The sequence below is a fragment of the Streptomyces sp. NPDC031474 genome (assembly GCF_055581185.1).
Map to the genome: position 1 here is coordinate 379429 of NZ_JBVIJX010000001.1, position 56167 is coordinate 435595.

53 protein-coding genes and 1 riboswitch (2 of these 54 running past the window's edge) are annotated in these 56167 nt (G+C 72.0%); of the genes, 20 read left to right on the forward strand and 33 right to left on the reverse strand.

The window, feature by feature from the left end; genetic code table 11:
• The 7 genes from murD to rsmH all read right to left on the reverse strand — a co-directional run.
• Positions 1–415 carry the start of a UDP-N-acetylmuramoyl-L-alanine--D-glutamate ligase gene (gene murD / locus ACZ5SK_RS01780; RefSeq protein ID WP_334580891.1) on the reverse strand. 1004 nt of this gene lie to the left of the window's left edge, so only the first 415 of its 1419 coding nucleotides appear in the window; it begins with the start codon at positions 413–415; its stop codon lies off the left edge, out of view.
• Positions 397–1470 (reverse strand): phospho-N-acetylmuramoyl-pentapeptide-transferase, encoded by a 1074-nt coding sequence (gene mraY / locus ACZ5SK_RS01785; protein WP_334580890.1) that lies wholly within the window; start codon positions 1468–1470, stop codon positions 397–399. The genes murD and mraY overlap by 19 nt, the downstream gene beginning before the upstream one ends.
• Entirely contained in the window at positions 1467–2882 is a 1416-nt protein-coding gene (locus ACZ5SK_RS01790) for a UDP-N-acetylmuramoyl-tripeptide--D-alanyl-D-alanine ligase (protein ID WP_099937546.1), read from the reverse strand. The genes mraY and ACZ5SK_RS01790 overlap by 4 nt, the downstream gene beginning before the upstream one ends.
• A gap of 4 nt (positions 2883–2886) precedes the next feature.
• Positions 2887–4557, reverse strand: coding sequence for a UDP-N-acetylmuramoyl-L-alanyl-D-glutamate--2,6-diaminopimelate ligase (locus ACZ5SK_RS01795; protein WP_443041300.1), 1671 nt, complete (start codon positions 4555–4557; stop codon positions 2887–2889).
• A gap of 80 nt (positions 4558–4637) precedes the next feature.
• A complete protein-coding gene (locus tag ACZ5SK_RS01800; RefSeq protein WP_334580887.1) occupies positions 4638–6605 on the reverse strand; it encodes a peptidoglycan D,D-transpeptidase FtsI family protein in 1968 nt (655 codons plus the stop codon).
• Positions 6606–6610: 5 nt separating this feature from the next.
• Complete coding sequence (gene ftsL / locus ACZ5SK_RS01805; protein WP_334580886.1) at positions 6611–7144, reverse strand: cell division protein FtsL; 534 nt, start codon at positions 7142–7144, stop codon at positions 6611–6613.
• A 44-nt stretch (positions 7145–7188) separates the two neighbouring features.
• Positions 7189–8145, reverse strand: coding sequence for a 16S rRNA (cytosine(1402)-N(4))-methyltransferase RsmH (rsmH, locus tag ACZ5SK_RS01810; RefSeq protein ID WP_334580885.1), 957 nt, complete (start codon positions 8143–8145; stop codon positions 7189–7191).
• A gap of 214 nt (positions 8146–8359) precedes the next feature.
• Here rsmH and ACZ5SK_RS01815 point away from each other — a divergent pair, with 214 nt between their 5' ends.
• From ACZ5SK_RS01815 to ACZ5SK_RS01830, 4 genes are all read left to right on the forward strand, one after another.
• Complete coding sequence (locus ACZ5SK_RS01815) at positions 8360–8968, forward strand: beta-class carbonic anhydrase (protein ID WP_079662907.1); 609 nt, start codon at positions 8360–8362, stop codon at positions 8966–8968.
• A 229-nt stretch (positions 8969–9197) separates the two neighbouring features.
• Complete coding sequence (locus ACZ5SK_RS01820; RefSeq protein ID WP_334580883.1) at positions 9198–10232, forward strand: AAA family ATPase; 1035 nt, start codon at positions 9198–9200, stop codon at positions 10230–10232.
• Positions 10232–11611: a DUF58 domain-containing protein gene (locus tag ACZ5SK_RS01825; RefSeq protein WP_334580882.1), complete on the forward strand. Its 1380-nt coding sequence runs from the start codon at positions 10232–10234 to the stop codon at positions 11609–11611. Before ACZ5SK_RS01820 ends, ACZ5SK_RS01825 begins: the two co-directional genes overlap by 1 nt.
• On the forward strand, positions 11608–14106 hold the full coding sequence (locus ACZ5SK_RS01830) for a transglutaminase TgpA family protein (RefSeq protein WP_334580881.1): 2499 nt from the start codon (positions 11608–11610) through the stop codon (positions 14104–14106). The genes ACZ5SK_RS01825 and ACZ5SK_RS01830 overlap by 4 nt, the downstream gene beginning before the upstream one ends.
• A gap of 130 nt (positions 14107–14236) precedes the next feature.
• Here ACZ5SK_RS01830 and ACZ5SK_RS01835 read toward each other — a convergent pair whose 3' ends face one another.
• The 3 genes from ACZ5SK_RS01835 to ACZ5SK_RS01845 all read right to left on the reverse strand — a co-directional run bounded on the left by ACZ5SK_RS01835 (position 14237) and on the right by ACZ5SK_RS01845 (position 16520).
• Complete coding sequence (locus ACZ5SK_RS01835) at positions 14237–14641, reverse strand: DUF3040 domain-containing protein (RefSeq protein ID WP_468155747.1); 405 nt, start codon at positions 14639–14641, stop codon at positions 14237–14239.
• Positions 14642–14917: 276 nt separating this feature from the next.
• On the reverse strand, positions 14918–15697 hold the full coding sequence (locus ACZ5SK_RS01840; protein ID WP_468575217.1) for a methyltransferase: 780 nt from the start codon (positions 15695–15697) through the stop codon (positions 14918–14920).
• 223 nt (positions 15698–15920) lie between these two features.
• Positions 15921–16520 carry an SAV_6107 family HEPN domain-containing protein gene (locus tag ACZ5SK_RS01845; RefSeq protein ID WP_468575093.1) on the reverse strand — a complete coding sequence of 200 codons (600 nt, stop codon included), beginning with the start codon at positions 16518–16520 and terminating at the stop codon, positions 15921–15923.
• Between the two features lie 176 nt (positions 16521–16696).
• On the opposite strand from ACZ5SK_RS01845, the gene ACZ5SK_RS01850 reads away from it, so the two are divergent.
• The 5 genes from ACZ5SK_RS01850 (at position 16697) to ACZ5SK_RS01870 (ending at position 22810) form a co-directional block, all read left to right on the forward strand.
• Positions 16697–17500, forward strand: coding sequence for an ATP-binding cassette domain-containing protein (locus ACZ5SK_RS01850; protein ID WP_334580877.1), 804 nt, complete (start codon positions 16697–16699; stop codon positions 17498–17500).
• A complete protein-coding gene (locus ACZ5SK_RS01855; protein WP_468575095.1) occupies positions 17472–19556 on the forward strand; it encodes a YhgE/Pip family protein in 2085 nt (694 codons plus the stop codon). Before ACZ5SK_RS01850 ends, ACZ5SK_RS01855 begins: the two co-directional genes overlap by 29 nt.
• Before the next feature lie 44 nt (positions 19557–19600).
• Positions 19601–20227: a TetR/AcrR family transcriptional regulator gene (locus ACZ5SK_RS01860; protein ID WP_079662899.1), complete on the forward strand. Its 627-nt coding sequence runs from the start codon at positions 19601–19603 to the stop codon at positions 20225–20227.
• Positions 20228–20662: 435 nt separating this feature from the next.
• On the forward strand, positions 20663–21277 hold the full coding sequence (locus ACZ5SK_RS01865) for a DUF4126 domain-containing protein (RefSeq protein ID WP_334580875.1): 615 nt from the start codon (positions 20663–20665) through the stop codon (positions 21275–21277).
• A 60-nt stretch (positions 21278–21337) separates the two neighbouring features.
• Positions 21338–22810: a phytoene desaturase family protein gene (locus tag ACZ5SK_RS01870; protein ID WP_334580874.1), complete on the forward strand. Its 1473-nt coding sequence runs from the start codon at positions 21338–21340 to the stop codon at positions 22808–22810.
• Between the two features lie 47 nt (positions 22811–22857).
• Here ACZ5SK_RS01870 and ACZ5SK_RS01875 read toward each other — a convergent pair whose 3' ends face one another.
• The 6 genes from ACZ5SK_RS01875 to ACZ5SK_RS01900 all read right to left on the reverse strand — a co-directional run bounded on the left by ACZ5SK_RS01875 (position 22858) and on the right by ACZ5SK_RS01900 (position 27782).
• Positions 22858–23925 (reverse strand): SCO2102 family sporulation regulator, encoded by a 1068-nt coding sequence (locus ACZ5SK_RS01875; protein WP_334580872.1) that lies wholly within the window; start codon positions 23923–23925, stop codon positions 22858–22860.
• Between the two features lie 56 nt (positions 23926–23981).
• Complete coding sequence (metF, locus tag ACZ5SK_RS01880; RefSeq protein ID WP_334580871.1) at positions 23982–24905, reverse strand: methylenetetrahydrofolate reductase [NAD(P)H]; 924 nt, start codon at positions 24903–24905, stop codon at positions 23982–23984.
• A 96-nt stretch (positions 24906–25001) separates the two neighbouring features.
• Positions 25002–25649, reverse strand: coding sequence for a thiamine phosphate synthase (gene thiE, locus ACZ5SK_RS01885; RefSeq protein ID WP_361700062.1), 648 nt, complete (start codon positions 25647–25649; stop codon positions 25002–25004).
• 77 nt (positions 25650–25726) lie between these two features.
• A complete protein-coding gene (locus ACZ5SK_RS01890; protein WP_334580869.1) occupies positions 25727–26092 on the reverse strand; it encodes an Rv2175c family DNA-binding protein in 366 nt (121 codons plus the stop codon).
• 59 nt (positions 26093–26151) lie between these two features.
• Positions 26152–27399, reverse strand: a complete 1248-nt coding sequence (locus ACZ5SK_RS01895; protein ID WP_334580868.1) for an NAD(P)/FAD-dependent oxidoreductase — start codon at positions 27397–27399, stop codon at positions 26152–26154.
• Between the two features lie 32 nt (positions 27400–27431).
• Positions 27432–27782 (reverse strand): avidin-fold protein, encoded by a 351-nt coding sequence (locus tag ACZ5SK_RS01900; protein ID WP_334580867.1) that lies wholly within the window; start codon positions 27780–27782, stop codon positions 27432–27434.
• Between the two features lie 52 nt (positions 27783–27834).
• Positions 27835–27946: riboswitch (TPP riboswitch) on the forward strand.
• Between ACZ5SK_RS01900 and thiO the strand changes: the two genes are divergently transcribed.
• From thiO to ACZ5SK_RS01925, 5 genes are all read left to right on the forward strand, one after another.
• Positions 27944–29110 carry a glycine oxidase ThiO gene (gene thiO, locus ACZ5SK_RS01905; RefSeq protein ID WP_334580866.1) on the forward strand — a complete coding sequence of 389 codons (1167 nt, stop codon included), beginning with the start codon at positions 27944–27946 and terminating at the stop codon, positions 29108–29110. (Overlaps the previous riboswitch by 3 nt.)
• Entirely contained in the window at positions 29107–29307 is a 201-nt protein-coding gene (gene thiS, locus ACZ5SK_RS01910) for a sulfur carrier protein ThiS (protein ID WP_334580864.1), read from the forward strand. Before thiO ends, thiS begins: the two co-directional genes overlap by 4 nt.
• Before the next feature lie 5 nt (positions 29308–29312).
• Entirely contained in the window at positions 29313–30107 is a 795-nt protein-coding gene (locus ACZ5SK_RS01915; protein ID WP_457493632.1) for a thiazole synthase, read from the forward strand.
• A 159-nt stretch (positions 30108–30266) separates the two neighbouring features.
• Complete coding sequence (gene pknB, locus ACZ5SK_RS01920) at positions 30267–32207, forward strand: Stk1 family PASTA domain-containing Ser/Thr kinase (RefSeq protein WP_334580862.1); 1941 nt, start codon at positions 30267–30269, stop codon at positions 32205–32207.
• A 34-nt stretch (positions 32208–32241) separates the two neighbouring features.
• A complete protein-coding gene (locus ACZ5SK_RS01925) occupies positions 32242–33156 on the forward strand; it encodes a deoxyribonuclease IV (protein ID WP_334580861.1) in 915 nt (304 codons plus the stop codon).
• A gap of 52 nt (positions 33157–33208) precedes the next feature.
• Here ACZ5SK_RS01925 and ACZ5SK_RS01930 read toward each other — a convergent pair whose 3' ends face one another.
• Complete coding sequence (locus ACZ5SK_RS01930; RefSeq protein WP_334580860.1) at positions 33209–33841, reverse strand: sulfite oxidase-like oxidoreductase; 633 nt, start codon at positions 33839–33841, stop codon at positions 33209–33211.
• Between the two features lie 185 nt (positions 33842–34026).
• Here ACZ5SK_RS01930 and bfr point away from each other — a divergent pair, with 185 nt between their 5' ends.
• Positions 34027–34506 carry a bacterioferritin gene (gene bfr / locus ACZ5SK_RS01935; RefSeq protein WP_334580859.1) on the forward strand — a complete coding sequence of 160 codons (480 nt, stop codon included), beginning with the start codon at positions 34027–34029 and terminating at the stop codon, positions 34504–34506.
• Between the two features lie 14 nt (positions 34507–34520).
• Here the strand turns inward: bfr and ACZ5SK_RS01940 are convergent, their stop codons facing one another.
• The gene (locus ACZ5SK_RS01940; protein ID WP_079662885.1) at positions 34521–34760 is read right to left on the reverse strand and encodes a (2Fe-2S)-binding protein; all 240 of its coding nucleotides are present in this window, start codon (positions 34758–34760) and stop codon (positions 34521–34523) included.
• A gap of 122 nt (positions 34761–34882) precedes the next feature.
• Positions 34883–36235: a class II 3-deoxy-7-phosphoheptulonate synthase gene (locus ACZ5SK_RS01945; protein WP_334580858.1), complete on the reverse strand. Its 1353-nt coding sequence runs from the start codon at positions 36233–36235 to the stop codon at positions 34883–34885.
• Between the two features lie 95 nt (positions 36236–36330).
• Here ACZ5SK_RS01945 and ACZ5SK_RS01950 point away from each other — a divergent pair, with 95 nt between their 5' ends.
• Together ACZ5SK_RS01950 and ACZ5SK_RS01955 are read left to right on the forward strand one after the other, a co-directional pair.
• Complete coding sequence (locus tag ACZ5SK_RS01950) at positions 36331–36387, forward strand: trp operon leader peptide (protein ID WP_071528813.1); 57 nt, start codon at positions 36331–36333, stop codon at positions 36385–36387.
• Positions 36388–36489: 102 nt separating this feature from the next.
• Positions 36490–38370 (forward strand): anthranilate synthase family protein, encoded by a 1881-nt coding sequence (locus tag ACZ5SK_RS01955; RefSeq protein WP_468575100.1) that lies wholly within the window; start codon positions 36490–36492, stop codon positions 38368–38370.
• 1 nt (position 38371) lies between these two features.
• Here the strand turns inward: ACZ5SK_RS01955 and ACZ5SK_RS01960 are convergent, their stop codons facing one another.
• The 4 genes from ACZ5SK_RS01960 to ACZ5SK_RS01975 all read right to left on the reverse strand — a co-directional run bounded on the left by ACZ5SK_RS01960 (position 38372) and on the right by ACZ5SK_RS01975 (position 42269).
• Positions 38372–39400 carry a 6-phosphofructokinase gene (locus ACZ5SK_RS01960; protein ID WP_468575102.1) on the reverse strand — a complete coding sequence of 343 codons (1029 nt, stop codon included), beginning with the start codon at positions 39398–39400 and terminating at the stop codon, positions 38372–38374.
• A 73-nt stretch (positions 39401–39473) separates the two neighbouring features.
• Positions 39474–40160, reverse strand: a complete 687-nt coding sequence (locus tag ACZ5SK_RS01965) for a response regulator (RefSeq protein WP_468575103.1) — start codon at positions 40158–40160, stop codon at positions 39474–39476.
• Positions 40157–41389: a MacS family sensor histidine kinase gene (gene macS, locus ACZ5SK_RS01970; RefSeq protein WP_334580853.1), complete on the reverse strand. Its 1233-nt coding sequence runs from the start codon at positions 41387–41389 to the stop codon at positions 40157–40159. The genes ACZ5SK_RS01965 and macS overlap by 4 nt, the downstream gene beginning before the upstream one ends.
• Positions 41390–41420: 31 nt before the next feature.
• Complete coding sequence (locus tag ACZ5SK_RS01975; RefSeq protein WP_468415233.1) at positions 41421–42269, reverse strand: lysophospholipid acyltransferase family protein; 849 nt, start codon at positions 42267–42269, stop codon at positions 41421–41423.
• Between the two features lie 159 nt (positions 42270–42428).
• Between ACZ5SK_RS01975 and ACZ5SK_RS01980 the strand changes: the two genes are divergently transcribed.
• Both ACZ5SK_RS01980 and ACZ5SK_RS01985 read left to right on the forward strand, forming a co-directional pair.
• A complete protein-coding gene (locus ACZ5SK_RS01980; protein WP_468575104.1) occupies positions 42429–43217 on the forward strand; it encodes an alpha/beta hydrolase in 789 nt (262 codons plus the stop codon).
• Positions 43210–43878, forward strand: coding sequence for a hypothetical protein (locus ACZ5SK_RS01985; RefSeq protein ID WP_468575105.1), 669 nt, complete (start codon positions 43210–43212; stop codon positions 43876–43878). Before ACZ5SK_RS01980 ends, ACZ5SK_RS01985 begins: the two co-directional genes overlap by 8 nt.
• A gap of 470 nt (positions 43879–44348) precedes the next feature.
• Here ACZ5SK_RS01985 and ACZ5SK_RS01990 read toward each other — a convergent pair whose 3' ends face one another.
• From ACZ5SK_RS01990 to ACZ5SK_RS02015, 6 genes are all read right to left on the reverse strand, one after another.
• On the reverse strand, positions 44349–45095 hold the full coding sequence (locus ACZ5SK_RS01990; RefSeq protein WP_334580850.1) for an endonuclease/exonuclease/phosphatase family protein: 747 nt from the start codon (positions 45093–45095) through the stop codon (positions 44349–44351).
• A 161-nt stretch (positions 45096–45256) separates the two neighbouring features.
• Entirely contained in the window at positions 45257–46210 is a 954-nt protein-coding gene (locus ACZ5SK_RS01995; RefSeq protein WP_319671897.1) for an ROK family glucokinase, read from the reverse strand.
• A gap of 67 nt (positions 46211–46277) precedes the next feature.
• Positions 46278–46784: a DUF5304 domain-containing protein gene (locus tag ACZ5SK_RS02000; protein WP_334580849.1), complete on the reverse strand. Its 507-nt coding sequence runs from the start codon at positions 46782–46784 to the stop codon at positions 46278–46280.
• A gap of 111 nt (positions 46785–46895) precedes the next feature.
• A complete protein-coding gene (locus tag ACZ5SK_RS02005) occupies positions 46896–48080 on the reverse strand; it encodes an ArsA family ATPase (RefSeq protein ID WP_361700036.1) in 1185 nt (394 codons plus the stop codon).
• 110 nt (positions 48081–48190) lie between these two features.
• Complete coding sequence (locus ACZ5SK_RS02010; RefSeq protein WP_334580846.1) at positions 48191–48634, reverse strand: SRPBCC family protein; 444 nt, start codon at positions 48632–48634, stop codon at positions 48191–48193.
• Between the two features lie 140 nt (positions 48635–48774).
• Positions 48775–49530 (reverse strand): metallophosphoesterase family protein, encoded by a 756-nt coding sequence (locus ACZ5SK_RS02015; RefSeq protein WP_334581399.1) that lies wholly within the window; start codon positions 49528–49530, stop codon positions 48775–48777.
• A 347-nt stretch (positions 49531–49877) separates the two neighbouring features.
• Here ACZ5SK_RS02015 and ACZ5SK_RS02020 point away from each other — a divergent pair, with 347 nt between their 5' ends.
• Entirely contained in the window at positions 49878–51674 is a 1797-nt protein-coding gene (locus ACZ5SK_RS02020; RefSeq protein ID WP_468575109.1) for an AMP-dependent synthetase/ligase, read from the forward strand.
• A gap of 28 nt (positions 51675–51702) precedes the next feature.
• Here ACZ5SK_RS02020 and ACZ5SK_RS02025 read toward each other — a convergent pair whose 3' ends face one another.
• The 4 genes from ACZ5SK_RS02025 to ACZ5SK_RS02040 form a co-directional block, all read right to left on the reverse strand.
• The gene (locus ACZ5SK_RS02025) at positions 51703–53340 is read right to left on the reverse strand and encodes a GMC oxidoreductase (RefSeq protein WP_468155738.1); all 1638 of its coding nucleotides are present in this window, start codon (positions 53338–53340) and stop codon (positions 51703–51705) included.
• Positions 53341–53393: 53 nt separating this feature from the next.
• The gene (locus ACZ5SK_RS02030; RefSeq protein WP_334580844.1) at positions 53394–54536 is read right to left on the reverse strand and encodes a glycosyltransferase family 4 protein; all 1143 of its coding nucleotides are present in this window, start codon (positions 54534–54536) and stop codon (positions 53394–53396) included.
• 212 nt (positions 54537–54748) lie between these two features.
• Positions 54749–55939 carry a hypothetical protein gene (locus ACZ5SK_RS02035; RefSeq protein WP_334580843.1) on the reverse strand — a complete coding sequence of 397 codons (1191 nt, stop codon included), beginning with the start codon at positions 55937–55939 and terminating at the stop codon, positions 54749–54751.
• A gap of 39 nt (positions 55940–55978) precedes the next feature.
• Positions 55979–56167: the end of a C40 family peptidase gene (locus tag ACZ5SK_RS02040; RefSeq protein ID WP_334580842.1), read on the reverse strand. Its footprint extends 831 nt past the window's final position; only the last 189 of its 1020 coding nucleotides appear in the window; its start codon lies beyond the right edge, outside the window; it ends in the stop codon at positions 55979–55981.

The following is a 56167-nucleotide window of genomic DNA, read 5'->3' on the forward strand; positions in this document are numbered from 1 at the left end:
TCAGGATCGACGCCAGCATCTGGGTGGTGGTCGTCTTGCCGTTGGTGCCGGTGACGCACAGCCAGGGGGCCGCGTCGGGTCCCCTGAGCCGCCAGGCCAGTTCGACGTCGCCCCAGACCGGCACACCGGCTTCGCGTGCGGCCGTGAAGAGGGGCTTGTCGGGCTTCCAGCCGGGTGCGGTGACGACGAGTTCGGTGCCTTCGGGCAGGGTGGCCCCGTCGCCGAGGCGCACGGTGACGCCCAGGGCCCGGAGCTCGGCGGCCTGTTCACGCGCGCGTGCGTCGTCGCCGTCGTTGACGACCGTGACGTTCGCGCCGAGCCCGTGCAGCGCCTTGGCCGCCGGGATGCCGGAGACGCCGAGCCCGGCGACGGTGACGTTCTTCCCCTGCCAGTCGGTCACTTGTCCGCTGCCCATCCCGCGTAGAAGAGGCCCAGTCCGACGATCACACAGATGCCCTGGATGATCCAGAAGCGGACCACCACCAGGACCTCGGACCAGCCCTTGAGTTCGAAGTGGTGCTGGAGTGGCGCCATCCGGAAGACGCGCTTGCCGGTGAGCTTGAAGGAGCCGACCTGGATGACCACCGACATGGTGATCAGCACGAACAGGCCGCCGAGGAGGGCGATCAGCAGCTCGGTGCGGGAGCAGATCGCCAGGCCCGCGAGGACACCGCCGAGCGCCAGCGAACCGGTGTCGCCCATGAAGATCTTGGCCGGCGACGTGTTCCACCACAGGAAGCCGAGGCAGGCGCCCATCAGCGCCGAGGCGATGACCGCGAGGTCCAGCGGGTCGCGCACCTCGTAACAGGCGCTGGGGTTGGTCAGCGTCTCGCCGTTGGCGCAGGACTCCTGGAACTGCCAGACGCCGATGAACGTGTACGCGCCGAAGACGAGGACGGAGGCGCCGGTGGCGAGGCCGTCCAGACCGTCCGTCAGGTTCACGCCGTTGGACATCGCCAGGATCATGAACAGCGCCCAGACGACGAACAGCACCGGGCCGATCGTCCAGCCGAAGTCCGTGATGAACGACAGCTTGGTGGAGGCGGGCGTGTTGCCCCGGTTGTCGGAGAACTGCAGCGACAGCACCGCGAAGGTGATGCCGACGATCAGCTGGCCGGCCATCTTCGCCTTGGCCCGCAGACCCAGCGAGCGCCGCTTGACGATCTTGATGTAGTCGTCGAGGAAGCCGACCAGGCCCATGCCGCACATCAGGCCCAGCACCAGCAGACCGGTGTAGGTCGGCGGCTTGCCCGTGATCACCTTGGACAGGAAGTACGCGGCGATCGTCGCGAAGATGAAGGCGATACCGCCCATGGTCGGCGTACCGCGCTTGCTGGCGTGCTCGCGCGGGCCGTCGTCGCGGATGTACTGGCCGTAGCCCTTGCGCGCCAGCAGCTTGATCAGCAGTGGCGTGCCGACCAGCGTCAGGAAGAGGCCGATCACACCCGCGAACAGGATCTGATTCATCATCGGGCGGCGACCTCACCCTCGGCGCCGGTCGCGAGCAGCGCCTGCGCGACGCTCTCGAGGCCGACCGAACGGGACGCCTTCACGAGCACGACGTCCCCCGGGCGCAACTCGCTGCGCAACAGGTCGACCGCCGCCTGTGCGTCGGACACGTGCACCGACTCCTCACCCCACGAACCCTCGTTATATGCGCCCAGTTGCAGCCAGGAGGCTTCCCTGCCCCCGACCGCGACGAGCTTGCCGACATTGAGCCGGACGGCGAGCCGTCCGACCGCGTCGTGCTCGGCGAGCGCCTCGTCCCCGAGCTCGGCCATCTTGCCGAGCACCGCCCAGGTCCGCCGCCCCCTGCCCATGGCCGCCAGCGCGCGCAGAGCGGCTCGCATGGACTCGGGGTTCGCGTTGTAGGCGTCGTTGACGATCGTCACGCCGTCCGGGCGCTCGGTGACCTCCATCCGCCAGCGGGAGAGGGAGCCCGCCTCGGAGAGTGCGGTGGCGATCTCTTCCACGGACATGCCCAGCTCATGGGCGACGGCGGCCGCGGCGAGCGCGTTCGACACGTGGTGCTCACCGTACAGGCGCATGGTCACATCGCTGCACCCGGAGGGTGTGCGAAGGCTGAAGACGGGCTGTCCGCTGTCCGTGAGTCGTACGTTCTCGGCGCGTACGTCCGCTTCGCCGGACTCTCCGAAAAGGACCACCTTCGCCTGCGTACGGGAGGCCATGGCCCGGACCAACGGGTCGTCGGCGTTGAGGATCGCCGTGCCGCCCTCGCTCGCCGGCGGGAGGCTCTCGACGAGCTCGCCCTTTGCCTGTGCGATCTGTTCGCGGCCGCCGAACTCGCCGATGTGGGCGGTGCCGACGTTGAGGACGAGGCCGACCTTCGGGGGCGTCAGATCGGCGAGGTAGCGGATGTGGCCGATGCCGCGGGCGCCCATCTCCAGCACGAGGAACTTCGTCTCCTCGGTGGCGGACAGGGCGGTCAGCGGGAGCCCGATCTCGTTGTTGAGCGAGCCCGGCGTGAAGACGGTCGGCGCCTTGCGCCGCAGGACCTGGGCGATGAGGTCCTTGGTGCTGGTCTTGCCGGCCGAGCCGGTGAGCGCGACGAGCGTCGTGCCGAGCTTGTGCACGACGTGCCGGGCGAGGGCGCCGAGCGCCGCCTGGACGTCGTCCACGACGATCGCGGGGACGCCGACGGGCCGCGAGGCCAGTACGGCCGCCGCTCCCGCCTCGACGACCGCGGCCGCGTAGTCGTGGCCGTCCACGTGTTCGCCGACGAAGGCGACGAAGAGGCTGCCGGGCTCCACCTCGCGGGAGTCCCGGACGACCGGTCCGGTGACCTGCGCGGACGGATCCGGTATGTCGTGCGTCTGCCCGCCGACGACTGCTGCGATCTCGGCGAGGGAGAGGGCGATCACAAGTTCATCCCTGGGTCTGCTGGATAGCTTCGCGAAGCACCTGGCGGTCGTCGAACGGACGGACGACGCCGGCGATGTCCTGGCCCTGCTCATGGCCCTTGCCCGCGACCAGCACGGTGTCCCCGGCGTGCGCGCGGGCGACGACGGCGGCGATCGCCGCGGCCCGGTCCTCGAACAGCAGCACCTCGCCGCGCTCGTGCGCGGGCACGGACGCCGCGCCCTCGAGCATGGTCGCGAGGATCGCGAGGGGGTCCTCGGAGCGGGGGTTGTCGGAGGTCAGCACGGCGGTGTCGGCGAGCCGTGCGACGGCGGCGCCCATCGGGGCGCGCTTGCTGCGGTCCCGGTCGCCGCCGCAGCCGAGGACGACGTGCAGCCGGCCCTTGGTGACCTTGCGCAGCGCCTTCAGGACCGACTCGACGGCGTCCGTCTTGTGGGCGTAGTCGACGACCGCGAGGTAGTCCTGACCGGCGGCCACACGCTCCAGGCGGCCCGGCACGCCCGGCACGGCGGCGACGCCGTCGGCGGCGGTCTGCGGGTCGAGGCCGGCCGCCGCGAGGGAGACGATCGCGGCGAGCGTGTTCGCCACGTTGAAGGAGCCCGGCAGCGGCGACCTGGCCGCGATCCGCACGTCCTCGGGGCCGACGACGGTGAACGTCGAGTCCATCGGGCCGATCTCGACGTCCACGGCGCGCCAGTCGGCGTCGGGGTGGCCCTCGGCGGAGAAGGTGACGACGGGGACCTCGGCCTCCTGGACCAGCCGGCGGCCGTACTCGTCGTCGAAGTTGACCACGCCGAGTTTGCTGCGTTTCCGGGTGAACAGCTGTGCCTTGGCCTGGAAGTAGTCCTCCATGCCGGAGTGGAACTCCATGTGCTCCGGGCTGAGGTTGTTGAAGACCGCGATGTCGAAGACGCAGCCGTCGACCCGGCCGAGGACCAGCGCGTGGCTGGAGACCTCCATGGCGACCGCCTCGACACCGCGCTCGCGCATGACGGCGAACAGCGCCTGGAGGTCGGTGGCTTCGGGGGTGGTGCGCTCGGACTTGATGCGTTGGTCGCCGATGCGCATCTCGACGGTGCCGATGAGCCCGGTGGATCTGACGGACTTCAGGCCGCCCTCGACGAGGTAGGCGGTGGTGGTCTTGCCCGAGGTGCCGGTGATGCCGATCTGCAGCAGGTCGCGGCCGGGGTGGCCGTAGATGGTGGCCGCCAGTTCGCCCATCCGCCCGCGCGGGTCGTCGACCACCAGGACCGGCAGGCCGGTCGCGGCGGCGCGCTCGGCGCCGGTGGGGTCGGTCAGGACGGCGACCGCGCCGAGGCCCGCGGCCTGCGTGACGAAGTCGGCGCCGTGCAGGCGGGCGCCCGGGAGAGCGGCGTACACGTCACCGGGGCGGACCGCGCGCGAGTCGTGGGTGATGCCCGTGACCTCGGCGGCGGCGCTCTCCGGCTGCTCGACATCCAGCTGATCGGCGAGCTCCGCGAGGGGTGTGGCGGAGACCTGGGCCGGCCTGGGCGGTCCCGGATATGTCACGGAAGCGCCCTTCTGGGTGGTTTGGGACTGATCAGCGTGTGGCACGGCGGTGAGCGTACCGGGCGCACCGCCCTGCGGGCGAAGCGAGGGCGCACGGGGCGCCGCGGGCGGTGCGTGGTTCCCGGGGTCGGGAGTGATCATGGTCACGGGTCGGTTCCTGGCTTGTTCGGCGCTGAACAGTGGCGGGCGGGGGTCGGAGGCGGGCGGGGGACAAAAGGTGCGGGCGGTCAGGGCGTGAAGGAGACGGGGAGGTTCGCGGCCTTCGCGCCGGTCGGCGGGATCTGCAGGGTCTTCAGGGCGAACTCCATGACCTGCTTGAAGACGGGACCGCAGATCTGGCCGCCGAAGTAACTGCCCTTGGTGGCGTTCTGGATGGCGCAGTACACGGTGACCCGGGGGCTGTCGGCGGGCGCGAACCCGGCGAACGACGACGTGTAGCCCTTGTAGGTGCCGGTGGCCGGATCCACGCGGTTGGCGGTGCCCGTCTTGCCCGCGACGCGGTAGCCGGGGATACGCGCCTTGGCGCCGGTGCCCTGCTCGTCGTCCACGACCGACTCCAGCATCTGGGCGAGGGTCTTCGCCGTCTTCTGGCTGACGACACGGGACTTGGCGGGCGCCTCGGCCGGGGTGAAACGGCCGTCCGGTCCCTTGGTGCCGCGCACCAGGGTGGGTTCGACGCGGACGCCGCCGTTGGCGATCGTCGAGTACACGGAGGCCGCCTGCAGCGCGCTCAGGGACATGCCCTGGCCGAAGGGGATCGTGTACTGCTGCGAGGTCGACCACGCGGCGGGCGCGGCGAGGATGCCCTTGGTCTCGCCGGGGAAGCCGAGCCCGGTGGGGCCGCCGATGCCGAACTTGCGCAGGTAGGAGTAGAGGACCCGGTTGGCCTCGGTCTGTGTCTTGCCGAGCTGGCCGGTGGCCAGGATGGTGCCGATGTTGCTGGACTTGGCGAGCACTCCGTTGAGGGTGAGGTACCAGGTGGGGTGGTCGATGTCGTCCTGGAAGAGCCGGTCGCCGCGGTGCAGCCGGTTGGGCACGGTGACATGCGTCAGCGGCGTCGCCGCGTTCTCCTCCAGCACGGCGGCCATCGACATGACCTTGGCGGTGGAGCCGGGCTCGTAGGCGTCCTGGACGGCGGCGTTGCCCAGGTCCGTGGCGTGGGCCTGGGCAAGGTCATTGGGGTCGAACCCGGGCGAGTTGGCCATGGCGAGGATCTGGCCGGTGCGGGTGTCCTGGACGATGACGTAGCCGCGGTCCGCCGCGGACTCCTTCACCTGCTCGGTGATGGCGTTCTGCGCGGCCCACTGGATGTCCCGGTCGATCGTCAGCTCGACGTCGGAGCCGGGCACCGCGGGGGTCTCGGTGGAGCCCGCGGTGGGCACCTGTCGCCCACCGGACTGGGCGTAGCGGATCTTGCCGTCCTGGCCGGCCAGGGTCGCGTTCAGCTGCTGTTCGATGCCGCCGCCGCCCTTGCCGTCGGCGTTGACCCAGCCCAGTATCCCGGCGGCGAGCTCGCCGTTGGGGTACACGCGCTTGGTGCTGGGGACGGCGAGGACGCCCGCGAGGACGTTGACCGTGGAGCTGTCCGTCTCCGCCTTCGTGGCGAGCGCCGACTTCAGATCCTTGATCTGCTTCCAGACCTGCGGGGTCTGCCGGTTCGCGAGCATCGTGTACCGCGCGGTCGGGTCCTTGGGCCGCAGCTTCCGCACGAGTGCGGACTGCTCCTGGCCGAGGATCGGCGCGAGGAGTGCGGCCGCCTGCTCGGGGCCGTCGCCGACCTTCAGCTGCTTGCGGTTGAACATCGTGGGGTCGGCCGTGATGTCGTACGCGTCCTCGCTGGTCGCGAAGGAGATGCCACTGCGGTCGGTGATCTCGCCGCGCTCGGCGGGCAGCACCCGGCCGATGTACCGGTTCTGCTCGGCCTTGGCGGTGTAGGTGCTCGCGTCGACAGCCTGCACCTGGAGCAGGCGGACGATGAAGGCGAGCAGGACCAGGGCGAGCGCGAGGCCCACCATGCGCAGCCGGGGGCGGGGGCTGCCGAGCCGGAGCACGCGCGCGGGCGCGGGGCGGGGGCCGGGGGCGGTCGGACGGCGAGCCGGGCGGGCGCCGGGGCCCGGGCGCCGCTGGGCGGAAGCGGGGCGGGCGGGCCGGGCGGGGCCGGGCACGCGCCGGCGCGGCGGTTCCCTGTCGGACACTTCCGTCACCTGCCGGGGGTCTCGTGGGCGGCTGCGGTCGGGGCGGTGCTCTGGGCCAAAGGATCGCTCGGCGCGGAGGTGGTGGGGGGTGTGGGGGACGGCGACGCGATCGTCTGGGAGAGCGTGATGGCCTCCGGCGGCCGTACGACGGCCGGAGCGTCCTGCGCCGAGTGTTGGGCGGCGGCCGAGGGGACGCCCTTCACGGTGCCGTCGGGGTTCAGGAAGGCCGGGTCCCCGCCGGGGACCATGCCGAGTTCGCGTGCGCGGCGCTGGAGGGCGTCCGGGGCGGAGTAGGAGTCGATGTCCCGCTGGAGCGCCTGCTCCTCGTCGGTGAGGCTCTTGGTGTCCTTCTGGAGGTCGTCCATCTTGAACGAGCCCTCGCTGAGCGCGGAGTTCATCACGAGCAGTCCGATGAGGCCGCCGCCGAGGAGGAGCACGACGAGGAGGACGAACGGAGTGCGGGCCGCCTGCTGCGGGCCGGCCGGGAAGAGCCGCGCGAGCCGGGCGGCCCTCCCCTTCAGTTCGGGTTTCCTGTTCACACGCCCACCCCCGGGTGGAATTGCGGACCCTCGGCTCACGCCCGTCATTCGATGGACTCCCTGATTCGCTCGGCCCCGCGCAGTCGCGCCGGGGCGGCGCGCCGGTTCTCGGCGACCTCTTCCTCGGTGGGAAGTTCGGCACCGCGGGTGAGCAGCTTGAGCCGGGGCTGGTAGCGCTCGGGCACGACGGGCAGCCCGGGCGGCGCGGTGTTGGCGGCGCCGGCCGCGAACACCTGCTTGACCAGCCGGTCTTCGAGCGAGTGGTACGACAGGACGGCGATCCGCCCGCCCACGTCGAGTGCCTGCACGGCGGCCGGGACCGCCCGCTCCAGGACGGAGAGTTCGCCGTTGACCTCGATGCGCAGCGCCTGGAAGGTGCGCTTGGCGGGGTTGCCGCCGGTGCGCTTGGCGGCCTGCGGCAGCGCGCCCCGGATCAGCTCCACAAGCCGGGCGCTGTTGGTGAACGGCTCCTTGGCGCGCTCGCGCACGATCGCGGAGACGATCCGCTTGGCCTGCTTCTCCTCGCCGTACGCCCGCAGGATCCGGACGAGTTCGCCGGGCGGGTAGGTGTTGAGGACCTCGGCGGCGCTGATGCCGGTCGTCTGGTCCATGCGCATGTCGAGCGGGGCGTCCTGGGCGTAGGCGAAGCCGCGGTCGGCCTCGTCGAGCTGCATCGAGGAGACGCCGAGGTCGAACAGGACGCCCTGCACGCGCGCGAGGCCGAGCCGGTCCAGGACGTCGGGGAGTTCGTCGTAGACGGCGTGCACGAGGGTGGCGCGCTCGCCGAAGGGGGCGAGGCGCTCACCGGACAGGCGCAGGGCCTCCTTGTCGCGGTCGAGGGCGACGAGCCGGGCCTCGGGGAACTGCGTCAGCAGGGCCTCGCTGTGGCCGCCCAGACCGAGCGTGCAGTCGACGACCACCGCTCCCGGCCGCTGCAGGGCGGGGGCCAACAGGTCCAGGCACCGCTGGAGCATCACCGGGACATGTCGACTCTGGCTCAAGGGGCCCTCTCAGATCCGGCGGGGGGTACGCACCACCGGTCCCCGCCCTCCGGTGAGGGGAAGGCCTGCCGGCGCGGGTTGGAATCCAGCGATGAGATCGCCAAAGAGATGGCCGCCTCCCGCTTCGCGCCACTTTAGTCCACGGTGTCTCGCGGTCAATCAACCGGCCTGCGCGTCGCCGAGCGGGGGTGGCCTACCTCACAAAACACGCGTGATGACGCTCTTTTTCCCTTCTCACAGCAGGCCCGCACGGCGTGTGACCAGTAACGTCATGGTTATGACGACTTCCGCATCCGTACCCGCAGAGTCCGAAAGCGCCATACGCGGCGGTACCGTGACCGACCGGCTGGTCGACGCGAACGGGCGGTACGCCGCCGCGTTCACCGATCCCGGCATGGACGCCCGTCCCGTCCTGCACGTGGCCGTCGTGGCCTGCATGGACGCCCGTCTCGACCTGCACGCCGCGCTGGGCCTGGAGCTCGGCGACTGCCACACCATCCGCAACGCGGGCGGTGTGGTCACCGACGACGTGATCCGCTCGCTCACCATCAGCCAGCGCAAGTTGGGTACCCGCAGCGTCGTACTGATCCATCACACCGGCTGCGGTCTGGAGGCGATCACCGAGGAGTTCCGTACCGAGCTCGAGATGGAGGTCGGTCAGCGTCCGGCCTGGGCCGTGGAGGCCTTCCGGGACGTCGACCAGGACGTCCGGCAGTCGATGCAGCGGGTGCGCACCTCGCCGTTCCTGATGCACACCGACGATGTGCGGGGCTTCGTGTTCGACGTGAAGACGGGCCTGTTGCGCGAGATCGACCCCTCGTGACCGCTGTCATTTCGCTGTTGATTTCCGCCCCTCGGACACCCAAACGGCCATAACACCGACATATCACGGACAGTTGTCCACAGGCGAGTGACACGAATCGGTAACGGCAGCAAGAATGCGGGTGTGACGCCACGCTGAGCACTTTGCGAACGGCGTCCGTGATTCGGGGTGGGCCGGTTTGCCGCACAGAGCGTCGGCCCGGAGAAAGTTTTGGGCCGAGGAGGGCCGGGTGACGACCTATGACGAGCGAGCGAGCCTCACAGATCTGACCGCCACTGTGGAGCGTGTCCGCAGTTCGGTGGAGGGAGTGATCGAGGGCAAGCCCGAGGTCGTACGGCTTTCGCTGACCGTGCTCCTCGCCGAGGGGCATCTGCTGATCGAGGACGTGCCGGGCGTCGGCAAGACGATGCTCGCCAAGGCGCTGGCGAAGTCCATCGACTGCTCGGTGCGCCGTATCCAGTTCACCCCCGACCTGCTGCCCTCGGACATCACCGGTGTCTCCATCTGGGACCAGCAGCGCCGGGACTTCGAGTTCAAGCCGGGCGCGATCTTCTCGCAGATCGTGATCGGCGACGAGATCAACCGCGCCTCGCCCAAGACGCAGTCGGCGCTCCTGGAGTCGCTGGAGGAGCGCCAGGTCACCATCGACGGGACGACGTACGAGCTGCCCAGCCCGTTCATGGTGGTGGCCACGCAGAACCCGGTCGAGATGGAGGGCACCTACCCGCTGCCCGAGGCGCAGCGCGACCGCTTCATGGCCCGCGTCTCCATCGGCTACCCGAGCCCCGAGGCCGAGCTGCAGATGCTCGACGTGCACGGCGGGGTCAACCCCCTGGACGATCTCCAGCCGGTCGCCCACGCGCACGAGATCGTGAAGCTGATCGACGCCGTCCGCGGTGTCCACGTCGCCGACTCGGTCCGCCGCTACGCGGTCGACCTGGTCACGGCCACGCGCACCCATCCCGACCTCAGACTCGGCGCCTCCCCGCGCGCGACGCTGCATCTGGTGCGCGCCGCCAAGGCGACCGCCGCCCTCAGCGGCCGGGACTACGCGCTGCCTGACGACGTCCAGAACCTCGCCGTGGCCGTCCTGGCCCACCGTCTGCTGCCCACCGCGCAGGCCCAGCTGAACCGCCGCACGGCCGAGCAGGTCGTCGAGGAGATCATCCAGCGCACCCCGGTGCCGGCCACTCCCCAGCAGCACGGGTACGGGCTGGGCCACGGCACACAGGCGTACGGCCAGCAGCAGCCGCGGAGGCTGTGATGACCACCGGGGGGACCGGACAGCCCTCGACCGGCCGCGGCGAGGGCCTGAAGAGCGGCGCACGGACGGCCCTGGCCGGACTGACCACCCGCGGCCGCTCCTTCCTGGCCGCCGGTATCGCGGCTGCCATCTGCGCCTATGTGCTGGGACAGCCCGATCTGCTGCGGGTCGGGCTGCTGCTGGCCGCGCTGCCGCTGATCTGCGCGGCCGTCGTCTACCGCACCCGCTACCGGGTGGCCGGCAGTCGCCGGCTGTCTCCCGCGCGCGTGCCCGCCGGCAGCGAGGCCCGCGTCCATCTGCGGATGGACAACGTCTCGCGGCTGCCCACCGGCCTGCTGATGCTCCAGGACCGGGTGCCGTACGTGCTCGGCCCGCGTCCCCGCTTCGTCCTGGACCGGGTGGAGGCGGGCGGCCGCCGCGAGGTGTCCTACCGGGTCCGCTCCGACCTGCGCGGCCGCTACCCGCTGGGCCCGCTCCAGCTGCGGTTGAACGACCCGTTCGGCATGTGCGAACTGACCCGCTCCTTCTCGACGTACGACACGCTGACGGTGATCCCGCGCGTCGAGGCGCTGTCGCCGGTCCGGCTGACCGGCGAGGCCAAGGGGTACGGCGACGGGCGGCAGCGCTCGCTGGCGCTGGCCGGCGAGGACGACGTGATCCCGCGCGGCTACCGCTACGGCGACGACCTGCGCCGCGTGCACTGGCGCCTCACCGCGCGCTACGGCGAGCTGATGGTGCGCCGCGAGGAACAGCCCCAGCGCTCGCGCTGCACGGTGCTCCTGGACACCCGGGGCCTGGCCTACCAGGGCGCGGGCCCGGACTCGGCCTTCGAGTGGGCGGTCTCGGGCGCCGCGTCCGTGCTGGTGCACATGCTGGAGCGGGGCTTCTCGGTACGGCTGCTGACGGACTCCGGCAACTCGGTGCCCGGCGAGGGCGCCGACGGGTTCGCCGGGGCGAACCAGGAGTCGGCGGACGCGGCCGGGCTGATGATGGACACCCTCGCGGTGGTCGACCACTCCGACGGCACGGGCCTGTCCCGGGCCTACGACGTGCTGCGCGGCGGCAACGAGGGGCTGCTGGTGGCGTTCCTCGGTGATCTCGACGAGGAGGAGGCGGCGGTGGCCGCGAAGATGCGCCAGCGCAGCGGAGGCGCGGTCGCCTTCCTCCTGGACGGCGACAGCTGGGTGCGTGAACCGAACGGCGGGCCCGATCCGATGAACAGGCAGGAGGAGCGGCTGCGGATGCTGCGCGAGGCGGGCTGGACGGCCCTGAGCGTGCCGCGGGGCGCTTCGCTGAACGAGCTGTGGCGTCAGGCGGACCGCGACCGGGCGGGCGTGATGACGGCGGGCGCGGCGAGCGGCGGGGAGGCAAGCGCATGAGCGGGCGGGCTCGACTGACGCTGTGCTCCGCGGCGGCGACGCTGTTGGCCTCGTGCGCCCTGCTGCCCCTGGTGGAGCCGGCGACGTGGCTCCTGCAGGCGGCGTTCCTGCTGGCGATCCAGTCCGGGGTGGGCGCGGTGACCCGGCGGGTGCCGTTGGCCCGGCCGCTGACCGTGGCCGCCCAGGCCCTGGTCACGCTGGTGCTGCTGACGCTGGTCTTCGCCCGGGAGCACGCCCTCGCCGGTCTGATCCCCGTCCCGGAGACCTTCCGGTACTTCGGCGACCTGCTCCAGACGGGCGCCGACGACGTGGGGCGGTACGCGATCCCGGCCCCGTTGTCCGACGGCATCCGGCTGATGGTGATCGGCGGGGTGCTGGTCGTCGGCCTGGCGGTGGACACCCTCGCGGTGACGTTCCGCAACGCGGCCCCGGCGGGGCTGCCGCTGCTGGCGCTGTACTCGGTCGCCGCGGGGCTGTCCGACGGGGCGGCCGACTGGCTGTGGTTCCTGGTCGCCGCCGCCGGCTATCTGATGCTGCTGCTCGCCGAGGGCCGGGAGCGGCTCTCGCAGTGGGGCAGGGTCTTCGGCGGGGCTCCGCGCGCCGCGGGTGCGCAGCCCGGGCCGGTTGCCCCGGTGCGCACCGGCCGGCGCATCGGCATGGCCGCGCTGGGTGTCGCTCTGGTGGTGCCGCTGTTGCCGCTGCCGGCGATCCAGGGCGGTCTGCTGGACGGGGCGGGCGTGGGCGCGGGCGCGGGCAACGGCAGTGGGGGCACGATCTCCGCGGTGAACCCGCTGGTGTCGCTGCGCGACAGCCTGAACATGGACGAGGACCGCACGGTCCTGACCCTGAACACCGACACCGGCAACATCTCGGACCTGTACCTGCGGATCGTGTCCCTGGACGACTTCGACGGCACCACGTGGAAGCCGGCGAAGCGCCACATCGTCGCCGTGCCGGACGAGTTGCCCACGCCCGTCGGCCTCGGCCCCGAGGTCAAGCGCGCGAAGTTCACGACCCGGATCGCGGCCGCTTCCGGCTATGCGCAGGACTGGCTGCCGATGCCGTACCCGCCCAGCAGCGTGCTGATCAAGGGCAACTGGCGGTACGAGCCGGTCGGGATGACCCTGGTCGGCGACCACGGCCAGAACACCAGCGGCAAGGCGTACCAGGTGACGAGCCTCGACGTGCAGCCGACGGCGGAGCAGCTGGCCTCGGCTCCCAAGGCGCCCAGCTCGATTCGGAAGGACTACACCAAGGTCCCCGACTCCCTGCCGAAGGTGGTCGCGGAGCAGGCCGCTGAGATCACCAAGGGCGCGACGAGCGACTACGAGAAGGCGGTCAAGCTCCAGGACTACTTCGCGGTGACGGGCGGCTTCGAGTACGACACCCAGGTCGAGGTCGGCAGCGGCCCGGGCGCGATCGCCCGCTTCCTGCGGGACAAGCAGGGCTTCTGCGTGCACTTCTCCTTCGCGATGGCCGCGATGGCCCGCACGCTGGGCATACCGGCGCGGGTCGCGGTGGGCTTCGCTCCGGGGTCCCCGCAGGCGGACGGCTCGGTGGCGGTGAGCCTGAAGGATGCGCACGCCTGGCCGGAGCTGTATTTCGAGGGCGTGGGCTGGACCCGCTTCGAGCCGACCCCGACCCGGGGCACGACGCCCGCGTACACGCTGCCGGAGACCTCGGGCACGACGGTCCCCGACCTGCCGCAGGCCTCGCGTTCGGCGAACGCGGCGCCGTCGGCTCAGCCCTCGGCGAGCACCAGTTGCTCGGCCGAGGACAAGAAGCTCGAGGGCTGCGCAGCCGCACTGCCGGTGAACCAGGCGGGACAGAACGGCGGCGGTGCCCCGTGGTACGAGATCGCCGGCTGGACGCTGCTGGGGGCCGCGGCGCTCGCTCTGCCGCTGCTGCCGATGCTGTGGCGGCTGAGACGGCGTTCAGTGCGGCTGGCGTCCGCCCAGCACTCCGCGTCCGCGGCGTCGGGGGCTCCCCCGGGCCGCCGCAGGGACGGCGAGGGCCGGCAGGCGGACGACGCCGGTCCGGCGGTGCTGCTGGACGTGCCGGCGCAGGAAGCCGGTGAGGCGGCCGTCGGGCACGTCCTGGCGGTGTGGCGGGAGCTCACCGACACGGCGTGGGACTTCGGCATCGAGCCGGACGAGGCGCTGACGCCGCGGCGCGCGGCGGCGCGGATCGTCCGGACCGGCGAACTCGACGACACGGTGGGCCGTGCGGTGCACCGGGTCGCGGGCGCCGTGGAGCAGGTGCTGTACGCCCCGGAGCCGAGGGCCGAGGCCGGGCTGGCCGACGAGGTCCGCAAGGTCCGGGGGGCCCTGCGGGAGAAGGCCGACTGGACCACGCGCGTGCGTGCCGTGGTGGCGCCCCGATCGGCGATCCGCGCGCTCTGGGACCTGAGCGACCGCTGGACGGCTTTCAAGGCGTCCTGGGCGGCCCGTCTGACGGCTCTGGTGCGCCGGCCCTCCGGCCAGCAGAGCGGCTGAGCTCCGGCCGGCCATCAGCTCCTCCGGCCGGCGCCGAGCTCATGCCGGCAGGGCGGCTGCGAACGACGTTGAGGGGGCGACCACCCGGCCGGGTGGTCGCCCCCTCAACGTCGTTCGTGTACGGGCGGTGTCAGTGGCCGCCCTGCTCGTCACGGCGGCGCTGCCAGCGCTGCTCGATCCGGTCCATCATCGAGCGCTTCTGCCGAACCTGACCGCGGGTGTGCGGGGCGCCCGAGGCGCCGGCCGCGGGATGTTCGCCCGGCTTGGGCGCCTTGCGCCAGCCGGTCACGGCGAGCACCGCACAGCCCAGCATGACGAGGAAGCCCACCACGCTCAGCCAGACCTGTTTCGCGACCATACCGGCCATGAGGAGCGCGATTCCCACGAGGAAGCCAGCGACCGCCTGGTAGACCCGCCGCCGGGTGTACGTACGCAGCCCGCTTCCCTCGAGCGCCGACGCGAACTTGGGATCTTCGGCGTACAGCGCTCGCTCCATCTGCTCGAGCATGCGCTGCTCGTGCTCCGAGAGCGGCACGGAGTCCTCCTCATCGTGCAGTCGCCGGGGCGACCCGGGGGGTCCCTTCAGGATAGGCAGGGAATCGCCCCCGTGAAACCCGCCCCTCTACGCCAATTGGCCAACCGGAGCCCGTCATGGACGTCCCGGCTCGCTGAGGTTTCCATTCCCCGGCGGCCGACCCGTCATGCCGGGCGGTCTCCCTCGATCATACGGCGCACAGCGCCGGAACGGGGGGCCTGTGGCGTACTCCATGCCCAGCCAAGGCCCTGATCAGGGGTGCGCCCCGGGAGGCGCTCAGGCCCCTTCGGTCCCCCGCGTCTCCCCGAGCACATGGAGTTGGGTGGCCACGGAGTGGAATGCGGGGAGTTCGGCGGCCGCCTCCTCCAGCTTCAGCAGGGCTTCGAGGGCTCCCGGCTCGGTGTCCACCAGCACGCCGGGGACGAGGTCGGCGAAGACCCGCACGCCGTGGACGGCGCCGACCCGAAGGCCCGCGGCCTCGACCAGTTCGGTGAGCTGCTCGGCGGTGAAGCGGCGCGGCACGGGGTCGCCCGCGCCCCAGCGGCCGTCGGGGTCGGTGAGGGCCTGGCGGGCCTCCTTGAAGTGGCCGGCGAGGGCCCGCGCGAGCACGGCGCCGCCGAGTCCGGCGGCGAGGACGCTGAGGACGCCCTCGGAGCGCAGGGCCGCCACGGCGTTGCGGACGCCCTCGGCGGGGTCGTCGACGTACTCCAGGACGCCGTGGCACAGGACGGCGTCGTAGCCGCCGCGGTCGACCACGTCGAAGAGTCCGTGGGCGTCGCCCTGGACGCCCGTCACGCGGTCGGCGACGCCGGCCTCGGCGGTGCGGCGTTCCAGGGCGAACAGCGCGTTGGGGCTGGGGTCGACGACGGTGACGCGGTGCCCCAACAGGGCGGCGGGCACCGCGAAGTTGCCGCTGCCGCCGCCGGTGTCGAGGACGTCCAGTGACTCGCGGCCGGTCGCCTTGACCCGGCGTTCGAGGGCGTCCTGAAGGACCTCCCAGACCACGGCGGTACGGAGGGAGGCGCGGGGTCGGGGGTGGGAGGTGGGCGGGCGCATCGGGTCCGACACGGCAGTTGACTCCTCGGCGCGGCACCGCCTCTTGCGCGGCGGAGCGAACGGGCTGCCTCCCCGCAACCGGTCCGGCCCGGGGTTCGGGCGGGCCGCGGGAAGACTTCAGGCGCCTTCCACCTTATTGCCTCCGTATCGGCTCCGGCGCCCTGCCCGGCCCTGGTGGCGCGACACGGCGGCGGGCCACGCCGGCCCGTGTCCGGCGGGCGCCTCAGCCCGCGTCCGGCAGGTCGCGCTCCGCGCCGGAGCCGCCCGGGCCGTCCTCTTCCCGGCGCCCCTCCTTTCGCCCCTCCCGGTGCCCCTCCTGGCGGGGTTGGGGCAGGATCGGCTGGAGCACCAGCATGCGTTCGACGAGGCGGAGGAACATCGCCACGTCGCGGATCAGGTCGTCGGCGTCCCGGCGGCTCGCCGCGCCCTGGATGCCCGCCTCGGCCCGGGCGCGGCGCCGGGCCCCGGAGGCGAACAGCGCGCTCCACTCGGTGAGTTCGGGCGCTATCTCGGGGAGCACTTCCCAGGCGCTGCGGATGCGGGCCCGGCGGCGAGGGGAGGGTTCGGGGCGGCCCCGGGCGGCGAGCACGGCCGCCGCGGTGCGCAGGGCGGCGAGGTGGGCCGTGGCGTAGCGCTCGTTGGGGGTTTCGAGGAGGGCCGCCTCGTCCAGCCCGGCGCGGGCCTGGGCGAGGAGGTCGAGGGCGGCGGGCGGGGCCGTGGTGCGGCGCAGCACGGGGTGCACATCGCTCGCGGGGCCGGTCAGTGAGGGGGCAGGGCCGGTGGCGCGGCGCCGGTGTGCGGCGGCTGCGTGGTGGTGGGCCATGACGAGCCTCCTGTCGTCAGTTGACGGCACGGGTCCTCATACGGGGGTCCCGTATGTACTCATCGTGCGGTATGCCACTGACAATCCGTTCTGACCTGGGCTTTTGCTTCGCGCGAAGGTTCGGGATAGTTTTTGCACTGACTAGTCAGTTCAAATTCGGGTTCTCAGGGGGACCAGTGGACGGAGTCGGTGTCACAGCCGACAGCCTCGGGCTCCGGGGCCCCCGCGGGTGGGCGTTCCGCGGCATCGGCGTCGACGCGGAGCCGGGCTCGCTGATCGCGATCGAGGGACCGTCCGGCTCCGGCCGGACGAGCCTGCTGCTCGCCCTCACCGGACGGATGAAGGCCACCGAGGGAACGGCGACCGTGGGCGGCGCACGGCTGCCGAGGCAACTGGCGGCCGTGCGGCGCGTCGCCGGGCTGGCGCACGTCGCCGGTGTGACCGACCTCGAACCGGCCCTGACCGTCGGGGAGCACCTGCACGAGCGGGCGCTGCTAGAACGGCGGTTCGGCGGCTCCGTACGGGAGTTGCTGCGCCCGCGCGCGGAGCGGGCGACGCGGGCGCGGCTGCGGATCGAGACCGCGCTCGCCGCCGCCGGGCTCGACCCCGAAACCCTGCCCAAGGGAACGCGGACCGCCGTCCGGGACCTGGAGCGCCTCGAAGCCCTGCGGCTCTCCGTGGCGCTGGCGCTCATCGGGCGTCCCGGACTGCTCGGCGTCGACGACGTCGAACTGAAGCTGACGGGCGCCGAGCGGGAGGAGGCCTGGGCACTGCTCAGGTCCCTCGCCGAGGCGGGCACCACGGTCCTCGCGGTGTGCGGCGAGGCCCCCGAGGGCACCGTCCCGGTCCCCACGCGCGCGGACGCCGTCCCCGCCGGCCAGGAGACCGCCACCGCTGCCGAACAGGAACCCGAGCAGCGGCAGGAACCCGAGCAGGAAGAGGAAAAGACGGATGCGCTCGCCGAGACTGGCCGCGCTTGAGCTCCGGCGCTTCGGCCGGGGCCGACTCCCCCGGGCCGCGCTCGTGGCGCTCCTGCTGCTGCCCCTGCTGTACGGCGCGCTGTACCTGTGGTCCTTCTGGGACCCCTACGGCAGGCTCGACCGGATCCCCGTGGCGCTCGTGAACGACGACACGGGGGCGAGCGCCGACGGGAAGCGGATCAGCGCCGGGGACGACCTCAGCAAGGGCCTGCGCGACAGCGAGGTCTTCGACTGGCACGAGGTCAGTGCCGCCGAGGCACGCGCGGGCGTGGAGGACGGCCGGTACTACCTGTCGCTGACCATGCCGGCCGACTTCAGCCGGCGCATCGCCTCCAGCGCGGGCGCCTCCCCCGAGACGAGCGCCCTTCAGGTGCGCACGAACGACGCGAACAACTACATCGTCGGGCAGATCTCACGGACGGTCTTCAGCGAGGTGCGCACGGCCGCGTCCACGAAGGCGTCGCGGTCCTTCCTGGACAAGATCTTCGTGTCGTTCTCCGACATCCACGGCGCGACCGCGAAGGCCGCCGACGGTGCCGACGACCTCAAGGGCGGCATCGGGAAGGCCGAGGCGGGCTCCAAGGACCTCGCCGACGGGCTGAGCGACGCCAAGGACGGCAGCGGCAAGCTGGCGAAGGGTCTGAAGAAGCTCGACACGGGCGCCGACAACCTCCAGGACGGCTCGCAGAAGGTCGCGGACGGCACCCAGACGCTCGCCGACAAGGTCAACGGGGTCGCCGACGCGGTGGGGCCCTACCTGAAGGACAACGAGAAGACCATCGGGGACACCGCCCAGCTGGTCGCCGACTCCGCCAAGGTGATCGGCGACAACCTGGAGACCCTGGTGAAGGCGGCGCCGACCGCCGCCGAGGGCGCCCACACGGCCTCGGACACGCTCGCCGCCGTCCACAAGGCCCGCTGCGAGACGCCGTTGCTGCCCGACCCCGCCTGCGCCGACCTGGCGAAGGCCAAGGACGCCGCCGCCGACGTGGCGAAGGTCGCCGACGACCTCAACACCCTGATCGCCGACCAGGACGGCGACCTGAAGACGCTCCGCACCAACCTCGCCACCCTGCGGACGCAGGCCCAGGCGCTCGCCGACAGCGCCCCGCACCTGTACGAGGACCTCACCGACGCCGCGTCCAAGGTCAACGCGCTGAACACCGGCGCCGCGAAGGTCGCCAAGGGCGCCAAGCAACTGAACACCGGGCTCGGCACGGCCAAGACGGGGTCCGTCGACCTGGACGCGGGCGTCGGCAAGCTGGAGACGGGCGCCCAGGACCTCAACGGCGGCATGTTCAAGCTCTCCGACGGCTCCGGGAAACTCGCCGACGGCCTGCACGACGGCGTCGCGCAGATCCCCGACTACGACCGACGACAGCGCGACGCGCGCACCGCCGTCATGGCCGACCCCGTGCGGCTCGCCTCCCAGGATCTGCACAAGGCCCCCAACTACGGCACCGGCTTCGCCCCGTACTTCATCCCGCTGTCGCTGTGGGTGGGCGCCATGGTGGCGTACATGCTGATCGCGCCGATGAACCGGCGCGCCCTCGCCGCGGGCGCCCCGGCGTGGCGGATCGCGCTGGCGGGCTGGCTGCCGGTGGTCGCGGTCGGGGTGCTGCAGACGACGGCGCTGATGGCCGTGCTGCACTGGGCGATCGGCCTGAAGACGGCACGGGCGGCCGGCACGGTGGGCTTCCTGTTCCTCGTGACGGCGTGCTTCGCGGCCCTCGTGCAGTGGCTCAACGCGCGCTTCGGAGCGGCGGGCCGGATTCTCGTACTCGCCCTGCTGATGCTGCAGTTGACGTCGGCGGGCGGCACGTACCCCGTGCAGACCAGCCCCGGCTTCTTCAACGCGATCCACCCCTGGCTGCCGATGAGCTACGTCGTCGAGGCCCTCAGGAGGCTCATCACGGGCGGCGGTCTGGAACCCGTGTGGCACGCGTGCGTGGTGCTCGCCGCCTTCACCGCGGGCGCCCTGGCGCTGACCGCCCTGTCGGCGCGCCGCCGCCAGGTCTGGACGATGGACCGGCTGCACCCGGAGCTGAGCCTGTGAAGATCCGGCGTCCGGGAGGCCGCGTTCCTGTGACAATCAGGACCATGGAAAGCAGCACCACCCCAGGCGGCCGCACCCGCCGCGAGACCACCCGGCAGAAGCTCTACGAGGCGGCCGTCACCCTCATCGCCGAGCAGGGCTTCTCCGCGACCACGGTGGACGAGATCGCCGAACGGGCCGGCGTGGCGAAGGGCACGGTCTACTACAACTTCGCCAGCAAGTCGGTCCTCTTCGAGGAGCTGCTGAGGCACGGCGTCGGTCTCCTCACCGCCTCCCTGCGGGAGGCCGCCGAGCGGACGGCGCGGGAGGGCGGCAGCAAGGTCGACGCGCTGGACGCGATGGTCCGCGCGGGCCTCGTCTTCATCGACCGCTACCCGTCGTTCACGCAGCTCTATGTGGCCGAGCTGTGGCGCACGAACCGGGCCTGGCAGTCCACGCTCATGGTGGTCCGGCGGGAGGCGGTGGCCGTCGTGGAGGGGGTGCTGCGCGAGGGCGTCGAGAACGGCGAGTTCAGCGACGAGATCGACGTGCAGCTGACGGCGGCCGCGCTGGTCGGCATGGTGCTGGTGGCCGCCCTGGACTGGCAGGCCTTCCAGCCGGAGCGGTCCCTGGACGACGTCCACTCGGCGCTGTCGCGGCTGCTGCAGGGGCGGGTCAGCGGACACCGCTGACAGGGCCGCACGCGCGCGTGCACCGCGCCCCGCAAACGCCGGGAACGGCCGCGCGCGGGCACACGAAAGCGCCGGTCCGTGGTGGCCACGTCCCCCGTGGGCCGCCTCGAACCGGCGCTTCCTCGTGCTCCCCCGTTTCCCCCCGATCCCCCCGTGTCTCCCCCGTTGAACCCCCGTTCGGTCTTCCCCCGGGGTGCCCCCCGTGCCTCGCTCCCGCCGAACTGGCCGGCGGAAGGAGCGGATCGAGGGCCGCTCCGTTCCGGCGCCCCGTGTCGCCGGTACCGGAGCCGCGCCCCTTCTCCGTGCCTCCACTCTCCCGTTCGCGCAGGTCGCCCCCATCCGCGCGCGTACTCAACTCACCCCCTAGGTACGCGTACTCAGGCCTGCGCACTCATCCCCAGGACGCCGCAGTGCCGACTGGATACGATCGCGTCCGTGTCCGTACTCCCCCTCGTGTTCACCAGCGGCTGGGCCAGCGGCGTCAACGCCTACGCGGTGGTGCTGCTCCTCGGCGTCTTCGGTGCGACCGGCCTGAGCGACGACGTCCCGCAGACGCTGCAACGCCCCGAGGTGCTCGTCGCCGCGGGCGTCCTGTTCCTGTGCGAGGCGGTCGCCGACAAGATTCCCTACGTCGACTCGGCGTGGGACTCGGTGCACACGGTGGTCCGGCCGCTGGCCGGGGCCTGGGTGGGGACGCTGCTCGCCGGGCAGAGCGGTTCGCTCTCGGACGTGGCGGCGGGACTGCTCGGCGGTTCGACGGCGCTGGCCAGCCACACCGTCAAGGCGGGCACCCGGATGGCGGTCAACGCCTCGCCGGAGCCCTTCAGCAACGTGATCGTGAGCCTCGCCGAGGATCTCGGGGTCGGCGGGATCGTGACGTTCGCGATGTTCCACCCGGGCGCGGCCGCGATCATCGCGGGCGCCTTGCTGCTGGCCGGACTGACGGTCCTGTTCTTCCTCGTCTCCCGGATCCGCCGCTTTCTGCGGCGCCGGGCGCAGCGCCGGGAGGAACGCCGCCTGCCAGGGCGGACACAGTCCCCGCCGTGGTGAAACGCCGCTGGTCACGGGCCCGTGACGGCGCTGTCAGTGGCGGCCGATAAAGTCGCGGGCATGGGACGGATTGCGGTGATCGGCGCCGGGATGGGCGCGCTGGCGGCGGCCGCCCGGCTGGCCGTGGCGGGCCACCGGGTGACGGTGTACGAGCGGACGGAGACGTACGGCGGTGCCGTGCGCCGCTTCGAGCGGGCCGGCTTCGGTTTCGACACCGGCCCGGGTCTGCTCCCCCTCCCCGCCGTCTACCGCGACCTGTTCGTCAAGACCGGCAAGGAGCCGTTGGAGGCCTGCGTCGAGCTGGTGCAGGTCGACCCGTCCGCACGGCATGTGTTCGCGGACGGCACCGAGGTGTCCCTGCCGAACGCCTCGCGCGCGGGGGTCGTCTCGGCGCTGGACGAGGCGCTGGGGGCGCGGGCCGGGCAGCGCTGGGGCGACTTCCTGGTGCGGGCCCGCGAGGCCTGGGACCGCACCCGCCGCCCGCTCCTGGAGGAGCCCCTGTGGCCGAACTGGTCGGTGCTGGCCGACCGTGAGCCCTACCCGGCGGTCCCGCACAAGCGGCTGCTGCGCACCCGGCAGGCGGGCACCCTCGGCGAGGTCGGCGCCTGGGAGCTGCGCGATCCCCGGCTCACCGCGCTGCTGGAGGGCCATGCGCTCGCGTACGGTCTGGATCCGCGGGTGACCCCGGCGAGCGCGGCCGTCCTGCCGTACCTGGAGCACGCCTTCGGCACGTGGTACGTGCGCGGGGGGATCCGGGAGCTGGCCCGCGCGGTGTACGAGCGGTGTCTGGCGCGCCGGGTCGCGTTCGTGTTCGACGCCGAGGTCACCCGCGTCCTGGAGAAGGACGGCCGTGCTGCGGGTGTGGAGTTGGCCGACGGCGCGGTGGCGGAGGCCGACTTCGTGGTCGCCCCGGGCTGCGTCGAGGGTCTGCCGGCGCGCGCGGACGGCGAAGTCGTCCCTCAGCAGGGTCTGCCCAGTCGGCTGACCGTGCTGCTCGCGCTGCGCGGTGCCCGGCCGGCGGGGACCGCCCACCGGACGGTGGTGCACACGGCGGACCGCGAGGGGGAGTTGGAGAGTCTGTTCGGGGCTGCGCCGACGGTGCCCGCGGGGCCGACGGTGACGGTCCTGCGGCCCGACGACCCCGGGCTGGTGCCTGACGGCGACCATGAGGCGGTCACGCTCAGTGCCGTCGTCCCCGCCGGGGCGGAGATACGTGACGCACACGTGGAGGCGCTGGTCGCCGTCGCCGAGCGGGCCGTCCCCGGTCTGCGGGACCGCGTCCTGTGGCGGCAGGTGCGCACGCCCGCCGACATCGCGCGGGAGACGGGCGCGGCGGGCGGGGCCGTCCCGGCGCCGGCGCTGGCCGCGGCCGGGGGGCGCCTGCTGCATCCCGCCAACTCCACGGGCCTGCCGGGCCTGTTCACCGTCGGCGGCTGGTCGCACCCGGGCGGCGGACTCCCGCACGCGGGCATGTCGGGCGCGCTGGTGTCCGGCCTGATCGTGGAGGGCCCGCAGTTCCGGGGCTCGCAGTGAGCCCCCGGTAGCCGTCGGGCGGGGGCATCCCGAGACGAACGCGGCCGTCAGAACCGATACTGCTGCTCGTCGAAGCCGTTCCCCTGGCCCTGACCCTGGCCCTGGCCCTGCCCTTGCTGCTGGCCGTCGCCCTGGTAGGGGTACGGGTGCTGCTCGGCGGGGAGTTCACCGCCGAGCGGGTCGTCGGTGTTGCGCTGCTGCGGGACCCAGACGCCGCCGGCCGGGGTCTCCCCGTAGCCGCCGTTGCCGTACTGGTCCTGGCCGTAGCCCTGTTGCCCGTACTGCTGCTGGTAGCCGGCGTCGTAGGAGCCGCCGCCGTAGGTCTGGGTGCCGATGTACGGGTCGGAGTAGGCGGCGTACTGCTGCTCGCCGGTGGCGTCGTAGCCGTACTGCTGCTGGTGGTATCCGGCGTAGGTGTCGTAGCCGTAGTTCTGGTCCGCGCCCTGGCCGGCCGCCGCGTACTGGTCCTGGGGCTGGGCCTGGGCCTGGCCGTTCGCGGCGGCGTACGCGGCATCGCTGTATATGCCGTAGGAGCCGGTCTCGTCGGGCAGGGGCTGCGGCTCGTAGACGGACGTCGTCCCGGCGGCCGTCGGGTCGCCGCCCCGGGCGGCGGGCGCGAAGACGTCGTCGTGGTCGTAGTCGTCGTCGCCGAACGTGTTCCGGTCGCCGAAGGCGTTCTGGTCCCGGCCGAACGCGTCGCTGTCCGTGCCGTACGGGGTGTCGGAGCCGGGGCCTGCCGCCTCCATACCGGTGACGTCGAGGGCCGGGTCCTGGGGCTCGGCCTTGCCACGGCGGCGCTTGGGCAGCTTGCCGACGAGGCCGCTCGCGCCACCACCGCCGTCCGCCCCCGCGTCCGTGTCGGTGCGCCGGAAGGCCCAGCCCTCGGCGAACCCGCGCCGGAACGAGAGCGTGACGTACGTCTGGCCGACCGCGAAGGCGACAGCGCCCAGCGCGATGACGACGACCGCCGGGATCAGGACACCGAGGACAACGCCGAGGAAGCCCACGAAGGCCAGCAGTCGCCAGCGCAACCGCGCCTTGTACTGCAGCAGCACCTCACCGAGCAGCCACAACGCGACGATGCCGAACGCGATGTAGAGGACCGTCCAGCCCATGTACGCCCCTCTCCCAGTGGCCGCTACGCAGTGTGTCGTATATCGGTGCGACCGGTCTAGGCCTGCGGCGGGTGGTGCAGGCCCAGGTTTTCGTAGATTTCCAGCGTCGCCGTGGAGCTGTTGAGCGTGATGAAGTGCAGTCCGGGCACTCCCTCGGCCAGCAGCCGGGCGCAGAACTCCGTGGCGAAGTCGATGCCAATGGAGCGTACAGCGGCCGGATCGTCTTTGGCTGTGAGGATCCGCTCTTTCAGGGCGTCCGGGAAGTGGGCGTTACTGAGCTTGGGCAGGCGTTCCAGCATCTTCACGCTCGTCACCGGAAGAACCTCGGGAATGACCGGAGTCACACAACCGGCCGCCGCGACCCGGTCGCGCAGCCGCAGGTACGACTCGGGCTCGAAGAACATCTGCGTGATGGCGTAGTCGGCGCCGGCCCGGCACTTGTCGACGAAGTGCGCGACGTCCGTGTCCCAGTCGCCGGAGCGCGGGTGCATCTCGGGGAAAGCGGCGACGCCCACGCAGAAGTCGCCCGACTCCTTGATGAGCCGGACGAGTTCGGCGGCGTACGTCAGGCCGCGCGGGTGCGGCACCCAGGCGCCCATCGGGTCGCCGGGCGGGTCGCCGCGCACGGCGAGCATGTTGCGGATCCCGGCGTCCGCGTACTGGCCGATGATGTTGCGCAGTTCGGCGATGGAGTGGTCCACGGCGGTGAGGTGCGCGACCGGCGTGAGCGTGGTGTCCACGACGATCTGCTGGGTCTCCTTGACCGTGCCGGCGCGGGTGGAGCCACCGGCGCCGTAGGTCACGGAGACGAAGTCGGGGGCGACCGCCTCGACCCTCCTGAGCGCGCTCCACAGGTTCCGCTCGCCCTTGGGCGTTTTGGGTGCCGAGAACTCGAAGGAGTACGTCGTCTTGCCCGCGGCGAGCATGTCACGCACAGTACGTGCGCGGTCCGTCCTGGTGGATGCGGTTCCTAGGGCCATACCCGCAGGTTAGCCAGGGGTGGGCGGTCCCCCAACCGGACTGGGCAAATTTGCCCGAATTGTCGACTTGTTGTCCATCCCTTGGACAACCGTGCGCTACGCGTGGCTCAGCCGCTTCGCGAACTCCGCGGCCGCGGCGCCGGGGTCGTCGGCCTCCGTGATCGCCCGGACGACGACGACCCGGCGGGCGCCCGCCGCCAGCACCTCGTCGAGGTTGCCGAGGTCGATGCCGCCGATGGCGAACCAGGGGCGGTCGGCGCCCAGCGAGGCCGTGTGCCGGACCAGGTCGAGGCCGGGGGCGTGCCGGCCGGGCTTGGTGGGGGTGGGCCAGCACGGGCCGGTGCAGAAGTAGTCCACGCCCTCCTGGACGGCGGCGGCCCCGGCTTCCGCCTCGGAGTGCGTGGAGCGGCCGATGAGGACGTCCTCGCCGAGGATCGCGCGGGCCGCGGGGACCGGCAGGTCGCCCTGTCCGAGGTGGAGGACGGCGGCGCCGGCGGCATGCGCGACGTCCGCGCGGTCGTTGACCGCGAGCAGCTTGCCATGCCGGGCGCAGGCGTCCGCGAACACCTTCAGATGCTCCAGCTCCCCGGCCGCCTCCATGCCCTTGTCGCGCAGCTGGACGATGTCGACGCCGCCCGCGAGGACCGCGTCCAGGAACTCCGGAAGGTCGCCCTGACGGGTGCGGGCATCCGTGCACAGGTACAGACGGGCGTCGGCCAGGCGGCCGCCGGCGGTGTCGGGCATACGAAGTCCCCCCGGGGTGGTGGCGTACGAGGGCGGGCGAGCCCCCGTACGCCGGGTGATGGGTGCGAATCCTCGGCTCAGACGGCGAGCGCCTGGGCGCGGCGCTTCACCTCCGTGCCGCGATTCTCACTCAGGGCCTGGGCCGGCGTGCCGGGCAGGCTCGGGTCGGCGGTGAAGAGCCACTCGAGCATCTCCTCGTCCGTGAAGCCGTCGTCCCGCAGCAGGGTCAGGGTCCCGGACAGGCCCTTCACCACCTTGTCCCCGTCGATGAAGGCGGCGGGAACGTGCAGCGCGCGGTTCTCGCCACGGCGTACGGCGATGAGCTGGCCCTCCTTGACCAGCTGCCGGACGCGCGTCACCTCGACATCGAGCATTTCGGCGATGTCGGGCACGGTGAGCCAGGCGGGGACGAGAGCATCGATCTTTGCGTCAATCTCGGTCACGGGAACAAGCCTGCCATCTGCCACTGACAGTCGGAAGCCGGGCCGGTCCGACCAGGTGCTCACGCGGAGGCCGTCGCCGCCTTCAGCGGGCGTGCCGGGTCCGCCAGAAGCCGTGGGTTCATCGGTGTGGCGGCCTCGATCAGCCGTCTGCCCTGGGCGAGGTCGCGGGGGCGCCCCACGGCCAGCAGGGCGACCAGACGGTCCTCGCGCAGCCAGCACACCGTCCAGGCCGGTCCCGACGGGTCGCCGCGCCACAGGGTGCGGTCGGCGCCGGTGTGATGGCCCGCGTACTGGACGAAGCGGCCGAACTGCTCGGACCAGAAGTACGGCACCGGGTCGTAGACGGCCGGGGGCTCGCCGGTGGCCCCGCCGAGGATGTTCGCCGCGACCGTGCGCGGCCCCTGGAGGGCGTTGTCCCAGTGGTGGACGAGAAGCCGCTCGCCGTACCGGCCCGAAGGGAAGGAGGCGCAGTCGCCGACCGCGTACACGTCCGGCACGGAGGTGCGCAGGCAGGCGTCGGCCACGACCTCGCGGTGCGCGCCGAGCTCGACACCGGAGCCGGCCAGCCAGGCGGTGGCGGGGCGGGCGCCGATGCCGACCACGACGGCGTCGGCGGGCAGCCGCGAGCCGTCGTCGAGGACGACCGCTCCGGGCTCGACGCGCTCCACGCGCGCGTGGGTGCGCAGGGCCGTACCGCTGTCGGCGTACCAGGCGGCCATCGGGGCTGCCACCTCGGCGGGCAGCGCTCCGGCCAGCGGCCGGTCGGCGGCCTCCACGACGGTGACCGCGCAGCCGGCCTCGCGTGCGGCCGTGGCGAACTCGGCGCCGATCCAGCCTGCGCCCACGACCACGACGTCGTGCTGCCGGGCGAGCACGGGCCGCAGCCGTTCGGCGTCGTCCAGGGTGCGCAGCAGGTGCACGCCGGGCACGCCCTCGGCGCCGGGCAGCCGGATCGGTTCGGCGCCGGTGGCGAGGACGAGGACGTCGTACGGGACGGGCCCGGCCTCGGTGTCCAGCTCGTGGTCGGCGGGGCGCAGGCCGAGGACCTCGCGGCCCAGGACCAGCTCGATGCCGAGGCCTTCGAAGTCGACGTCGAAGGCGGAACCCTCGGACTTGCCGAGCAGGACGGCCTTGGACAGCGGTGGCCGGTCGTAGGGCTGGTGGGGTTCGGCGCCGATCAGCGTCACCGTGCCGTCGAAGCCCTGTTCGCGCAGCGCGACCGCGGTCTGCACCCCGGCCATGCCCGCGCCGACGACCACCACACGCCGCCCGGCCGGGCCGCCTTCTTCCTGCCTCTGCTCACTCACCTGATCACCTTAGACAACTGACTATTCGTCAGTCAGCCGTCGTGTTCCGTGACCTGCTCCACAATGCTGGTGCCGCTGCCCGTCTGCGACTCCCACTCCCAGGTCTCCTCCAGGCGGACCCGCCCGTCGGGCAGCTCCACGACCGTCGACGCACAGTGCCCCGAGGACGTCGTCGCGTCCTGCTTGAGCTGGACGTAGCGGAAGTCGAGCCGGTCCCCCTGCCGGGTACCCACCAGATGGCCGCGTACGACGTCGCCGCCCGCGTAGTCCGCCCAGATCACGCCGTCCTGCTCGCGGTAGGCGAAGCGGGTGCGGGTGCCGACCTGGCCCGGGGCCTGGTCGGCGACGGGGGCGAGGACGAGACCGTCGAGCGAACGGGGCACGGGCGGAGGCTCCCTTACTGAGACATACGGCATCGGGCTAGGGTGGCCAACCTAGAGCACTCGCGGGAGCCCGGACGCACCGGGCTGAGAGGGAGGCTGGCGGCCTCCGACCGTACGAACCTGATCCGGGTCATGCCGGCGAAGGGAGGGGCTGGACGCCCATGTCGTCTCCACGAACGTCAGACGTCCTCGTCATCGGGGGCGGGATCATCGGGCTGGTCACGGCCTGGCGGGCCGCGCAGCGCGGCCTCGCCACGGCGGTGGTCGACCCGGAGCCGGGCGGCGGGGCCGCCCAGGTGGCGGCCGGGATGCTGGCCGCCGTCACGGAACTGCACCACGGCGAGCAGACCCTGCTCGGCCTCAATCTCGCGTCGGCACGCCGCTATCCGGACTTCGCGGCGGAGCTGACGGAGCTGACCGGCCACGACCTCGGCTACCGGCGGTGCGGCACGCTCGCGGTCGCGCTGGACGCCGACGACCGCGCCCATCTGCGCGAACTGCACGCCCTGCAACGGCAGTCGGGGCTGGAGTCGGAATGGCTGTCGGGGCGTGAGTGCCGCCGTCTCGAGCCCATGCTCGCGCCGGGGGTGCGCGGCGGGCTGCGGGTGGACGGCGACCACCAGGTCGATCCGCGGCGGCTGGCCGCGGCGCTGGTGGCCGCGTGTGAGCGGGCGGGAGTGGTGTTCCGGCGGGCGTGGGCCGAGCGGCTGTCCGTGGTGGGCGAGCGGGCCGCGGGGGTCGTCACACGGGACGGTACGGCGCTGGGGGCGGGGCAGGTGGTACTCGCCGGCGGCAGTCTGAGCGGGCGGCTGGCCGGGGTCCCGCAGGACGTGCTGCCGCCGGTGCGGCCGGTGAAGGGGCAGGTCCTGCGGCTGACCGTGCCACAGCGGTACGCGCCGTTCCTGAGCCGGACCGTGCGGGCGGTGGTGCGCGGCAGCCAGGTCTATCTGGTGCCGCGGGAGAACGGCGAGCTGGTCGTGGGCGCGACCAGCGAGGAACTGGGCTGGGACACGACGGTGACGGCGGGGGGCGTGTACGAGCTGCTGCGCGACGCCCATGAACTGGTGCCGGGGATCACCGAGCTGCCGCTGACGGAGACGCGCGCGGGGCTGCGCCCCGGGTCCCCGGACAACGCGCCGCTGCTCGGGCCGACCGGCCTGGAAGGGCTGCTGCTGGCCACCGGGCACTACCGCAACGGGGTGCTGCTGACGCCGGTGACCGGTGACGCGATGGCGCATGTCCTGGCCACCGGGGAGCTCCCGGACGAGGCCCGTCCCTTCACGCCCCGGCGCTTTTGCGCCGCCGCACTCTCGGAGCAGCCCGCATGAACATCTCGGTGAACGGCGAGCGGCGGGAGTGCGCTCCCGGTACGGCTCTCGACAGCGTCGTACGGTCTTTGACGCCGGCGCCCTCCGGGGTGGCCGCCGCGCTCAACGAAACGGTCGTCCCGCGCGCGCGGTGGTCCGCGACGGCGCTCAGCGAGGGCGACCGGGTGGAAGTCCTGACCGCCGTGCAGGGAGGCTGAGCGCCATGGCCGACGATTCCTTCGTCCTCGGGGGTACGTCCTTCTCGTCCCGGCTGATCATGGGTACGGGGGGTGCGCCCAGCCTGGAGGTGCTGGAGCGGGCGCTGGTCGCCTCCGGGACCGAGCTGACGACGGTCGCGATGCGGCGCGTCGATCCCTGCGTGCACGGCTCCGTGCTGTCGGTGCTCGAGCGGCTCGGCATCCGGGTGCTGCCGAACACCGCGGGGTGTTACACGGCCGGGGAGGCGGTGCTGACGGCGCGGCTGGCGCGGGAGGCGCTGGGTACCGATCTGATCAAACTGGAGGTCATCGCCGACGAGCGGACGCTGCTGCCGGATCCGGTCGAGTTGCTGGAGGCGGCTCAGACGCTGGTGGACGACGGGTTCACGGTGCTGCCGTACACGAACGACGATCCGGTGCTGGCACGGAAGCTGGAGGATGCGGGGTGTGCGGCGGTGATGCCGCTGGGCTCGCCGATCGGCTCCGGGCTCGGCATCCGCAACCCGCACAACTTCCAGCTGATCGTCGAGCACGCGCGTGTGCCGGTGATTCTGGACGCGGGAGCCGGTACGGCGTCGGATGTGGCGTTGGCGATGGAGCTGGGGTGCGCGGGGGTGATGCTGGCGTCGGCGGTGACGCGGGCGAGGGATCCCGAGCGGATGGCGTCGGCGATGCGGGCCGGTGTCGAGGCGGGACGACTGGCCCGCCTGGCGGGCCGGATCCCCCGTCGCTACTTCGCCGAGGCGTCGTCCCCCACGGCAGGCCGGGCGGCGCTGGACCCCGAGCGTCCCGCCTTCTGACCGCCGGCCCACTCGCCCACGAAATCCAGCCACTCCAACCCGCCCCAGGGGGATCCGGCCCGCGGCGGCTTCTCGCTCGCGTCACAGGTCGGCTGCAGTCAGGAGGCGATCGTGAGGGAGGCTGCGGTGGTGTCGGTCCTGGCTCGTACACTCGCCTGCGTGGACACGACCCTTCAGGACCCTCTGGTCGGGCAGGTGCTCGACGGCCGGTATCGCGTCGAGGCGCGGATCGCCGTCGGCGGGATGGCCACGGTCTACCGGGCCGTGGACACCCGCCTGGACCGCGTGCTCGCGCTCAAGGTGATGCATCCGGCGCTCGCCGCGGACGGGGTGTTCGTCGAGCGGTTCATCCGCGAGGCGAAGTCCGTCGCGCGACTCGCCCACCCGAATGTCGTTCAGGTGTTCGACCAGGGTGCGGATGCGTCGTATGTCTATCTCGCCATGGAGTACATCGCCGGCTGCACGCTGCGTGACGTGCTGCGCGAGCGCGGGGCACTGCAGCCGCGGGCCGCGCTGGACATCCTGGAGCCCGTGCTCGCCGCGCTCGGCGCCGCGCACCGGGCCGGGTTCGTGCACCGGGACATGAAGCCCGAGAACGTGCTCATAGGGGATGACGGGCGGGTCAAGGTCGCCGACTTCGGGCTGGTGCGGTCCGTGGACACGGTGACCAGCACCACCGGGGCCGTCCTCGGGACCGTCTCCTATCTCGCTCCCGAGCAGATCGATCAGCCCGGCGCCGCCGATCCCCGCGTCGACGTCTACGCGTGCGGGGTCGTGCTCTACGAGATGCTCACCGGTGAGAGGCCGCACGACGGGGACTCCCCGGCGATCGTGCTCTACAAGCATCTCCACGAGGACGTTCCGCCGCCGTCGGCCCTCGTCCCCCAACTGCCGTTCGAGCTGGACGAGCTGGTCGCCTCGGCCACCGCCCGCACGCCCGACGTCCGGCCGCACGACGCCGTCGCGCTGCTCGCGCAGGTGCGAGGAGCGCGTGCCCCGCTCACCGAGGACCAGCTGGACGCGCTGCCGCCGCAGGCCGTCTCCGCCGGTCACGACATCGCCGAGGACCGGACGAGCGTCATCCCGCGCTCCCTGACGGTGCCACGGCCACTGCCCGTCAACGAGGACGAGCCCGCCGACGAGGCCGCCCTGAACCGGACCTCCCTGTTCCGGAGTCCGCCGCCCCTGCCGCCCCGGCGCCGTTCCGTGCGGCGGCCCGGGCGCGGAGTGCTCGCGCTCATCACCGTGGCCCTGCTGGTGTTCGGCGTGGGCGCGGGCGTCTGGTACATCAACTCCGGGCAGTTCACCAGGGTGCCGGCGGTGCTGACGCAGAAGGAGGCCGAGGCCAGGAAGCGGCTGGAGGCGGCCGGGATCAAGGTCGGCAAGGTCCGGCACGAGTACAGCGACACCGTCCGGCGCGGCACGGTCCTGGACACCGACCCCGATCCGGGCGCCCGCATCCGCAAGCACGGCTCCGTGACGCTCACCGTCTCCGACGGCCCCGAGATGGTGAAGGTGCCGGACGTGCAGGGCTCCCGGCTGGACAAGGCCGAGCAGCTGCTGAAGACGGACGGCCTGGAGCCGGGTCTGGTCACCCAGGAGTTCAGCAAGGACGTCATCAAGGGCTTCGTGATCAGCACGGACCCGCAGGCGGGGGCGAAGCGCCGCGCGGGCACCGCCGTGTCCCTCGTCGTCAGCAAGGGCAGCCCGATCGACGTCCCGGACGTCACCGGCGAGGACCTCGACGACGCCAGGGCGGACCTGGAGGGGGCCGGCCTGAAGGTGAAGGTCTCCGCCGACGAGGTGAACTCCGAGTTCGACAAGGGGCAGGTCGCGGCGCAGTCCCCGGCGGCGGACGGCAAGGCCGCCGAGGGCGACACGGTGACGCTGACGCTGTCCAAGGGGCCGGAGATGGTCGAGGTCCCGGACGTGGTGGGGGCGAGCGTCGACGACGCGAAGTCGCTCCTCGAACAGTCCGGGTTCAAGGTCAAGGAGGACCGTGGGCTGCTGGGGCTGTTCGGCGACACCGTGAAGAAGCAGTCCGTGGACGCGGGCGACACCGCGCCCAAGGGGTCGACGATCACGATCACCATCCGGTGACCGGCGGGGCGGCCGGACATGACACCCTGAACGGGTGAGTCCTGAAGCCCCCTGCCCCTCCCCCGCCGCCACCTCCTCCGCGTCCCCTTTCGCCTCCCGCAACCCCGTCGGCGGTCATGTCCCCGTGGCCGGCGGTCTGCACGACGTGGGCATGTCGTACGCCCATGACCTCAGGGCCGAGACGGTCCAGGTGTTCGTCGCCAACCCGCGCGGCTGGGCCACGCCCGTCGGGAACCCGCGGCAGGACGAGGCCTTCCGCGAGCGTTGCGCGGCGGAGTCGGTCCCGGCGTACGTACACGCGCCATACCTGATCAACTTCGGCTCGCACACCGAGGCGACGGTGGAGAAGTCGGTGGAGTCGCTGCGGCACTCGCTGCGCCGCGGGCGGGAGATCGGCGCCCTGGGCGTGGTCGTGCACACGGGGAGCGCGACGGGCGGCCGGGACCGGTCCGTGGCGCTGAAGCAGGTCCGCGAGCACCTGCTGCCGCTGCTGGACGAGCTGACCCACGACGACGACCCGTTCCTGCTGCTGGAGTCCACCGCCGGCCAGGGCGCCTCGCTCTGCTCCCGGACCTGGGACTTCGGGCCGTACTTCGAGGCGCTGGACGCCCATCCCCAGCTGGGCGTCTGCCTCGACACCTGCCACATCTTCGCGGCCGGGCACGACCTGACCGGTCCCGCCGGCATGCACCAGACCCTGGACCTGCTGGTGGACACCGTCGGCGAGGGCCGGCTGAAGCTGATCCACGCCAACGACTCCAAGGACGTCGTCGGCGCCCACAAGGACCGGCACGAGAACATCGGCGCGGGTCACATCGGCGAGGACCCGTTCCGGGCGCTGATGACGCACCCCGCGACCGTGGGCGTCCCCCTGATCATCGAGACCCCCGGCGGCAAGGAGGGACACGCGGCGGACGTGGAGCGGCTGAAGAAACTGCGCGACGGCTGAGGCGGTCGGTCCTCGTTCCCGCACCCGTACCCGTCGCCCAGGCCCCCGCGGGTCAGAGCTCGGGCCCGTCCCCCGGGCCCTCCTGGTAGGAGTAGCGCTGTTCCTTCCAGGGGTCGCCGATGTTGTGGTAGCCGCGCTCCTCCCAGAAGCCGCGGCGGTCCGCGGTCATGTACTCGACGCCGCGGACCCACTTGGGGCCCTTCCAGGCGTAGAGGTGCGGGACGACCAGGCGGAGCGGGAAGCCGTGTTCGGCGGTGAGCAGCTCGCCGTCCTTGTGGGTGGCGAAGATCGTGCGCTCGGCGGCGAAGTCGGCCAGGCGCAGATTGGAGCTGAACCCGTACTCGGCCCACACCATCACATGGGTGACGCTCGGCGCGGGCGGCGCGAGCTCCAGGATGGTCCGGGCCGGGATCCCGCCCCACTCGGCGCCGAGCATGCTGAACTTCGTCACGCAGTGCAGATCGGCCAGGACGGACGCGTACGGAAGGGCCGTGAACTCCTCGTGGTTCCAGCAGCGCTTCTCACCGTCGGCGGTGGCGCCGAAGACCCTGAACTCCCAGCGCTCGGGCCGGAACCTGGGCACCGGACCGTAGTGCGTGACGGGCCAGCCCCGCTGCAGTCGCTGTCCCGGCGGAAGCTCGGACACCGCTTCTCCTCCAGACGTGCGCTCCACCGGATGACCCATGCCTCCATCCTGACAGACCCCGGACGGTGCACATGACCAGCCATGACCACCCATATCCCGAATCGGGCAACTGCTACTAAGCATGCACTAACTTACTAAGTACGCACTTACTGGACGATCTTCGACACCGGTGAAATCATGCGGCGGCAACCTCCCCGATCCCCCACGTGGAAGGAGCCTCTGCGATGCAGGGCGACCCCGAGGTCATCGAGTTCCTCAATGAGCAGCTCACCGGCGAGCTCACCGCGATCAACCAGTACTTCCTCCACGCCAAGATGCAGGAGAACTTCGGCTGGACGAAGCTCGCGAAGTACACGCGGCACGAGTCCTTCGACGAGATGAAGCACGCGGAGGTACTGACCGACCGGATCCTGTTCCTGGAGGGGCTGCCGAACTACCAGCGGCTGTTCCATGTGCGCGTGGGCCAGACGGTCAAGGAGATGTTCGAGGCCGACCGGCAGGTCGAGGTCGAGGCGATCGACCGCCTGAAGCGCGGCATCAAGGTGATGCGTGAGAAGGGCGACATCACCTCGGCGAACATCTTCGAGTCGATCCTCGAGGACGAGGAGCACCACATCGACTATCTCGACACCCAGCTGGAGCTGGTGGACAAGCTCGGTGACGCCCTCTACATCGCGCAGCTGATCGAACAGCCGGAGAGCTAGCCGCCCCTTGAGGGCTAGGCCGCTTCCCTGAGGTCGGGGAGCTCGGCGAGGGCCGGTTCACCGCGGTCGGCGACGGTGAGGTCCCGGCGCGAGCAGGCGCCCCGGCCGAGGATCGCCTGGATCCGGCGGACGCAGGAACCGCAGTCGGTCCCCGCCTTGCAGGCGGAGGCGATCTGGCGGGGCGTGCAGGCGCCGCCGTCCACATGCTGCTGGACCTGCGCTTCAGTCACTCCGAAGCAGCTGCAGACGTACACGCGGATTCACCTCCCGCCGAGATCGATAAGGCTAACCTAACCTTACCCGGCGCTCAGAGACCGCAAAAGTGGAGTGGGGCGCGGATCGTATGTGATCCGCGCCCCACTGCCACGACCGACGACTACTGGTCCCGGTACATCTCCGCCACGAGGAACGCCAGGTCGAGGGACTGGCTGCGGTTCAGACGGGGGTCGCAGGCCGTCTCGTAGCGCTGGTGGAGGTCGTCGACGAAGATCTCGTCGCCGCCGCCCACGCACTCGGTGACGTCGTCACCCGTCAGCTCCACATGGATGCCACCCGGGTGGGTGCCGAGGCCCTTGTGGACCTCGAAGAAGCCCTTGACCTCGTCGAGCACATCGTCGAACCGCCGGGTCTTGTGACCGGAGGCCGCCTCGAAGGTGTTGCCGTGCATCGGGTCGGTCACCCACGCCACCGTCGCACCCGACGCCGTGACCTTCTCGACCAGCTCGGGCAGCTTGTCGCGGACCTTGTCGGCGCCCATACGGACGATGAACGTCAGCCGGCCCGGCTCCCGGTCGGGGTCGAGGCGCTCGATGTACTGCAGCGCCTCCTCGGCCGTGGTCGTCGGGCCGAGCTTGATGCCGATCGGGTTGCGGATCCTCGACGCGAACTCGATGTGCGCGTGGTCCAGCTGCCGGGTGCGCTCACCGATCCACACCATGTGCGCCGAGACGTCGTACAGCCGGCCGGTGCGCGAGTCCACACGGGTCAGCGCGGACTCGTAGTCCAGCAGCAACGCCTCGTGCGAGGAGTAGAACTCGACCGTCTTGAACTCCTCCGGGTCGACCCCGCAGGCGTGCATGAAGTTCAGCGCCTGGTCGATCTCGCGGGCGAGCTGCTCGTAGCGCTGCCCGGACGGGGACGACTTCACGAAGTCCTGGTTCCAGGCGTGCACCTGACGCAGGTCGGCGTAGCCGCCGGTGGCGAAGGCGCGCACCAGGTTGAGCGTGGAGGCGGACGCGTTGTACATCCGCTTCAGACGCTCGGGGTCCGGGATGCGGGCCGCCTCGTTGAAGTCGAAGCCGTTGACCGAGTCGCCCCGGTACGTCGGCAGCGTCACCCCGTCACGGGTCTCGGTGCCCTTGGAGCGCGGCTTGGAGTACTGGCCGGCGATCCGGCCGACCTTGACCACCGGCACCGAGGCCGCGTACGTCAGCACCGCGCCCATCTGCAGCAGCGTCTTCAGCTTGTTGCGGATGTGGTCGGCGGACACCGCGTCGAAGGCCTCCGCGCAGTCGCCGCCCTGGAGGAGGAACGCCTCTCCCTTGGCGACGGCCGCCATCCGGGCGCGCAGCTGGTCGCACTCGCCCGCGAAGACGAGCGGCGGATACGACTCCAGCTCCGCAACGACTGCGCGCAGAGCCTCGGTGTCGGGGTACTCGGGCTGCTGCGCCGCGGGCAGGTCTCGCCAGGTGTTGCCAGCGCTCGCGCTGGTCTTAGCGTTCACGGTCACGCCTCCACATTACGGGGTCGTGTCGAGTCGTTTTCGCACGGCTCGACAGGTGAGACACACTCCTGCTCACCTGCGCATGGGGTAGGGTGCGTCGCATGTTCGCGCATTCGACCCAGAACTGGTGGTGGACCGCTCATCCGGCGGCCCACTGACTGCGCGTACGCAAGACTTCGCGAAGGCCGCCCGAGGGGCGGCCTTCGGCGTTTGTCGGGGTCCGTTCCTCTCCACCTCACAGCGAGAAGGAAAACGGACCCATGCACCTGCTCGACCTGCTCGACGATCCCCGCCCGTTCGCCCTGCTGCGCCGCCGCACCCCCGGGCGCGACGAGAACACCGTCGAGGTGTTCCTCGGCCCGGTCTCCACCCACGACCGGCTCGCCGACCTCCCCGACGAGGGCCTGGCGCTCATCCCGTTCCGGCAGATCCGCGAGCGCGGCTTCGACGTCCGCGACGACGGCACCCCGCTGGCGTTCCTCACCCCCGAGGAGTCGCATGAGTTCCCGCTCGCCGAGGCTCTCGCCCAGCTCCCCGCTCACGACGTCGACGTACGGGACGGCGGCTTCGACGTGGCCGACGAGGAGTACGCGGAGATCGTCGGGCGGGTCCTGCGGGACGAGATCGGTCGGGGCGAGGGCGCGAACTTCGTGATCCGGCGGACGTACGAGGGCGCGATCAAAGGGTTCGGCCGGGCCGACGCGCTCGCGCTGTTCCGCCGGCTGCTGGAGGGCGAACGGGGCGCGTACTGGACGTTCGTCGTGCACACCGGGGACCGCACCCTCGTCGGGGCCAGCCCCGAGGTGCATGTCCGGATGTCGGGCGGCACGGTCGTCATGAACCCGATCAGCGGGACGTACCGGTATCCGGCCGAGGGGCCCACCCCCGAGCAGCTGCTCGGCTTCCTCGCCGACGGCAAGGAGATCGAGGAACTGTCGATGGTCGTCGACGAGGAGCTCAAGATGATGTGCACCGTCGGGGACATGGGCGGGGTGGTGATCGGGCCCCGGCTGAAGGAGATGGCGCATCTCGCGCACACCGAGTACGAGCTGCGCGGAAAGTCCTCCCTGGATGTGCGGGAGGTCCTGAAGGAGACCATGTTCGCGGCGACCGTCACCGGCTCCCCGGTGCAGAACGCCTGCCGGGTCATCGAGCGCCACGAGCCCCTCGGGCGGGACGGCGTCGCACGGGGCTACTACGCGGGTGCGCTGGCGCTGCTCGGCCGTGACGCCGGCGGGGCCCAGACCCTCGACTCCCCCATCCTCATCCGGACCGCCGACATCGACGCGGCCGGACGGCTGCGGGTGCCGGTGGGGGCCACGCTGGTGCGGGGCTCCGACCCGGCGGGCGAGGTCGCCGAGACACACGCGAAGGCGGCGGGCGTCCTGGCCGCGCTCGGCGTACGGCCGGGCAGGCCCCGGGCGGAGCACACCCGCCCCCTGCTGGCCGACGACCCCCGGGTGCGGGCCGCGCTGGACGGGCGCCGGGCCTCGCTGGCGCCGTTCTGGCTGCGGATGCAGGAGCGGACCGAGGAACTGTCCGGGCACGCGCTCGTCGTCGACGGCGAGGACACCTTCACGGCGATGCTCGCGCACATGCTGCGGTCGAGCGGCCTCGACGTGAGCGTGCGGCGGTACGACGAGCCCGGGCTGCGGGAGGCGGTGCTCGCGCACGAGGGGCCGCTCGTGCTGGGCCCCGGTCCCGGCGACCCGTGCGACCTGGCCGACCCGAAGATGCGGTTCCTGCGGGAGCTGACGGCCCACGTCCTGCGGGAACACCAAGACGGGGTCCTCGGGGTCTGTCTCGGGCACGAGCTGATCGCGGCGGAGCTGGGCCTGGACATCGTACGGAAGGAGGTGCCGTATCAGGGGGCGCAGACCGTCGTGGACCTGTTCGGGCGGGCGGAGACCGTCGGGTTCTACAACAGCTTCGTGGCGCGGTGCGACGACGAGTCACAGCGGGAGCTGGCAGCGCACGGCGTGGAGGTGAGCCGGGCCGCGAACGGCGAGGTGCACGCGATGCGCGGGCCCGGGTTCGCGGGCGTGCAGTTCCATCCGGAGTCGGTGCTGACGCTGAACGGGGCGTCCGTCGTACGGGAGTTGGTGGCGCGGGTGCGCGCGACGCACCTGCGCGCCCGGTAGGTCAGCCGAAGAACACGCCCACTTCCGCGTACAGCTTCGGGTCGACGGTCTTCAGTCTGGCCGTCGCCTCCGCGATCGGTACGCGGACGATGTCCGTGCCGCGCAGGGCGACCATCTTGCCGAAGTCGCCCTCGTGGACGGCGTCGATGGCGTGCAGGCCGAAGCGGGTGGCGAGCCAGCGGTCGAAGGCGCTCGGGGTGCCGCCGCGCTGGACGTGGCCGAGGACCGTCGTACGGGCCTCGTTCCCCGTCCGGCGCTCGATCTCCTTGGCGAGCCACTCGCCGACGCCGGACAGCCGGACGTGTCCGAAGGAGTCCAGCGAGCCGTCCTTGAGGACGACGTCGCCGTCCCTCGGCATCGCGCCCTCGGCGACGACCACGATCGGGGCGTACGACGCCCGGAAGCGGGAGGCCACCCAGGCGCAGACCTGCTCGACGTCGAAGCGCTGCTCGGGGATGAGGATGACGTTGGCGCCGCCGGCCAGGCCCGAGTGGAGGGCGATCCAGCCTGCGTGACGGCCCATCACCTCCACGACCAGGACCCGCATATGGGACTCGGCGGTGGTGTGCAGACGGTCGATGGCCTCGGTCGCGATGCCGACGGCGGTGTCGAAGCCGAAGGTGTAGTCGGTGGCCGACAGGTCGTTGTCGATGGTCTTCGGGACGCCGACGCAGGGCACCGCGAACTCGTCGCAGAGGCGGGCGGCGACGCCGAGGGTGTCCTCACCGCCGATGGTGACGAGGGCGTCCACGCACTGCTCGGCGAGGGTGTCCCTGATCCGGCGGACGCCGTCCTCCTCCTTGAGGGGGTTGGTCCGCGAGGAGCCGAGGATCGTGCCGCCGCGGGGCAGGATGCCGCGCACGGCGGGAATGCCGAGGGGCACCGTCCTCCCGTTGAGGAGCCCCCGCCAGCCGTCCCGGAAGCCGATGAACTCGTGGCCGTAGCTCTGCACGCCCTTGCGGACGACGGCCCGGATGACGGCGTTGAGGCCGGGGCAGTCCCCGCCTCCGGTCAGTACTCCGACGCGCATGGACGGGTCCCTTCGCCGTGAGTCATGACCGTGAGCCATGACTGCCTGACGAGGAGTCAGTGTCGCGCGCCCCTCACTCGTCGTCGAGACCTCGCTCAAGGGCGTACCGGACCAGTTCCACCCGGTTGTGCAGCTGCAGCTTGCCGAGGGTGTTCTGGACGTGGTTCTGGACCGTGCGGTGGGAGATGACGAGACGTTCGGCGATCTGCTTGTAGCTCAGGCCCTTGGCGACCAGGCGCAGCACCTCGGTCTCGCGGTCGGTGAGGCGGGGCGCGTCGGGTTCGTCGCCGGCGGCGGGGCCGGGTTCGGAGGCGAGTCGGCGGTACTCGCCGAGGACCAGTCCGGCCAGACCCGGCGTGAAGACGGGGTCGCCGACGGCCGTGCGGCGCACCGCGTCCAGCAGTTCCTCCGTGGACGCCGACTTCAGCAGGTAGCCGGTCGCGCCGGACTTCACCGCCTCCAGCACGTCGGCGTGCTCGCCGCTCGCCGACAGCACCAGGACCCGCAGGGCCGGGTTGGCGGCGACGACCTCCTTGCACACCTGGACGCCCGGCTTCGCGGGCAGATTCAGATCGAGCACCAGCACGTCGGGCGTGGTGGCCCTGGCCCGGCGCACTGCCTGCTCACCGTCGCCGGCGGTGGCGACCACGTCGAAGCCGGACTCGGCCAGGTCCCGGGCGACCGCGTCGCGCCACATGGGGTGGTCGTCGACCACCATGACCTTGATCAGGCCCTGTTCTGCGCGCTTGTCTTCACTCATCGCCGTCCTGCCTTCCCCCGCTGCACGTTCGTTTCCTTCGGCACCGTCAGCTCGACCTCCGTGCCCTGCCCCGGTGTCGAGATCAGCTCGGCGCTGCCGCCGAGGTCGCGCAGCCGGCCGCGGATCGACTGGGCGACCCCGAGCCGCCCCTCGCCCTCGGCCTGCGCGAGCCGCCCCTCCGGGATGCCGGGCCCGTCGTCCCGCACGGTGACGATCACCTCGTCCGGCTCGTCCTCGACCAGGATCCAGGCCCGGGCGTCCTCCCCCGCGTGCCGGCGGACGTTGTCCAGGGCGGCCCTTACGGCGGCGGCCAGCTCCCGTGCGGCGGGCGCGGGCAGCAGCACCGGCGCGCCGGGCTCGGCGAGGTTGACGCGGGCGGCGGCGAAGGGGGCGAGCAGCGCGCGCAGGTCGACGGGCGCGCCCGCGTCGTCGTCGGTGTCCTCGTCCACCACGCGGACGACGGCCCCCTCGGCCTCGTCCTCCGACACCCGGGAGAGCGGCAGAAGCCCGCCGGAGACCAGCGTGCGCAGCGCGACCTCCTGCTCGCCGGCCATCCGGCCCAGCTCGGCCGCCTCACCGCCCAGGACCGCGCCGCGCCGCTGCACCATCGCCAGCACCTGGAGCACGCCGTCGTGGATGTCCCGGGCGAGCCGCTCGCGTTCCCTCGTGGCGGCCTCGATCTCCAGGGCGCGGGCGAGGGTGCGCTCGGAGGCGCGGGCGACCTCGACGACGTAGCCGATGGCGATGGAGGCCACCCAGACGAGGATGACGTTGTGGACGGTGTCGCGGGCCGGGTGACCGCGCTCGATCAGGTTGGCGGCGGCGACGGGCGTGGAGGCGAACGCGGCCCAGCGCCAGCCGCCCTTGATGGCGAACGCGAGGACCGACCCGGCCGTCCATATCGACGGCAGGGTGGGGCCGCCGTCCTGGATGTGCTGGTCGTTGACGACCAGCGGGGTCAGGACGATCCCGATGAGCGCGACGGCGAGGTCGAGGGTGAGGAAACGCTTGGTGCAGGCCGCCGCGTTCTGCACCCGGGGCAGGGTGGCGAGCGTCCACCCGAGCAGGACGACGTAGTAGGCGATGGCGATGCCGGGCCGGTCGTAGTCGTCGTAGGCGGTGGCGAACAGGCCGACCGCGTACAGCATCGTCAGCACCCGGTAGGCGGTGAGCGCACGCCACAGCGGCAGCTCGACCGACATCCTCATGACTTTCTCGCGCCTGGCCATCCGTCCAGTCCCCCCGCCCCCGGAGCGCCGACTACCGCTCTTGTTCCTTCTCGGCCCGCACTTCCTCTGCCTGCTCTTCGTCGGCCGTCTCGTCCTCGGCCTGCTCCTCCTCGGCCCGTTCCAGATCGGCCTGTTCCTTCGCGGCCTGTTCCTTCTCGGCCTGGGCGAGGGCCGCCTTCGCGGCCTTCTCCGCTTCCTTGTCGGCCTTCGCCGCGTCCGCTATCCGGCGCTTCGCGGCGGTCGCGTACATGTCGACGTACTCCTGGCCGGAGAGCTTCATGATCTCGTACATGACCTCGTCGGTCAGCGCGCGCAGCACGAAGCGGTCGTGGTCCATGCCCTGGTAGCGGCTGAAGTCCAGCGGCCTGCCGATGCGGATGCCGGGCCGCATGACCTTCGGCAGGACCTTCCCCGGGGGCTGGATCTTCTCGGTGTCGATCATGGCGACCGGGATCACGGGCGCGCCGGTGGCGAGCGCCACGCGCGCGAGGCCGCCCGGCTTGCCACGGTAGAGACGGCCGTCGGGCGAGCGGGTGCCCTCCGGGTAGATGCCGAACAGCTCGCCGCGCTCCAACACCTCGATGCCGCTCTTGACGGCGGCCTCACCCGCGCCGCGCGCGCCCGAGCGGTCCACCGGGAGCTGGCCGACGCCCTTGAAGAACGCCGCCGTCAGCCGCCCCTTCACACCGGGCGTGGTGAAGTACTCGGCCTTCGCGATGAACGTGACCTTGCGGTCGAGGACCGCGGGCAGGAAGAACGAGTCCGAGAAGGAGAGATGGTTGCTCGCCAGGATCGCGGGGCCCTCGGCGGGAATGTTCTCGAGGCCTTCCACCCAGGGCCGGAAGGTGACCTTCAACGGTCCCCCGATAGCGACCTTCATCGCGCCGTACAACAACCGAGTGCCTCCTGTGTGTGTCATCAGACCTTATCCCGGAGTCCCGGCAAAGGCTCCGACGACCCTGGTCGGTGTCAGTGGGGTCGCGTACGGTGAAGCACACGTCCCTCCCACGAAGAACAGACGAAGAACAGGAGACCGAAGTTGCCGGTCCTTCCTGGAGCCGAGCCGTACCGCCATGAGGGCGGGGAGGTCGGGGTCCTCCTCTGTCATGGTTTCACCGGTTCCCCGCAGTCGCTGCGCCCCTGGGCGCGCCACCTGGCCGGGCAGGGCCTGACCGTCTCGCTGCCCCTGCTGCCGGGACACGGCACGCGCTGGCAGGACATGGCGCTCACCGGCTGGCAGGACTGGTACGCGGAGGTGGACCGCGAGCTTCGCGCCCTGCGCGCCCGCTGCACGCGCGTGTTCGTGGCGGGCCTGTCGATGGGCGGCACGCTGGCCCTGCGGCTGGCCGCGAAGCACGGCGAGGGCGCGGGCGGGATCGCGGGCGTCATCGTCGTCAACCCGTCGAACAAGCTGCACGGCCTGTCCCCGTACGCCCTCCCGGTGGCCCGCCATGTCGTCCGGTCGACGAAGGGGATCACCAGCGACATCGCGAAGGAGGGCGTCCTGGAGACCGGTTACGACCGGGTGCCGCTGCACTCGGCGTACTCCCTGCGCACCTTCCTGCGTCTGGTCGACACCGAGCTTCCGCAGGTCACCCAGCCGCTGCTGCTCCTGCACAGCGTGCGCGACCATGTCGTGCCGCCGGCCGACTCGGCCCGGATCCTCAGCCGGGTCTCCTCGACGGACGTGACCGAGATCCTGCTGGAACAGAGTTACCACGTGGCAACGTTGGACCTCGATGCGGACCGGATCTTCGAGGAGAGCTACGCGTTCATCGCCCGGATCGCGCCCAGTGTCGGCAAGGAAGGGACGGCCGTAGGTGGCTGAGCACGACTCCGACCGCGAGGACCGGGAGAACCGGGACGAGCGGGACGGCCTGGAGGGCCAGGAGGGCCAGGAGGGCCGGGAGGGCCGCGAGTCGCAGGAGCAGAACGTGCCCTTCGACGAGGACGCCGCGTGGGCGGCGATCGTCGCGGGGTACGGCGAGGAGCCGCCGGACCCGCCGGGGGCGAAGCCGTTCAAGTCGATCGAGAACCTGGCGCTCCTCGAGGTCGGGACCAACGACGAGGCGCCGGCGGCGGACGCCGGGACGGAACCCGGCAAAGAGCCCGAGAAGGAGCCCGGCGAGGAGAAGAAACCGGCCAAGCCGCTGGGCAGCTCGATCGCCTTCGCGCCCGGTGTCGGCCCGCGCGACTACACGGCTCCCGAGCCTGCGGAGGAGGACTTCGACGAGGACGACGAGGGTCACTTCGTCCCGCCGGAGCCGCCGCCGCTGCCCGCCGCCGACACCACGGCCAAGTTCGCCTGGCTCGGGGTGATCGGCGGACCGGTGCTGCTGCTGCTCGCGGTGCTGCTGGGCTGGGAGATGACGTGGTGGCTGTCGACCGTGGGCATCGGCGGCTTCCTCGGCGGCTTCGCCACCCTGGTGATGCGCATGCGCACGGACGACGAGGACGAAGGCGATCCAGGACGGGGTGCCGTCGTCTGACACGACTCGTCTGACACGGCTCGTTTGACGCGGGGCGTCCGGGACGGGTGGTCTGAGGCGGGACGTTTGAGGCGGGGCGTTTGAACGGGGCCGCCTTGACGCGGGTCGTTCACCGCGGGCGTTCGACGCGGGTGGTTCGACGCGGGTGGTTCGACGCGGGTGGTTCGACGCGGGTGGTTCGACGCGGGGCGTCTGACACAGGGGCACGCTGACTCGGGACGCCTGAGGCGAGGGCGCTGACGCGGGACGTCTGAGGCGGGTGGTCTGGCGCGGGGGGCGCCGACGCGGGGCGTGTGACACGGGACGTCTGAGGCGGGGCGTCTGACGTGGGGGCGCTGGTGCGGGGCCGCAGAGGTGAGTCGTCTGACGTGGGGGCGCTGGCGTGGGGCGTCTGCGGCCGGGTGTTTTGAGACGGGGTGTCTGCGTCTGGTGTTTGAGGCGGGGCCTCTGCGTCTGGTGTGTGTGGGGGGCTATGTGGTGGGGATTTTGAGGGCGGCTAGGACCGGGAGGTGGTCCGTGGCTGTTCTCAAGTCGTTCTCGGTGATGCCCGGCAGGCCGAGGGGCACCCCGCAGCCCAGCACCTCCACGCCCTTCGTCACGAAGATTCCGTCGATGCGGCGGGTCGGTCCGGTGGCCGGGAAAGTGTGCTCGGCGCCCCAGGGGGCGGCGGTGCGGCAGTCCCGGAGGGTGGTGGACAGGCGGGTGAAGGCGGGTCCCTCGGGTCTCTCGTTGATGTCGCCGCCCGCGACCGCGTGCTCCACGCCCATCCCGGCGAGCCGGTCGAGAAGCATGCCGCCCTGGTCGTAGCGCTCGTCCTCGCGGAGGCTGAGGTGGCAGCTGACGACGCCGAGGCGGGCGCCCCCGAAGCGGACCACGGCGGTGGCGAGGCCGCGGCGGAACTCACCGGGGGTGAGGGGCAGCAGGACGTCCTCGGTGCGTTCGACGGTCGCCCGGAGCGAGCAGAGGATCGCGGGGCCCGCGGCCGTGCCGCCGCCGGTGAGGATCACCTGGCCGGAGACCGAGGCGAGACGGGCCAGTTTCTTGCGCCAGCGGAAGAAGATCGGCGATTCCTGGACGAGGACCAGATCGGGGGCGCAGGCGGTGATGACGCGGGCGAGGGCGTCGGTGTCGTCCCGCATGGAGCGGATGTTGTAGCTCAGGACGCGGATGACGGAGGAACCGTCGGGCTCGGTGCGGGAGTTGGGGAGCAGCGTCATGGTGATCAATTTACGCCGGATGGCCGGGACCCGCCGTTCGGATCGGCGGGACAGGTCCCAGAGGCGCGAGGTCTGTGCGCGGCTACCGGTTGGTCGTGGTCGCTCGCGCCCACCGCGGCGGAGCCTCAGCTGTATGACAGCCCCGCGCCCCTGGGCGGCCGTCACATGATGGGGTCGGGCTCTCTCGCCAGGTCCGCTGCGCCGACCAGGCCGGCCTCGTTGCCGAGTTGGGCGGCGATCACCTCGGCGACCGGGCGCCAGTTGCCGCCGACCAGCCAGCGCTTGTACGACTTGCGGATCGGGTCGAGGACCAGTTCTCCCTCGTCGGAGAGGCCGCCGCCGACGATGAAGGCGGACGGGTCGAAGAGCGAGGCCAGGTCGGCGAGGCCGGCGCCGGCCCAGCGGGCGAGCTCCCGGTAGGAGTCGACGGCGACGGGGTCGCCCTGGCGGGCGGCCATGGAGATGTGCTTGCCCTCGATGCCCTCGGGGCTGCCGTCGCCCAGGCCGAGCAGGAGCTCGGCGTTCTCCGGGGTGGCGTTGGCGCGCTGCTTGGCGTAGCGGACGAGGGCGCGGCCGGAGGCGTACTGCTCCCAGCAGCCCTGCGAGCCGCAGCCGCACAGCAGGCCGTCCGGCACCATGCGGATGTGGCCGAACTCGGCGGCGACGCCGAAGTGGCCGCGGCGCAGCTTGTTGCCGATGATGATGCCGCCGCCGAGGCCGGTGCCGAGGGTGATGCAGATGACGTTGCGGTGGCCCTTGCCCGCGCCGAACTTGTACTCGCCCCACGCGGCGGCGTTGGCGTCGTTCTCCACGACGACGGGGAGGCCCACGCGGGCCTCGACCTTCTCCTTCAGCGGCTCGTTGCGCCAGTGGATGTTGGGCGCGAAGTAGACCTCCGAGCGCTGGCGGTTGACGTAACCGGCGGCGCCGATGCCGACGCCGACGATCTGGTGCCCGACGCGTGCGCCCTCCACCGCCGAGGCGATGGCGTCCACGATGCCCTCCGGCGTGCCCGGGGTCGGCACCTTGTGGGTCGAGAGGATGTTGCCTTCCTCGTCGACCACGCCGGCCGCGATCTTCGTGCCGCCGATGTCGACGCCGATGGTGAGTCCCATGAATCCCTCAGTTTCGGTCGAGCCCCGCTACGGCCAACCGTACCCGAGGCCCTGCCGTGGAAGGGCCTCAGTCCAAGTCGATGCGCTGGCCGGGACCGGTGTCGTCGCCGCCGTCGCGGCGGGGGTCGTCGCGCGGGTCGTCCGCTCCGGTCGTCCAGCGCCGTTCCTGGGTCTGGACGGCGGAGCGGTAGGCGGCGAGGAGTTCGGTGCCGGCCGCCGCGAGGTGGTCGAAGACGTCCGGGTTGCGCTCGATGACGGGTTCCACGGCGGCCTTGGCCTGCTGGACGACCTGGCGGACCACCTGCTGGGCGGCCGGCCCGGCGACCGCTCCGAGCAGCGGGGACTGGATCGACGACAGCTTCTCGCCGACCGCGTCGACGAGCCTGCGCAGTTCCTCGGCGGCCGAGCCCTGGGGCGGGCCGTACTGGGCGCGGCGGCGGGCCTTCTCCTCGGCCAGGTCCTCGGCGGCGGCGGTGGCCCAGGCGTCGGCGTCGCTGGCGCGGGGCCCGTCGTCGATGTGCTCTGTCCCGGCGGGCTCCCCGGCGGCGTCGGGCGTGGGACGCTCTTCGCTCATGGCGGACTCCTGACGACTCCTGGTGGACGACTCCTGGTGGACGACGCCTGATGACGGCTCGTTCTTACGACGTTACCCGAACGGCGGTACGTCGTTCATCGTGCCCGCGGCTCATCGTGCCTGTGGCCACAGGTCGGGGTCGGGGGCGAACCGGACGCACAGCTCGCCGTCGCGCAGGGCGGCGCCTTCGACGGTGCAGCGGCGCAGGACGGAGGGCAGCGCGACGATGCGGCGGAAGGGTCCGACGGTGACGACGAGTTCGTCGCCGCGGCGCACGAGGTCGAGGTCATCGCGTATGGCGCCGGGCAGCGGGAGGTGCCAGACGAGTACGCCGTCCTGCGCGAGCCGGTCGGTGACGGGCCACTCGACCGGGGAGGTCGTCGGGTTGACGGCGGGCACCGCGAGTGCGGTGAGGTCGTCGGCGCCGCGGGGGTCGTGGCCGAGGTGGGCGACGGGCCGCGCCGTCCCGCCCCACTCCCCGAGGGCCTTGTGCTGCTGGGCGACGAGCCTGCCGAGCGGGCCGAGGGGGCCGTCGGCCGCGGCCGCCTCCGGCAGGACGCGGTTGGCGACGAGGGACTCGACGGGCAGGGCCCGCAGGGCGAGGCCGAGCCGGGCGTCGCGGACGGCGTCGGCGCCGGCCGGTCCCGGCTCGGCGACGAGGCGGACGGCGGTGGCGGGGTCGGCGAGGACGGCCTCGACCGCGGCCAGCTCCAGGTCCCAGCGGGCGGTCGTCTCGTACAGCCACTCGGCGGGCATCGGCACGCCGGCGAGCCGGCCGAGCATGGGGCGCAGGGCGCGGGCGGCCTGCCGTTCCGGCGGGAGCAGGCGGCGCAGGTAGCGGCGCAGCTCCTCCGGGAGGGCCAGCAGGGCGAGGGCCTGCGGGAAGGGAGGCAGGTCGACGACGAGGAGTTCGTGACGGCCCTCGCCGTCGGCGAGGGCGGCGTCGCGCAGGGCGCGCAGGAGGGTGAGCTCCTCGGCGCCCGGGAGGGGGGTGACCTCCTCCGGGTCGAGCCGGGAGGCGCCGAGCAGGTCGAGGACGGTGGTGGCGCGGTCCTGGAAGCCGGCCAGGTCGTCCCGGAAGCCGGCCGCCGCGTCGGGGCGCCAGGCGGTGAGGTGGGGGGTGACCCGTGTGGGGTGCGCCCCGGTGCGTACTCCGAGCGCGGCGCCGAGGGTGTCGGTGCGGTCGGCGCTGAGGACGAGCGTGCGGGTGCCTCCGGCGGCTGCGTGGTGTGCGGTGGCGGCCGCGATCGTCGTACGGCCGCTGCCGCCGGGGCCGGTGATCAGGAGGGTGCGCATGGGGGTGAACGGTACCGGTCGTACCGTCCTGGGGGCTGCGCCCACAGACCCCCCTTCGGCCCGTGAGGGGCCTCGTCCTCAATCGCCGGACGGGCTACCGGCGGAGCCGCCTACTTCTCCCCCGACTCCACGCGCTTCTTCAGGCCTGCCAGGGCGCGGTCGATGATGACCTTCTCGGCCTTGCGCTTGATCATGCCCAGCATGGGGATCTTGACGTCCACGGTCAGCTGGTAGGTGACCTCGGTCGCGCCGGCGCCGGCCGGCTTGAGGAGGTAGGAGCCGTCGAGCTGGCGCAGCATCTGGGACTTCACCAGGGTCCAGGACACCTCGTGCTCGCCGGTCCAGGTGTAGCCGAGGACCTGGTCGTCCTTGATGGCGCCGGCGTCCATGACCAGGCGGACCTGCTCGGCGCGGCCGCGCTCGTCCGTCTCGAGGACCTCGGCCTGCTTCACCTCTCCCGTCCAGTCCGGGTAGCGGGCGAAGTCGGCGATCACCGCCATGACATCGGCCGGTGCCGCCTCGATCGTGATGCTCGAGCTGGTGTGTTCCGCCATCGCGGTGGCTCCTCCAGATGCGGGCCGGTACGTGTACGTGTGTGCAGCGTGAAGGCTACCTCGCGCCCGACCAGCCGCCTTCACCCGGAGTGGGCTCGCTGTCGGGGGAGCGTCGGGGGACCGTGGGGGCACCGTCGCGGTCACCACTGCAGCGCCCACGGCTTGCCGCTGCCCGCGAAGTGCCCCACGTTGACGCACTCGGTCGCCCCGATGCGCATCCGCCGGGCGAGCGGCTGGTGGACATGACCGAAGAGCGAGTAGCGGGGGCGGGTGCGGCGGATGGCGTCCAGCAGGGCGCGGCTGCCCCGTTCGAAGCGGCGCGCCACGGTGTCGTAGACGAGTTCGGGCACCTCGGGCGGGATGTGGGTGCACAGCACGTCGACCTCGCCGACGGCCTCGATCTTCGCGGCGTACTCCTCGTCGCTGATCTCGTACGGGGTGCGCATGGGCGTCTTCAGTCCGCCGCCCACGAAGCCGAAGACGCGGCCGCCGATCTCCACCCGCTCCCCGTCGAGGACGGTCGTGCCCGGTCCGGCGAACTCCGGCCACAGCTGGGGGATGTCGACGTTGCCGTAGGTCGCGTACGTCGGGTTGGGGAACGCCGCGAACATCTCGGCGTACTGCTTGCGGACGGCCTTCTCGATGAGCGCGGCCCGGTCGCCGCCGACGCCGCCCCACAGCCGGGCGCCGAGCTCGCGGGCCTCCTCGAAGCGGCGGGCGGTGCGCAGCTCCACGATGAGATCGGCGTTCTCCTCGCCGAAGAGGTCGGGGAAGATGCCGCGCGAGTGGTCGGCGTAGTCCAGGAACAGCACCAGGTCGCCCAGACAGATCAGCGCGTCCGCGCCCTCCCCGGCCCGGGCCAGGTCGCGCGCGTTGCCGTGCACGTCGCTGACCACATGGATGCGTGTTCTGTGGTTTCCGGACGGTGTGGATGCCATGGCGATCAAGGGTAGGCGTGTGCGGCATACGTGAACAGTGGCGGCCGGGATACCGGTTACTGGCCAGTCAGTAAAGCGGTGGACTACTGTCAGCCGGGAAACACCAATCTGTGTGACGCAGCGAACATCTCGTCGGACCCCCCTGTCGAAGAGGCCATACCGGCGGGTAACGTCCGGGCAGTCCAGTCGTGCTCTGGATTTCAACCATCGAGATCCACCGAGTCCCGAGCACACGCCCGAGCCTTGGACCGCACCGTCGCATCGCACAACGTCGTGGCGCCGGCGCCCTATGAGGAGCAGCAGTCTTGCGCGAGTTCAGCCTTCCGGCTTTGTACGAGGTCCCTGCGGACGGCAATCTGACCGACATCGTCCGCAGAAACGCCGCGCAGCATCCCGACGTCGCCGTCATCGCCCGCAAGGTGGGCGGCGCCTGGCAGGACGTGACGGCGACGGCCTTCCTGGCCGAGGTGCACGCCGCGGCCAAGGGCCTCATCGCCTCCGGCGTGCAGGCCGGCGACCGGGTCGGGCTGATGTCGCGCACCCGCTACGAGTGGACGCTGCTCGACTTCGCGATCTGGTGCGCGGGCGCGGTCACCGTGCCGGTGTACGAGACCAGCTCGCCGGAGCAGGTGCAGTGGATCCTCTCCGACTCGGGTGCGACGGCGATCGTCGTCGAGCTGGACAGCCACGCGGCCGCCGTCGAGTCGGTGCGTGAGTCGCTGCCGGCGCTGAAGCATGTGTGGCAGATCGAGGCGGGCGCGGTCGAGGAGCTCGGGCAGCTCGGCCAGGACGTCTCCGACCAGGCCGTCGAGGAGCGCAGCTCGCAGGCCAAGGCCGACGATCCGGCGACCATCGTCTACACCTCCGGCACGACCGGCCGGCCCAAGGGCTGTGTGCTGACGCACCGCAGCTTCTTCGCCGAGTGCGGAAACGTCGTGGAACGCCTGCGGCCGCTGTTCCGCACCGGTGAGTGCAGTGTGCTGCTCTTCCTGCCGCTCGCGCATGTCTTCGGCCGGCTGGTGCAGATCGCCCCGATGATGGCGCCGATCAAGCTGGGCACCGTCCCGGACATCAAGAACCTCACCGACGAGCTGGCGTCCTTCCGGCCGACGCTGATCCTGGGCGTGCCGCGGGTCTTCGAGAAGGTGTACAACTCGGCGCGCGCCAAGGCGCAGGCGGACGGCAAGGGTGCGATCTTCGACAAGGCGGCCGACACCGCGATCGCGTACAGCAAGGCGCTGGAGCTCCCGGCGGGCCCGCCGCTCGCTCTGAAGATCAAGCACAAGGTGTTCGACAAGCTGGTCTACAGCAAGCTGCGCGCGGTCCTCGGCGGCAAGGGCGAGTACGCGATCTCCGGCGGCGCCCCGCTGGGCGAGCGTCTCGGTCACTTCTTCCGCGGCATCGGCTTCACCGTCCTGGAGGGCTACGGCCTGACGGAGTCCTGTGCCGCGACGGCGTTCAACCCGTGGGACCGGCAGAAGATCGGCACGGTCGGGCAGCCGCTGCCGGGCTCGGTGGTGCGGATCGCGGACGACGGCGAGGTGCTGCTGCACGGCGAGCACCTGTTCAAGGGGTACTGGAACAACCCGGGCGCGACCGCCGAGGCGCTGGCCGACGGCTGGTTCCACACCGGTGACATCGGCACCCTCGACGAGGACGGTTACCTCCGCATCACCGGCCGCAAGAAGGAGATCATCGTCACCGCGGGCGGCAAGAACGTCGCTCCGGCCGTGATCGAGGACCGTATCCGCGCGCACGCGCTGGTCGCGGAGTGCATGGTGGTGGGCGACGGGCGGCCGTTCGTGGGCGCGCTGGTCACCATCGACGAGGAGTTCCTGGGCCGTTGGGCCGCCGACCACGGCAAGCCGGCGGATGCGACCGCGGCGTCGCTGCGCGACGATGCCGACCTTCAGGCCGCCATCCAGTCGGCGATCGACGACGGCAACGCCGCGGTCTCGAAAGCGGAATCGGTGCGGAAGTTCCGCATTCTCTCCTCCCAGTTCACGGAGGACTCGGGCCATCTCACGCCGTCGCTGAAGCTCAAGCGCAACGTGGTGGCGACGGACTATGCGGGCGAGATCGAGGCGATCTACGCCAAGTAGCGGCCCCTGAAGGCCTGCTGACGGAACGTCATGGCGCGGTGTCCTCCACGAGGACCCGCGCCATCGTGCGTTCGGCGAGTGCGGTGATCGTGACGAACGGGTTCACCCCGATGTTGCCGGGCACCAGCGAGCCGTCGGTGACGTACAGCTTCGAATACCCCTTCACCCGGCCGTAGCCGTCGGTCGCCTTGCCCAACACGCAGCCGCCGAGCGGGTGGTAGGTGAAGTCGTCGGCGAAGACCTTGTTTCCGGAGCCGAACAGGTCGTACCGGTAGATGGTGGAGTTCGCCGAGTTGATCCGGTCGAACAGTTTCTTCGCCATGCTCACGGAGACGGCGCTCTGCGCGGCGCTCCAGCCGAGCTTCACCCCGCCGGAGGAGGCGTCGTACGTGAACGCCGCCCGCTGCGGGTTCTTGGTGATCGCCAGGTAGAGGCTGACCCAGTGTTCGAGTCCCGTGGGCAGCGGGGCGATCTCCGCGAAGACGGGGTTGGCGGTGTTGGCCCAGTCGTCGATGCCCATCACCGGCATGGTCGACTGGTTGGCGCCGACGGTGTCCCACAGGTGGTTGGCCCGCCCGAGCATCACGTTGCCGTTGGTGCCCCAGCCCGCGCCGACGGACGCGTCCAGCGCGGGCAGTGTGCCCGTGTCCCGCGCCCGGACGAGGAGTTCGCTGGTCCCGAGGCTGCCGCCGCCGAGGAAGAGATAGGTGCAGCCGTACTGCTTGGTCTCGACGACCTTGCCGGTGACGTCGATGCGGTCGGCGGTGAGGAGATACGTCCCGTCGGCCGCCCGGCTGATCCCGCGCACCTTCTCCATGGTGTGGATGGTGACGTTGCCGGTGCCGAGCGCCGACGCCAGATACGACTTGTCGAGGCTGCGTTTTCCGTAGTTGTTTCCGTAGATGACCTCCTGGCCGAGGGCGGACTTGACGGCGGTTCCGGCGGCTTCGCGCTGCATGTAGCCGAAGTCGTAGACGCTGGGCACGAAGGTGGTCTTCAGGCCGGTGTTCGCCGCGTGTTTCCGGGAGACGCGGGTGAACTGGTACCACTCGGTCGACTCGAACCAGGCGGGGTCGACGCTGTTGACGCCGAGCATGGCGCGGGCGCGCGGGAAGTACGTGGAGTACATCTCGCCCGCGTCGACGGTGGGGAACTGCTCGGCGAAGTAGGACTGGAGCGGGGTGACGGCCATCGAGCCGTTGACCAGGGAGCCGCCGCCGACGCCGCGGCCCACGAAGACGGACATGTTGTCGAAGTGCACCCGGTCCAGAACGCCGGGGTAGAGGCTGATGTCCTTGTTGACGACGTCCAGCCACAGGAAGGTGGCCAGGGGCGCTTCGGTGCGGGTGCGGAACCACATGGACCGCTGGTCGGGGTTGGCGGTGTTGCAGAACACCTTTCCGTCGGCGCCGGCCGTGTTCCACAACCGGCCCATCTCCAGGACGAGGGTGCGGATGCCGGCCTGGCCGAGGCGCAGGGCGGCGACCGCGGCACCGTAGCCGGAGCCGACGACGATGGCGGGGGCGGATTCGACGGCGGCGGGCTCGGCCGCCTGGGCGGACTGGAGTCCTACCCGGGTGAAGCCGAGGGTGGCCGCCGTCTGGAGGGCGGCCATACCAAGGATTTGACGTCTCGTCAGCTGACGCTGCATCAGTTTGGCTGTCATGTGCGCAGCATCAGCGGATTTCCACCCTCCGCCTAGAGCAAAAGGAGAAAAGTCTAGAGCAATGTTTTCAGCTTCTCCGCGAGCAGGTCCCAGCGCCACTTCTCCTCGACCCACTGCCGCCCCCGCTCCCCCATCCGGCGGCGCAGTTCGGCGTCCCCGAGCAGTACGGCGATCCGCTCGGCGGCCTCGGCGGGCGAGCCGCCCCGCACGACCCAGCCCGTCTCCCCGTCGAGCACGGCGTCGGGCGCGCCGCCGGAGTCCCCGGCGACGACGGGCAGCCCGGTCGCGGAGGCCTCCAGGTAGACGATCCCGAGGCCCTCGACGTCCAGCCCGCCCCGCCGCGTCCGGCACGGCATCGCGAAGACGTCCCCGGCGCCGTAGTGGGCGGGCAGCTGCGACCAGGGCACGGACCCGGTGAACCGCACGGAGTCCGCCACCCCCGTCTCGGACGCGAGCCTGCGCAGGTCCCTCTCGTAGGGGCCGCCCCCGACGATCAGCAGGACCGCCTCGGGCTCGGCCGCCAGGATCCGGGGCATGGCGAGGATCAGCGTGTCCTGCCCCTTGCGCGGCACCAGCCGCGAGACGCACACGACCACCGGCCGGTCGGCCAGCCCGAGCCGCGCCCGCACCTCGTCGCCGCCCGAACCCGGGTGGAAGGTCTTCTCGTCGACGCCCGGCGGCAGCTGCACCATCCGTCCGGCCGCCTCGGCGCTCAGCGCGGTCGCTATCCGCGAGCGCGTGTACTCGCCGAGGTAGGTGATCGTGTCCGTGGTCTCGCCGATCCGGCCGAGGAGCTGCCGGGAGGCGGGCAGCTGCGCCCATCCGGCCTCATGCCCGTGCGTCGTCGCCACCAGCCGCTCGGCGCCCGCCCTGCGCAGCGCCGACGCCATCAGCCCGAGCGGCGCGGCCGCCCCGAACCACACCGACGCGCACCCGTGCTCGCGCAGCAGCCCGACGGCCCGCCGGGTCGCCCCGGGCGTCGGCAGCAGCATCGTCGTGGAGTCCCGTACGACGGTGAAGGGCTGCTCGGCATCGAAGGCGGCCGTCGCCTCGACGCCCTCGCGGGACCGCTTCCAGGTGGAGGCGTAGACGACGAGACGGTCCGGGTCGAGCCGGAGGGCCATGTTGTGCAGGAACGCCTGGATACCGCCCGGCCGGGGCGGAAAGTCGTTCGTCACGATCAGGGTCTTGTGCATCGCAGCCGACCTTATCCAAATGCCGTTCACAGCTGTGCGGGGCGGCGGCGCACAGGCCGGCGGGAGATCATGTGCGCCATGGAGACGACGGACGCGAGGCGGCCCCTGACGGGTCTGAGGAGGGGGTTACGGCGCGACCGGCCCTGTCCCCGACGCCTCGAACCGGCGCAGCTGCGTACCCGTCCTGTCGTCGCCGGCGGGCTCGTGGCGCCTCAGCCGAGCTGGGCCCGCAGATACGCCTGCCAGTCCGCCGTGAACTGCGGCAGGGTCGTGCCCAGCACACTCTTCAGAGCCCCCTCCACGGCCCCCGGCCGCTTGTCGTGCTCGCCCACGGCCCGGTAGAACGCGTCCAGCTTCACCTCGCCCCAGCGCCCGGCGATCATCCGGCAGGCCAGCCAGCCGCCCTCGTACGCTGCGGCCAGCCGGCTCGCGTCGCCGGAGAAGCCGAAGTCGTCGTCGGTGGGCAGCGCCGCCGGGACACTCCCGCCGTTGACCGTGTGCTGGAGTTCCGGGGCGGCCTCGGCGGGGGTGCGGCCGGTGTCGCGGTAGCCGACCCAGTCGGCGTAGCCCTCGGACAGCCACAGCGGGGTGGCGGCGTTGGTGTGGGCGCGGGTGGCGACATGGGTGGTCTCGTGGGTGAGGACCACCTGCCGGCCGACGCGGCCGAGCATGCCGTACGCGTCGGGGTTGACGATCACCCGGTCCGCGGGCGCCTTCGGACCGCCGCCCGTCTCGCCCGTCGTCACCGCGGCGATCCCCCGGTAGGAGGAGGCGGGCGAGCCGAGCAGCCGCGCCATGCCGTCCAGGGAGTGCGGTACGAGGACGACGACGTGCCCTGCCCAGTCGGTGCCCCAGGCCGCCGACACCGCCGGGACCGCGTCGTCGGCCAGGTCCGCGAAGGACCGCAGCCGTTCGCCGGACTGGCCGACGCCCAGCACGATGCTGTGCTCGCCCCGGACGACGTCCACCGTGCCCTGGTCCCACAGCTGCTCGCCGGTCTTCTTCGCGGGCTTCTCCGAGGTGAGTGACCACCGGCCGTCCGCGTCCCGGGTCAGGACCAGGGTGCGGGGCGTGGTCACCGGGGCCTTGTCGTAGCCGTCGACCCGGTAGCTCAGTTCGGCGTCCGCGGTGGCCGAGTCGCCGTCCCGGTGGACGGCCGTCACGCGGTACGACCAGGCCGCGAGCGGGACGGCCCGCACGGCGGCGTACCCGGCCGCGGTGCCGGTGGCCGCGTAGGCGATCGCGTCATGGGCGAGGACCGCGGCGGCCCGCCGGTCGAGAACCCGCTGCACATCGGCCCGCACGCGGTCCGGCGCCGGGCGCGCCCCGCAGCCGACCAGGGAGACGAGCAGCAGACAGAGCCCCAGAACCCCGGATCCACGCGCCCGCCTTCGACCAGCCATTCTCCCGATCGTACGGCGGCGGTCCCGCGCGGGCTGCGGTCAGGGCCTGGTGACGGACGACACCGGCATCATCCCGACCGGGTCGTAGCGCACCGCCGCGCCCGGGTACGGGGCGTGGATGACCTGGCCGTTGCCGGCGTACATGCCGACATGGCTGGCGTCCGAGCGGTAGGTGACGATGTCGCCGGGCTGGGCCTGGGACAGCGGAACCCGTCGGCCGGCGTGCGC

Excerpts from the sequence above, each read along its gene's own strand:
- ACZ5SK_RS02025 (WP_468155738.1), bottom strand. The coding sequence starts at position 53,340 with ATGACAGCCAAACTGATGCAGCGTCAGCTGACGAGACGTCAAATCCTT.
- ACZ5SK_RS02010 (WP_334580846.1), bottom strand. The coding sequence starts at position 48,634 with ATGGCGGAACACACCAGCTCGAGCATCACGATCGAGGCGGCACCGGCC.
- thiO (WP_334580866.1), top strand. The coding sequence starts at position 27,944 with ATGTCGTCTCCACGAACGTCAGACGTCCTCGTCATCGGGGGCGGGATC.
- ACZ5SK_RS01855 (WP_468575095.1), top strand. The coding sequence starts at position 17,472 with ATGCGCTCGCCGAGACTGGCCGCGCTTGAGCTCCGGCGCTTCGGCCGG.
- ACZ5SK_RS01965 (WP_468575103.1), bottom strand. The coding sequence starts at position 40,160 with ATGAGTGAAGACAAGCGCGCAGAACAGGGCCTGATCAAGGTCATGGTG.
- thiE (WP_361700062.1), bottom strand. The coding sequence starts at position 25,649 with ATGCCCGACACCGCCGGCGGCCGCCTGGCCGACGCCCGTCTGTACCTG.
- ACZ5SK_RS02035 (WP_334580843.1), bottom strand. The coding sequence starts at position 55,939 with ATGGCTGGTCGAAGGCGGGCGCGTGGATCCGGGGTTCTGGGGCTCTGT.
- ACZ5SK_RS01960 (WP_468575102.1), bottom strand. The coding sequence starts at position 39,400 with ATGCGCGTCGGAGTACTGACCGGAGGCGGGGACTGCCCCGGCCTCAAC.
- ACZ5SK_RS01930 (WP_334580860.1), bottom strand. The coding sequence starts at position 33,841 with ATGGGTCATCCGGTGGAGCGCACGTCTGGAGGAGAAGCGGTGTCCGAG.
- ACZ5SK_RS01815 (WP_079662907.1), top strand. The coding sequence starts at position 8,360 with ATGACGCTCTTTTTCCCTTCTCACAGCAGGCCCGCACGGCGTGTGACC.
- ACZ5SK_RS01915 (WP_457493632.1), top strand. The coding sequence starts at position 29,313 with ATGGCCGACGATTCCTTCGTCCTCGGGGGTACGTCCTTCTCGTCCCGG.
- ACZ5SK_RS01840 (WP_468575217.1), bottom strand. The coding sequence starts at position 15,697 with ATGCGCCCGCCCACCTCCCACCCCCGACCCCGCGCCTCCCTCCGTACC.
- ACZ5SK_RS01825 (WP_334580882.1), top strand. The coding sequence starts at position 10,232 with ATGACCACCGGGGGGACCGGACAGCCCTCGACCGGCCGCGGCGAGGGC.
- ACZ5SK_RS02000 (WP_334580849.1), bottom strand. The coding sequence starts at position 46,784 with ATGAGCGAAGAGCGTCCCACGCCCGACGCCGCCGGGGAGCCCGCCGGG.
- thiS (WP_334580864.1), top strand. The coding sequence starts at position 29,107 with ATGAACATCTCGGTGAACGGCGAGCGGCGGGAGTGCGCTCCCGGTACG.
- mraY (WP_334580890.1), bottom strand. The coding sequence starts at position 1,470 with ATGATGAATCAGATCCTGTTCGCGGGTGTGATCGGCCTCTTCCTGACG.
- ACZ5SK_RS01870 (WP_334580874.1), top strand. The coding sequence starts at position 21,338 with ATGGGACGGATTGCGGTGATCGGCGCCGGGATGGGCGCGCTGGCGGCG.
- ACZ5SK_RS01845 (WP_468575093.1), bottom strand. The coding sequence starts at position 16,520 with ATGGCCCACCACCACGCAGCCGCCGCACACCGGCGCCGCGCCACCGGC.
- ACZ5SK_RS01955 (WP_468575100.1), top strand. The coding sequence starts at position 36,490 with ATGCACCTGCTCGACCTGCTCGACGATCCCCGCCCGTTCGCCCTGCTG.
- ACZ5SK_RS01875 (WP_334580872.1), bottom strand. The coding sequence starts at position 23,925 with ATGGGCTGGACGGTCCTCTACATCGCGTTCGGCATCGTCGCGTTGTGG.
- ACZ5SK_RS01860 (WP_079662899.1), top strand. The coding sequence starts at position 19,601 with ATGGAAAGCAGCACCACCCCAGGCGGCCGCACCCGCCGCGAGACCACC.
- metF (WP_334580871.1), bottom strand. The coding sequence starts at position 24,905 with ATGGCCCTAGGAACCGCATCCACCAGGACGGACCGCGCACGTACTGTG.
- ACZ5SK_RS01975 (WP_468415233.1), bottom strand. The coding sequence starts at position 42,269 with ATGAAGGTCGCTATCGGGGGACCGTTGAAGGTCACCTTCCGGCCCTGG.
- ACZ5SK_RS02030 (WP_334580844.1), bottom strand. The coding sequence starts at position 54,536 with ATGCACAAGACCCTGATCGTGACGAACGACTTTCCGCCCCGGCCGGGC.
- macS (WP_334580853.1), bottom strand. The coding sequence starts at position 41,389 with ATGGCCAGGCGCGAGAAAGTCATGAGGATGTCGGTCGAGCTGCCGCTG.
- ACZ5SK_RS02005 (WP_361700036.1), bottom strand. The coding sequence starts at position 48,080 with ATGCGCACCCTCCTGATCACCGGCCCCGGCGGCAGCGGCCGTACGACG.
- ACZ5SK_RS01990 (WP_334580850.1), bottom strand. The coding sequence starts at position 45,095 with ATGACGCTGCTCCCCAACTCCCGCACCGAGCCCGACGGTTCCTCCGTC.
- bfr (WP_334580859.1), top strand. The coding sequence starts at position 34,027 with ATGCAGGGCGACCCCGAGGTCATCGAGTTCCTCAATGAGCAGCTCACC.
- ACZ5SK_RS01995 (WP_319671897.1), bottom strand. The coding sequence starts at position 46,210 with ATGGGACTCACCATCGGCGTCGACATCGGCGGCACGAAGATCGCGGCC.
- ACZ5SK_RS01830 (WP_334580881.1), top strand. The coding sequence starts at position 11,608 with ATGAGCGGGCGGGCTCGACTGACGCTGTGCTCCGCGGCGGCGACGCTG.